Source organism: Pseudomonas abietaniphila (assembly GCF_039697315.1).
GTDB lineage: Bacteria > Pseudomonadota > Gammaproteobacteria > Pseudomonadales > Pseudomonadaceae > Aquipseudomonas > Aquipseudomonas abietaniphila_B.
Map to the genome: position 1 here is coordinate 1 of NZ_CP155619.1, position 57671 is coordinate 57671.

The 57671-nt window shown below is 60.2% G+C and carries 46 protein-coding genes, 1 tRNA gene and 1 pseudogene (1 of these 48 running past the window's edge); 19 read left to right on the forward strand and 29 right to left on the reverse strand.

Translation table 11 applies throughout. From position 1 onward, the window contains the following. The 4 genes and pseudogenes from ABDX87_RS29050 to ABDX87_RS00015 all read left to right on the forward strand — a co-directional run. Positions 1-783: pseudogene (locus ABDX87_RS29050) on the forward strand (MCP four helix bundle domain-containing protein); the annotation flags it as partial. A 153-nt stretch (positions 784-936) separates the two neighbouring features. Continuing rightward, complete coding sequence (locus ABDX87_RS29055; RefSeq protein WP_431061294.1) at positions 937-1641, forward strand: methyl-accepting chemotaxis protein; 705 nt, start codon at positions 937-939, stop codon at positions 1639-1641. A 567-nt stretch (positions 1642-2208) separates the two neighbouring features. Continuing rightward, the gene (locus tag ABDX87_RS00010) at positions 2209-2517 is read left to right on the forward strand and encodes a hypothetical protein (RefSeq protein WP_346830983.1); all 309 of its coding nucleotides are present in this window, start codon (positions 2209-2211) and stop codon (positions 2515-2517) included. A gap of 95 nt (positions 2518-2612) precedes the next feature. After that, complete coding sequence (locus ABDX87_RS00015; protein ID WP_346830984.1) at positions 2613-2855, forward strand: hypothetical protein; 243 nt, start codon at positions 2613-2615, stop codon at positions 2853-2855. Between the two features lie 58 nt (positions 2856-2913). Here ABDX87_RS00015 and ABDX87_RS00020 read toward each other — a convergent pair whose 3' ends face one another. Next, positions 2914-3249: an ArsR/SmtB family transcription factor gene (locus tag ABDX87_RS00020; protein WP_346833652.1), complete on the reverse strand. Its 336-nt coding sequence runs from the start codon at positions 3247-3249 to the stop codon at positions 2914-2916. 49 nt (positions 3250-3298) lie between these two features. On the opposite strand from ABDX87_RS00020, the gene ABDX87_RS00025 reads away from it, so the two are divergent. Continuing rightward, positions 3299-4390: an NADH:flavin oxidoreductase/NADH oxidase gene (locus tag ABDX87_RS00025; RefSeq protein ID WP_346830985.1), complete on the forward strand. Its 1092-nt coding sequence runs from the start codon at positions 3299-3301 to the stop codon at positions 4388-4390. 219 nt (positions 4391-4609) lie between these two features. After that, entirely contained in the window at positions 4610-5479 is an 870-nt protein-coding gene (locus ABDX87_RS00030; RefSeq protein WP_346830986.1) for an isocitrate lyase/PEP mutase family protein, read from the forward strand. Positions 5480-5543: 64 nt separating this feature from the next. Here the strand turns inward: ABDX87_RS00030 and ABDX87_RS00035 are convergent, their stop codons facing one another. Then, positions 5544-5777, reverse strand: a complete 234-nt coding sequence (locus tag ABDX87_RS00035) for a hypothetical protein (protein ID WP_346830987.1) — start codon at positions 5775-5777, stop codon at positions 5544-5546. Between the two features lie 183 nt (positions 5778-5960). On the opposite strand from ABDX87_RS00035, the gene ligD reads away from it, so the two are divergent. Continuing rightward, entirely contained in the window at positions 5961-8789 is a 2829-nt protein-coding gene (gene ligD / locus ABDX87_RS00040; protein ID WP_346830988.1) for a DNA ligase D, read from the forward strand. Positions 8790-8854: 65 nt separating this feature from the next. Here ligD and ABDX87_RS00045 read toward each other — a convergent pair whose 3' ends face one another. From ABDX87_RS00045 to ABDX87_RS00065, 5 genes are all read right to left on the reverse strand, one after another. Continuing rightward, positions 8855-9580, reverse strand: a complete 726-nt coding sequence (locus tag ABDX87_RS00045) for a DUF72 domain-containing protein (protein WP_346833653.1) — start codon at positions 9578-9580, stop codon at positions 8855-8857. Between the two features lie 117 nt (positions 9581-9697). Then, positions 9698-12052: an FdhF/YdeP family oxidoreductase gene (locus ABDX87_RS00050; protein ID WP_346830989.1), complete on the reverse strand. Its 2355-nt coding sequence runs from the start codon at positions 12050-12052 to the stop codon at positions 9698-9700. 257 nt (positions 12053-12309) lie between these two features. Continuing rightward, complete coding sequence (locus ABDX87_RS00055; protein ID WP_346830990.1) at positions 12310-12507, reverse strand: hypothetical protein; 198 nt, start codon at positions 12505-12507, stop codon at positions 12310-12312. Positions 12508-12751: 244 nt separating this feature from the next. Continuing rightward, entirely contained in the window at positions 12752-13804 is a 1053-nt protein-coding gene (locus ABDX87_RS00060) for a GGDEF domain-containing protein (RefSeq protein ID WP_346830991.1), read from the reverse strand. Between the two features lie 222 nt (positions 13805-14026). Next, positions 14027-15169: a Gfo/Idh/MocA family protein gene (locus tag ABDX87_RS00065; RefSeq protein WP_346830992.1), complete on the reverse strand. Its 1143-nt coding sequence runs from the start codon at positions 15167-15169 to the stop codon at positions 14027-14029. 153 nt (positions 15170-15322) lie between these two features. Here ABDX87_RS00065 and ABDX87_RS00070 point away from each other — a divergent pair, with 153 nt between their 5' ends. From ABDX87_RS00070 to ABDX87_RS00085, 4 genes are all read left to right on the forward strand, one after another. Beyond that, positions 15323-16231, forward strand: coding sequence for a LysR family transcriptional regulator (locus ABDX87_RS00070; protein WP_346833654.1), 909 nt, complete (start codon positions 15323-15325; stop codon positions 16229-16231). 114 nt (positions 16232-16345) lie between these two features. Continuing rightward, positions 16346-16726, forward strand: coding sequence for a RidA family protein (locus ABDX87_RS00075; RefSeq protein WP_346830993.1), 381 nt, complete (start codon positions 16346-16348; stop codon positions 16724-16726). A gap of 123 nt (positions 16727-16849) precedes the next feature. Further along, entirely contained in the window at positions 16850-18844 is a 1995-nt protein-coding gene (locus ABDX87_RS00080; protein WP_346830994.1) for a peptidase U32 family protein, read from the forward strand. Between the two features lie 144 nt (positions 18845-18988). After that, positions 18989-19558: a GNAT family N-acetyltransferase gene (locus ABDX87_RS00085; protein ID WP_346830995.1), complete on the forward strand. Its 570-nt coding sequence runs from the start codon at positions 18989-18991 to the stop codon at positions 19556-19558. A gap of 29 nt (positions 19559-19587) precedes the next feature. Here the strand turns inward: ABDX87_RS00085 and ABDX87_RS00090 are convergent, their stop codons facing one another. After that, entirely contained in the window at positions 19588-19917 is a 330-nt protein-coding gene (locus ABDX87_RS00090; protein ID WP_346830996.1) for a hypothetical protein, read from the reverse strand. Between the two features lie 297 nt (positions 19918-20214). Between ABDX87_RS00090 and pcsA the strand changes: the two genes are divergently transcribed. After that, complete coding sequence (pcsA, locus tag ABDX87_RS00095) at positions 20215-20934, forward strand: phosphatidylcholine synthase (RefSeq protein WP_074751093.1); 720 nt, start codon at positions 20215-20217, stop codon at positions 20932-20934. A gap of 187 nt (positions 20935-21121) precedes the next feature. Here the strand turns inward: pcsA and ABDX87_RS00100 are convergent, their stop codons facing one another. After that, positions 21122-21586 carry an Lrp/AsnC family transcriptional regulator gene (locus tag ABDX87_RS00100; protein WP_346830997.1) on the reverse strand — a complete coding sequence of 155 codons (465 nt, stop codon included), beginning with the start codon at positions 21584-21586 and terminating at the stop codon, positions 21122-21124. Positions 21587-21797: 211 nt separating this feature from the next. On the opposite strand from ABDX87_RS00100, the gene ABDX87_RS00105 reads away from it, so the two are divergent. Next, complete coding sequence (locus tag ABDX87_RS00105; protein ID WP_346830998.1) at positions 21798-22955, forward strand: cysteine desulfurase family protein; 1158 nt, start codon at positions 21798-21800, stop codon at positions 22953-22955. 53 nt (positions 22956-23008) lie between these two features. Here the strand turns inward: ABDX87_RS00105 and ABDX87_RS00110 are convergent, their stop codons facing one another. Both ABDX87_RS00110 and ABDX87_RS00115 read right to left on the reverse strand, forming a co-directional pair. Beyond that, positions 23009-23728: a hypothetical protein gene (locus ABDX87_RS00110; protein ID WP_346830999.1), complete on the reverse strand. Its 720-nt coding sequence runs from the start codon at positions 23726-23728 to the stop codon at positions 23009-23011. After that, positions 23721-24353 (reverse strand): hypothetical protein, encoded by a 633-nt coding sequence (locus ABDX87_RS00115; RefSeq protein WP_346831000.1) that lies wholly within the window; start codon positions 24351-24353, stop codon positions 23721-23723. The genes ABDX87_RS00110 and ABDX87_RS00115 overlap by 8 nt, the downstream gene beginning before the upstream one ends. Before the next feature lie 224 nt (positions 24354-24577). Here ABDX87_RS00115 and ABDX87_RS00120 point away from each other — a divergent pair, with 224 nt between their 5' ends. Continuing rightward, positions 24578-25726: a MalY/PatB family protein gene (locus ABDX87_RS00120; protein WP_346831001.1), complete on the forward strand. Its 1149-nt coding sequence runs from the start codon at positions 24578-24580 to the stop codon at positions 25724-25726. Between the two features lie 30 nt (positions 25727-25756). On the opposite strand, the gene ABDX87_RS00125 is transcribed toward ABDX87_RS00120, so the two are convergent. The 3 genes from ABDX87_RS00125 to ggt all read right to left on the reverse strand — a co-directional run bounded on the left by ABDX87_RS00125 (position 25757) and on the right by ggt (position 29802). Then, complete coding sequence (locus tag ABDX87_RS00125; protein WP_346831002.1) at positions 25757-26980, reverse strand: DUF1624 domain-containing protein; 1224 nt, start codon at positions 26978-26980, stop codon at positions 25757-25759. After that, complete coding sequence (folE2, locus tag ABDX87_RS00130; RefSeq protein WP_346833655.1) at positions 26977-27915, reverse strand: GTP cyclohydrolase FolE2; 939 nt, start codon at positions 27913-27915, stop codon at positions 26977-26979. Before folE2 ends, ABDX87_RS00125 begins: the two co-directional genes overlap by 4 nt. 159 nt (positions 27916-28074) lie before the next feature. Next, the gene (ggt, locus tag ABDX87_RS00135; protein WP_346831003.1) at positions 28075-29802 is read right to left on the reverse strand and encodes a gamma-glutamyltransferase; all 1728 of its coding nucleotides are present in this window, start codon (positions 29800-29802) and stop codon (positions 28075-28077) included. Positions 29803-30222: 420 nt separating this feature from the next. On the opposite strand from ggt, the gene ABDX87_RS00140 reads away from it, so the two are divergent. Beyond that, a complete protein-coding gene (locus ABDX87_RS00140; RefSeq protein WP_346831004.1) occupies positions 30223-31437 on the forward strand; it encodes an MFS transporter in 1215 nt (404 codons plus the stop codon). 60 nt (positions 31438-31497) lie between these two features. On the opposite strand, the gene ABDX87_RS00145 is transcribed toward ABDX87_RS00140, so the two are convergent. Further along, entirely contained in the window at positions 31498-32175 is a 678-nt protein-coding gene (locus ABDX87_RS00145) for a TIGR04211 family SH3 domain-containing protein (protein ID WP_346831005.1), read from the reverse strand. Positions 32176-32177: 2 nt separating this feature from the next. Here ABDX87_RS00145 and ABDX87_RS00150 point away from each other — a divergent pair, with 2 nt between their 5' ends. Continuing rightward, on the forward strand, positions 32178-32429 hold the full coding sequence (locus ABDX87_RS00150) for a hypothetical protein (protein WP_346831006.1): 252 nt from the start codon (positions 32178-32180) through the stop codon (positions 32427-32429). Between the two features lie 192 nt (positions 32430-32621). Here the strand turns inward: ABDX87_RS00150 and ABDX87_RS00155 are convergent. From ABDX87_RS00155 to ABDX87_RS00200, 10 genes are all read right to left on the reverse strand, one after another. Continuing rightward, a tRNA-Sec gene (locus ABDX87_RS00155) sits at positions 32622-32717 on the reverse strand. A gap of 28 nt (positions 32718-32745) precedes the next feature. Further along, positions 32746-34677, reverse strand: coding sequence for a selenocysteine-specific translation elongation factor (gene selB, locus ABDX87_RS00160; protein WP_346831007.1), 1932 nt, complete (start codon positions 34675-34677; stop codon positions 32746-32748). Further along, positions 34674-36104: an L-seryl-tRNA(Sec) selenium transferase gene (selA, locus tag ABDX87_RS00165; protein WP_346831008.1), complete on the reverse strand. Its 1431-nt coding sequence runs from the start codon at positions 36102-36104 to the stop codon at positions 34674-34676. Before selA ends, selB begins: the two co-directional genes overlap by 4 nt. A 203-nt stretch (positions 36105-36307) precedes the next feature. Continuing rightward, positions 36308-37240: a formate dehydrogenase accessory protein FdhE gene (gene fdhE, locus ABDX87_RS00170; RefSeq protein WP_346831009.1), complete on the reverse strand. Its 933-nt coding sequence runs from the start codon at positions 37238-37240 to the stop codon at positions 36308-36310. 4 nt (positions 37241-37244) lie between these two features. Continuing rightward, positions 37245-37925 carry a formate dehydrogenase subunit gamma gene (locus tag ABDX87_RS00175; protein ID WP_346831010.1) on the reverse strand — a complete coding sequence of 227 codons (681 nt, stop codon included), beginning with the start codon at positions 37923-37925 and terminating at the stop codon, positions 37245-37247. After that, positions 37922-38869 (reverse strand): formate dehydrogenase subunit beta, encoded by a 948-nt coding sequence (fdxH, locus tag ABDX87_RS00180; protein WP_346831011.1) that lies wholly within the window; start codon positions 38867-38869, stop codon positions 37922-37924. Before fdxH ends, ABDX87_RS00175 begins: the two co-directional genes overlap by 4 nt. After that, positions 38869-41934: a formate dehydrogenase-N subunit alpha gene (gene fdnG, locus ABDX87_RS00185; RefSeq protein ID WP_346831012.1), complete on the reverse strand. Its 3066-nt coding sequence runs from the start codon at positions 41932-41934 to the stop codon at positions 38869-38871. Before fdnG ends, fdxH begins: the two co-directional genes overlap by 1 nt. Positions 41935-42868: 934 nt before the next feature. Continuing rightward, positions 42869-45100 carry a 1,4-alpha-glucan branching protein GlgB gene (gene glgB, locus ABDX87_RS00190; RefSeq protein ID WP_346831013.1) on the reverse strand — a complete coding sequence of 744 codons (2232 nt, stop codon included), beginning with the start codon at positions 45098-45100 and terminating at the stop codon, positions 42869-42871. Between the two features lie 2 nt (positions 45101-45102). Beyond that, positions 45103-48423 carry a maltose alpha-D-glucosyltransferase gene (gene treS / locus ABDX87_RS00195; protein WP_346831014.1) on the reverse strand — a complete coding sequence of 1107 codons (3321 nt, stop codon included), beginning with the start codon at positions 48421-48423 and terminating at the stop codon, positions 45103-45105. Between the two features lie 16 nt (positions 48424-48439). Continuing rightward, entirely contained in the window at positions 48440-50476 is a 2037-nt protein-coding gene (locus ABDX87_RS00200) for an alpha-1,4-glucan--maltose-1-phosphate maltosyltransferase (RefSeq protein ID WP_346831015.1), read from the reverse strand. Positions 50477-50807: 331 nt separating this feature from the next. On the opposite strand from ABDX87_RS00200, the gene ABDX87_RS00205 reads away from it, so the two are divergent. Continuing rightward, a complete protein-coding gene (locus ABDX87_RS00205) occupies positions 50808-50984 on the forward strand; it encodes a hypothetical protein (RefSeq protein ID WP_167362035.1) in 177 nt (58 codons plus the stop codon). Between the two features lie 66 nt (positions 50985-51050). On the opposite strand, the gene ABDX87_RS00210 is transcribed toward ABDX87_RS00205, so the two are convergent. After that, positions 51051-51596: an MgtC/SapB family protein gene (locus ABDX87_RS00210; protein ID WP_346831016.1), complete on the reverse strand. Its 546-nt coding sequence runs from the start codon at positions 51594-51596 to the stop codon at positions 51051-51053. 623 nt (positions 51597-52219) lie between these two features. Here ABDX87_RS00210 and ABDX87_RS00215 point away from each other — a divergent pair. Further along, the gene (locus ABDX87_RS00215; RefSeq protein WP_346831017.1) at positions 52220-52468 is read left to right on the forward strand and encodes a DUF3203 family protein; all 249 of its coding nucleotides are present in this window, start codon (positions 52220-52222) and stop codon (positions 52466-52468) included. 122 nt (positions 52469-52590) lie between these two features. Further along, positions 52591-54042 carry a GntR family transcriptional regulator MpaR gene (gene mapR / locus ABDX87_RS00220; RefSeq protein ID WP_346831018.1) on the forward strand — a complete coding sequence of 484 codons (1452 nt, stop codon included), beginning with the start codon at positions 52591-52593 and terminating at the stop codon, positions 54040-54042. A gap of 59 nt (positions 54043-54101) precedes the next feature. On the opposite strand, the gene ABDX87_RS00225 is transcribed toward mapR, so the two are convergent. The 3 genes from ABDX87_RS00225 to ABDX87_RS00235 all read right to left on the reverse strand — a co-directional run. Further along, positions 54102-54848 carry an SDR family oxidoreductase gene (locus tag ABDX87_RS00225; RefSeq protein ID WP_346831019.1) on the reverse strand — a complete coding sequence of 249 codons (747 nt, stop codon included), beginning with the start codon at positions 54846-54848 and terminating at the stop codon, positions 54102-54104. Between the two features lie 54 nt (positions 54849-54902). Continuing rightward, a complete protein-coding gene (locus ABDX87_RS00230) occupies positions 54903-56993 on the reverse strand; it encodes a putative bifunctional diguanylate cyclase/phosphodiesterase (RefSeq protein WP_346831020.1) in 2091 nt (696 codons plus the stop codon). 127 nt (positions 56994-57120) lie between these two features. Continuing rightward, positions 57121-57671: the 3' end of an efflux transporter outer membrane subunit gene (locus ABDX87_RS00235; RefSeq protein WP_346831021.1), read on the reverse strand. Its footprint extends 940 nt past the window's final position; the window shows 551 of its 1491 coding nt (coding positions 941-1491); the start codon falls outside the window, past its right edge; its stop codon occupies positions 57121-57123.

The window sequence follows — 57671 nt, forward strand, 5'->3', positions numbered from 1 at the left end:
ATGAGCTGGATCAACGACGCAAAGCTTTCGACCAAATTGATCACGGCGTTCGCGCTGTGCGCATTGATTACCCTCGGCGTCGGCCTGCTGGGCAGTCGTGGTGTTTCACAACTCTCCGCAAGCCTGAATCTGGTGTTCAACAACAACCTCGTCTCGGTTTTGAACACCGATCAGGCCAAAATCAAAGCGGTCGGGCAAACCCGCGACATGTATCGGCTCTACGTCGCCACCCAGGCCGGTTTGCCGCAAAGTGTCAAAGACGAATTCATAGCCTCGATGAACGCCAATCAGGCCGCCAGCGAGAAGTCATTCTCAACTTACCGCCGTACGTTGCTGGCGGACGATGAACGTGCAGCAGGCGATCAGATGGAGAGGGACTGGCCGGCGTATCAAGCCATCGTGCAACGCTACGTTGCACTGATGAAAGCGGGCGACGTAGACAATGGCCGCGCCCTGTTGCTGGGCGACCTGCAAAAAGCCTATCGAGGCGTGATGGACGAGTTGACCATCATGACCGACTCCAACAACCGGCAGGTCAACGAAGGATCGGTCGCCGCGACCGAGCTGGCCTCCTCAGCGAAAACCTCGCTGTACATCGGGATCGGTCTGGCATTCGTCGCCGCCGTCCTGCTGGGGTTGTTCATCAGCCGGCTCATCAGCAGACCGATTGCTTATGCGGTCTCCAGCGCCAGAAGCATCGCCGGGGGCGACCTGACTCAACGCATCGTCAGCACCGGCCGAGATGAAGCTGGACAACTGCTGAGCGCGCTGGACGACATGCAAAACAGCCTGAAAAACACGATCCAGCAGATTGCCAGCGCTTCCGACCAATTGGCCTCAGCTGCCGAAGAGCTGACCGCGGTCACGGACAACGGCAGCCGCGGCCTGGTGCGTCAGAACGATGAGATCCAGCAGGCAGCAACGGCCGTGACGGAGATGACCTCGGCGGTCGAGGAAGTCGCACGCAACGCAGTCTCGACCTCTGAAGCCTCTCGAACGACCAGCGAACAAGCCAGCAATGGGCGTGATCAGGCACGGGGCGCCGTTGTGGCCATCAACAATGCGACCGCGGAAATTGCTGCCTCTACCACCATGGTCAAGGATCTCGCTCTTCAAGTACGCGACATCGGCAAAGTGCTGGACGTCATCCGCGGGATCGCCGAACAGACCAATCTGTTGGCGCTCAACGCCGCCATCGAAGCGGCCCGAGCGGGCGAACAAGGACGAGGCTTCGCCGTTGTCGCCGATGAAGTTCGCGCCCTTGCCGCGCGTACCCAGGCGTCCACCGGTGAGATCGAAGGCATGATCAGCAGCGTACAGAGCAGTGCCGACCAAGCGGTGGGCTCGATGGGCAAAAGCCAGGCGCTGGTCAACGACACGCAGTCCCTTGCTCAAGCAACCGGCCAGGCACTGGAGCAGATTGCCGAAGCCATCGCGCAGATCAACGACCGCAACCTGGTCATCGCCACGGCATCGGAAGAACAGGCGCACGTCGCACGTGAGGTCGATCGCAATCTGGTCAACATTCAGGACTTGTCGACGCAGACGGCTGCCGGTGCCCATCAGACAAATGCCTCGACCCAGGCGCTGGCCGGCCTGGCTGTGTCATTCAATACCCTGGTCGCGCGCTTCCGCGTTTAAGCGCGAGCCCCCGTCAGCCCGTCGATTGACGGGCTGTGCTGGACGCTGCTGACCACCCTGCGCGAACTCGAAAGCCACGAAGAACCCACCGACCGTCGCCGCCCGATGGGCGCCAACCACGGTCAAGGACACGCCGACAAGCGCAACTGGCTGGAACGCCGCCGCGATGGAAAGGCGCGCTTCGAAGGCCTTGAGCCGTCTGTCTATGCCCTCGCCCCAGCCACCACACTGGCTGATAAAAAAGTCGCCCGACGTCGGTCGGGTGACCTTCTGCCGTTAAAAAACACCTACACTTTGACTCGATCAGTCCCGAGCGTTCGGTGAAGCCGTCAGCGCCGCTCGCGCCCTACGACCCGTCTATCGCTGCAGGAGATGACTGTATGCCAAAGAGTCGTGCCCCTTTCACCATGGATTGCTGGAACAAAGAGTGGATCATTCATGGACATAAGCTGGCTTGCCGGCATTGTGGTGCAAAGCAGTGCCCGACAACGGACGAGCACCCCTTCAGGCATACCGAAACCTGTGAAATGAGCGCCACAGGGCCGCGCTACCCCTGGAAGGAGCTCAATGACCTGCTTAAAGCGGATCTTGCAGACACCCGAAGGATGCTCCACTGAATACCAAAGGCCCGGGCCGGGCGGCCAACGCTTCGCCGTCGGTGGCGACGTGTTGGGGCCCGGCAAATCACAGGCAATAAAAAACCCGCCTGAGCGGGTTCTTTTCTATCAAAACCATTCCAACGTCCTGTCGGTAGCCTTCCCGGCAAATGGCAGATCATCCTTGACCTCTGAAGCCCTTCCTGTGCTTCAGTCGATGGATCCAATGTATGACGTCGCCACCGGTGTGTATACGGCGGGTTTGCGCAAACGCGTGTAAGCCTTTCGCTATAGCCCAGGTCGCGCCCTTGCCAGTGCTCCGCCGTTACGTGCGAAGATGAGGCCACCGAGCCCTCGGCTATCCAGGATTGAGTAATGCCCCAAGAGCGAATCGAAGCACTCCGCCTCCACAAGTCCATACAAGGGCCTATCAATGATCTGGTTCGGGCACTGAACGCCGCCAGTACCCGCGAGGACATTGAAAGAGAGGGCGCGATGGAAATTGCCTTCATTCTGGGCCTTGAATCGACCCGACGCCTGCGCGCCGCGGACGTCGAAGCGCTGTACATCATTTTCGATGACGCGGTACAGGAACGGCTCAAACAACTGTCGAAATGATCCAGCCTTGAGAACCCCGCGCTGGACGTGATGATTGCGCACAGCGCATTCGCGGGTGTCAGGTCTGCGCCAGGATGCAGTTCAGCAACCCCGGAAAGCGCAGTTCAAGCGCATCGGCTCGCAAGGTATTCATGTGCGTGGTGCCCACATTGCGGGTCTGAACCAGCCCGGCATCGCGCAAGACCCGAAAATGATGGGACATGCTCGACTTGGGCCGACCGCCGTCCAGCTCACCACACGTCGCTTCAGCGACAGACGCCAGATGGCGCACGATGTCCAGGCGAACAGGATCGCTCAACGCATAAAGCAGACGCTCAAGAGACAGTTCGGACGGGAGAGGATGTTTGAAGGCTCGCATGTGCGCATCATAGCGAGGGGGTTCGCATAACGCCATATTTCGAATACTATCGAACAAGCGAATCAAACCTACGAGGAATCTGTCCATGTCAGCACTGTTCGAGCCGTTCTCCCTGAAGGACGTCACCCTGCGCAACCGCATCGCCATTCCCCCAATGTGCCAGTACATGGCCGACAACGGCGTGATCAACGACTGGCATCATGTGCACCTTGCGAGCATGGCGCGCGGCGGTGCCGGTCTTGTGGTGGTGGAAGCCACCGCCGTATCGCCTGAGGGTCGCATCACCCCTGGCTGTGCCGGTATCTGGAGTGATGAACATGCCCAGGCCTTTATTCCGGCAGTAAAAGCGATCAAGGCCGCCGGTGCAGTGCCGGGCATTCAGATCGCACACGCGGGGCGTAAGGCGAGCGCTAATCGCCCGTGGGAAGGCGACGATCACATCGCAGCAACGGACCCTGCCGGCTGGCAGACCATCGGCCCCTCCCCGATCGCGTTCGGTGCCCACCTGCCCAAGGTGCCGCAGGAAATGACACTGGACGACATCGCCCGCGTGCGTCAGGACTTCGTCGACGCCGCCCGCCGCGCCCGTGAAGTCGGCTTTGAATGGATCGAGTTGCACTTCGCTCACGGATATCTGGGCCAGAGTTTCTTCTCCGAGCACTCCAACCAGCGCACCGACGCCTACGGTGGCAGCTTTGAAAACCGCAGTCGCTTCCTGCTGGAAACCCTGGCGGCTGTCCGCGAAGTCTGGCCTGAAAACCTGCCCCTGACCGCGCGTTTCGGCGTCATTGAATACGACGGTCGCGATGAGCAGACGCTCAGTGAATCGATCGAACTGGCGCGCCGGTTTAAAGACGGTGGTCTTGACCTGCTCAGCGTCAGCGTCGGCTTCACCATCCCGGAGACTAATATCCCTTGGGGCCCTGCCTTCATGGGCCCGATTGCCGAGCGCGTACGTCGTGAAGCGGGAATACCGGTCACCTCCGCCTGGGGCTTCGGTACGCCGCAACTGGCGAACGACGCCATCAAGGCCGGGCATCTCGACCTGGTGTCTGTTGGTCGTGCTCACCTGGCCGACCCACACTGGGCGTACTTCGCCGCCAAAGAACTGGGCGTAGACAACGCATCCTGGACGTTGCCCGCCCCTTATGCGCACTGGCTGGAACGCTATCGCTGAGGCGCCGCTGAACCGGAGATGTCGCTCAGTCGGCATCTCTTTCGGTACAGATCACACAAAAAAATGCGCACCAACGATCTGTTTTGGTGCGTTATGTGCGTAGCGCATACCCCATGCCGAACCGTCATAATCCTGATTTTACTGGCCGTGATACTCTCGCCGCACTTTTAAACAGGCGTAGATCGTATCTTCGACGAAGGCCCAGACTCAGGAACCGTCATGTCCAGAATTTCCCACTCCGCTCTGCGCCGTAATTTTCGCCAACTCCTGGCCTCTCAGGCCTGCTTTGAAACCGCTTCGGTGTTTGATCCGATGTCTGCCCGCATTGCCGCGGATCTGGGCTTTGAAGTCGGCATTCTCGGAGGATCGGTCGCTTCCCTGCAGGTATTGGCCGCGCCGGACTTTGCACTCATTACCTTGAGTGAGTTCGTGGAACAGGCCACCCGTATTGGTCGCGTGGCTCAACTGCCCTTTATTGCCGACGCTGATCATGGCTACGGCAATGCGCTCAATGTCATGCGTACGGTCGAAGAACTCGAACGCGCAGGCGTTGCCGCGCTGACCATCGAAGACACCCTTTTACCTGCACAGTTTGGCCGTAAATCTACCGATCTCATTTCTGTAGAGGAAGGCATCGGCAAGGTCAAGGCGGCACTGGAAGCACGCGTCGATCCGGAGCTGGCGATCATTGCTCGCACCAACGCTGGCGTGCTCTCGGTCGAAGACTGCATCGAACGCACACTGGCCTACGAAAAAGCCGGCGCTGACGGCATTTGCATCGTCGGGATCAAGGACTTCGAACACCTTGAGCGTATTTCGGAAAAACTGACCGTGCCGCTGATGCTGGTGACGTATGGCAATCCGAAGCTCAACGACAATGCGCGCTTGGCAAAACTGGGTGTGCGGATCATCGTGGCCGGTCACGCCGCCTACTTCGCTTCGATCAAGGCCACCTACGACAGCCTGCGCGCTCAGCGTCAGGTCACCCACAGCACCGAAAACCTCAGCGCGACCGAACTCACCCACACCTACACACTGCCGGAAAGCTATGTGGCCTGGGCGGAAGAGTTCATGGACGTCAAAGAGTAAATCCGGACGCCTGGCGAATTCAGGCCCACCATCGCATATGGGTGGGCTCGCCGGGCAGCGGGACTCAGGTCCGTAACAAACCGCTGACGTGCTCCAGATACGGGATCTGCGATTCTCTCCGCTGATTCACCAGCCACGCCCGTGCCTTCCCCACATCGAAGATCTGTCCCTGATCCATGAGCGCGAGCACCAGTGCGTGGGACATCCGGTAGTGGCCGCACTCTGCACATTTTCGTTCTTCCCAGCGCTCAGGGCACGCGAGTTCTTCCGCCGGGCCTGCGCAAATCAAGCAAGTCATGGGTCTTCCCCCCGTTTTTATTATTGGTCATGTCGACCGGTTTATCGTGGACGAATTCCCGAAACGTCATCCGCGCACGGCAATTTCGCAACGTTGCCCGGTGCCTTGTCCAAAAAACGCCGAACTCGTCCGGTCCTGAGCCCTCACATGTGAACGTTTCGGGCGCAATCGAGGGAACGCGCGATGCAAAACCTTAAGATCGCCACGTACAACGTCAACGGCATCGGCACGCGATTGCCCAACGTCTTGCAGTGGCTGGAGCGGGAACAGCCGGACATCGTTTGCCTTCAGGAACTCAAAGCCCCGGATAAAGCGTTTCCTGCCCGAGAGCTTGAGGCGGCCGGTTACGGGTCGCTGCACCTGGGCCAGCCGTCCTGGAACGGCGTGGCCATTCTGGCCCGCGACGCAGAGCCGCTGCTTATCCAGAAAGGCCTTCCAGGCATGGAAGACGACACCCACGCGCGCTATCTGGAAGCGGCAGCCCATGGTCTCGTCGTCGGTTGCCTGTACCTGCCCAATGGCAACCCGCAGCCGGGGCCAAAGTTCGACTACAAGCTCAAATGGTTCGAGTGCCTGATTGACCATGCGAAAACATTACAGTCCAGTGACCATCCGGTCGTGCTCGCGGGCGACTACAACGTCGTTCCGACCGACGACGACATTTACAACACCCGTTCGTGGCTCAAGGACGCGCTGCTTCAACCTGAAAGCCGAGAATGCTTTCAGCGGTTGCTCGCCCAGGGCTGGCTTGATTCCCTGCGACACATTTATCCGGACGAGCGCATTTACACCTACTGGGACTATTTTCGGAAGCACTGGCAGACGAATTCCGGGCTGCGCATCGATCACCTGCTGCTGAACCCTGCGCTGGCGCCTCATTTGCAGGATGCGGGTGTCGATGCGTGGGTGCGCGGGGAAGAACATGCCAGCGATCACGCGCCCACCTGGGTTCGCCTCGGCGCGGCCCGAAAGAAGACCAGAAAACCCGCAAGCGCCAAGTCCACATCCGCCCAGTCTGCACCGGCGACTCGCAAGCATCGTGAGCCCTCCGGTGAGACCAAAACCAAGCGTTCTGCACCGGCGGCGGCCAAAAAGTCGGCGTTGCCTGACAGCATCAAACCCGAACTCGCGACGCTGGTGGAATCAGCGCCCGAGGGTGACTGGCGGTACGAGATCAAGTTTGACGGCTACCGGGTCATGGCCCGCGTCGACAACGGCAGCGTGCGACTGTTTACCCGAAATGGTCACGACTGGACGCACAAACTGCCAGGTCAAGCGGAAGCCATTGTCAGTCTCGGGCTCGAATCCGCCTGGCTGGACGGTGAGATGGTGGTGGCCAACGAGCAAGGGGTGCCTGATTTTCAGGCTCTGCAAAACGCCTTCGAAAAAGGTCGTAGCGAAAACATCGTTTATTACCTGTTCGACATGCCCTTTCTCAATGGCACGGACCTGCGTGAGGTTGCGCTGGAACAGCGACGGGAGGCGCTGTCCGAGGTGCTGAAAAGCTGTGATGACGACGTGTTGAGGTTTTCCGACGACTTCGGCGAAACACCGGAGGCTCTGCTCAACAGCGCCTGCCAGATGCAGATGGAAGGGCTGATTGGCAAACGCGCCGGCAGCCCCTATGTGTCCCGACGCAGCACGGACTGGATCAAGCTGAAATGCAAACGGCGGCAAGAGTTTGTCGTCGTGGGTTACACCGAACCCAAAGGCGCGCGCAGCAAGTTTGGGGCACTGCTGCTGGGCCTGCACGATGCGGAGAGTGGTGAACTGCGCTACTGCGGCAAGGTCGGGACCGGTTTCAATGAAGCGACGTTAACGACGATTTACGATCAGTTGCTGCCGCTTGAAATCAAAAAAACCGCCGTGGTGAATCCACCCACCGGTTTTGAGGCCAAGGGCGTTCACTGGCTCGACCCCGTATTGCTCGCCGAAGTCGCGTTCGCCGAGATCACCCAGGAGGGCTCCGTGCGGCATGCGGTGTTCCAGGGCTTGCGTAACGACAAACCTGCGCAGTCGATCACGGAGGAACGCCCTGTCCCTGCCACGGCAGCGACAACCGAAAAGAAAACACCTGCGAATCCTGCCCATGCTCGGACAGAAGCCGAAAAATCTACGCCGCCGGCCACGACCGGAAAGATCAGGCTAACGCACCCTGAGCGGATCATCGATCCCGTCAGCGGCGCGACCAAGCGTGACCTGGCTGACTATTACATCAGCGTTTCGGAGTGGCTTTTGCCACAGCTGGCACAACGTCCCGTGGCACTGGTCCGGGCGCCCGAAGGTGTGACGGGCGAACTGTTCTTTCAAAAAAACGCCGAGCATCTGGCGATTCCGGGCATCGAGACCATGGGCAAGGCCTACACCGGACACCCGGTGATGCTGATCAACAACCTCGAAGCCTTGGTCGGGGCCGTGCAGATGAGTGCGATGGAGTTGCATGTCTGGAACGCCGTGGCCAAGGATCTTGAGCGTCCTGACCGATTCATTCTTGACCTGGATCCCGACCCCGCCCTCCCCTGGAAAAGCATGGTGGAGGCGACCCAGATGACCCAGGCCGTTCTCGACGAGCTGGGCCTGAAATCATTTTTGAAAACCAGCGGCGGCAAAGGGATTCATGTCGTCGTGCCGCTCACGCCGAAGGCTGACTGGGATGCCGTCAAAGCCTTCAGTCACGCGATCGTCAAGCACATGGCCAAGCTGGTCCCTGACCGATTTTCCGCCGTCTCGGGGCCGAAAAACCGCATCGGACGCATCTTCATCGACTACCTGCGCAACGGGCTGGGTGCGACAACCGTCAGTGCCTATTCGGTGCGCACCCGCGAGGGGCTGCCGGTGTCGGTGCCGATTTTTCCGGAAGAAATTCACGAGATCACAGGCGCGAACGTCTGGACGGTTCGCAATCTTCATGAACGACTGGACCAACTGGACACAGACCCATGGGCCGATTTGCCCAGCACCCGGCAGACCATCACCGCTGACATGCGTGCGCGCGTCGGGATGAAGCGATAGCCGGCGGTGCATAGACGCAATGAATACCGCGTGCGCTGCGCCGACTGCTTGCAGTTCGTTGATCTTCAGGTAATGAGCGTCTTTAGGTGCAATGCATTTCCCAATGCCGCGCCACGGGCCGTATTGTCGAAAATACACCAGGTCGGGATGCCCTCTGCCAACGTCGAAGCGATCTGCCGCGCTTTGTCTTCGACCCACTCCTGCGCGTACGCACTGTAGTAAATCTGCGGGGATCCGTGCAGTCGCCAGTAACGAATGCCAGGCCATCCGCCCGGCGCGCTGTCATTTCGAATGCGGGACGGGTCAACGGCCACTTGGGCAATGCGCAGCTGGATCAATAACGCCTGCGCCTTGACCCACGACTCGTGACGCGGCTCAATGACCACATACCCCGAAAAACGCGCCCTGAGGATTTCAAAAAAGTCGCCTGCAGCCACCGGGTCAAACGTCAGGGACGGCGGTAACTGTATAAGCAGGCAGCCCAGGCGATCCCCTAAAACGAGGCATTCGGAGAGAAAGGTGTCGAGCAAGCCGGCGCAATTGTCGAGCCGGTTTTCATGGGTGATTGACTTGGGGACTTTCACTGAAAAACGGAAGCCCGAGCCCACAGAAGACGCCCATCTGGCATAGGTGCCCGGCCGATGAGAGCGATAAAACGAGCTGTTGATTTCCACGGCATCAAGCCGCGACGCGTAGCGCTCGAGGTGTGTGCCCTGCTCCGTGAATTGCGGCCAGTGTTCACGGCTCAGCGACCAGCCCGCGCAACCGACGTACACCCCACCGGCGCTCAGCAAAACAGGCCCGCCGAGTCGCGCATGGGGTGATGAATCCGCGCCATTTGCACACCCGGCTCACTCGCGCTGATCGTTGCGTCGGGCATACCCGGTTCCTCCTGTTGACTGCCGCGGCTAGATCACCTGATCGCTTGCGGGCAACGCACGCGCCTGCGCACGCGGGTCCGGCAGTGCGGCATGCAGGGTGACCGGCACCGATTTCGCCGCTGGCACTTTGCTGCGCTTGGCGTGATGCCATAACGGAACGAGCGGATTGCACTCGGGGTAGTAGGCCGCCGCGCAACCGTCGGGAATGTCGTAGGCGATGATCTGCAGCGGCCCCACTTCCCGTCGGATGTCAGGCTCGACAGCCGTGCGCAGCGTGACCCAGTCGCCTGGTGCATGACCGAGGCGCACGACATCATTTCGGTTCATGAACACCACGCGACGCGTGCCGTTTACACCCCGAAATCGATCGTCATACCCATAGATGGTGGTGTTGAACTGATCGTTGCTGCGTAGCGTCATCAACTGGATCACCTCGCGCGCATCCTGACTGGGAGACACGTCATCGTCCTCGTCAAGGCCGTGCGGCACCTTGAACCGGGCTTTGCCGGGGTCGGTCTTCCACTCTCGCTGCGCGGCTGGCAGTGGACGGTGGAACCCGCCCGGCTCCCACATGCGGGTTTCCATGTCATGGAACATCTCGGGATAAACGCTGGCGATGGCTTCACGGATCAACGCAGCGTCACCGCGCCATGCGTCCCACGGAACCCCTTCGCTGCCATCGAGCGTCGCCTGCGCAATGCCGGCGATGATGGCGGTTTCGGAGCGCAGTTGATCACTGGCTGGCTCGGCCCTTCCTTGCCAGACATGAACACAACCGGTGCTGTCTTCGGTGGTGTAGACCTGCTCGACACCGTCCTGAACATCCCTCTCGATACGGCCCAGGCACGGCAGCAACCACGCGTTTGCCCCGGGCAGCAGATGACTGCGATTGAGCTTGGTTGCGATCTGTACGTTCAGCGCGAGGCCTGCCCACGCGGGCTCCATCCGGCCGGTGTCCGGCACCGCACGGATAAAGTTGCCGCCCAGGGAAATGAAGCCTTTCACGCTACCGTCCAGCATGCCCTCGCAGCTGTCGACCGTCGCCCTGCCCTTGCGCTCCGGCACCTTGAACCCGAACAGCGATTCGATCTTGTCCTTGGGCACCTTGGAAGGATCTTCGGTAATCCCTACCGTGCGCTGACCCTGTACGTTGGAATGCCCGCGAACGGGGCAAATTCCAGCGCCGGGCTTGCCGATGTTGCCGCGCAACAGCAGCAGATTCACGAGCATCTGCACGTTCTCGACGCCATGGCGATGCTGGGTCATGCCCATGCCGTAGATCACCATGACCCGCTCGCTGCGCGCGTACACCGTGGCCGCCGCTTCCATCGCGCTTCGCTGGAGCCCTGAACGACGCTCCAGCTCCGCCCATGGATGACGCTCGACGTCCGCCAGAAATGCCTCGACACCGTCGGTATGCTCGGCAATGAAATCATGATCGAGCACCGGTTTTTCGCCACGCTGTACCGCTGAGCGATCCATCGCCAGCAAAGCCTTGGCAATGCCCATGACGGCGGCGGTGTCACCCCCGATCGACACCTGATGGTATTGGGTGCTGATGACGGTAGAGTCGGGGCCGATCATCTGGCGAGGCGACTGCGGATTGACGAACCGTTCCAGCCCGCGCTCCCGAATGGGGTTGAACGTGATGATCGGCACATGACGTTTACGCGCTTCCTGCAAGGGATGCAGCATGCGAGGGCTATTGCTGCCCACGTTTTGCCCGAAAAAAAAGATGCAGTCGGTGTGCTCGAAGTCGGCCAGCGTCACCGTGCCCACGGGCACTCCGATGCTCTCCTGGAGCCCGACGGACGTGCTTTCATGGCACATGTTCGAGCTGTCCGGCAGGTTGTTGGTGCCATACGCCCGGGCAAATAGCTGATACATGAACGACGTTTCCAGCGACGCCCGGCCGGAGGCATAAAACACGACTTCGTCAGGCTCCAGGGTTTTCAGCCCTGCGCCGATGGCGGCAAACGCGTCTTCCCAGGTGGTCGAGCGATAACGGTCCGTCTCGGGGTCATAGCGCAACGGCGCCGTGAGACGCCCATGCTGTTCCAACTCATAGTCATCCCAGTCCCTCAGTTCACTGACGGGGTGTTGATCGAAAAAACCGGGGTCGGTCCTCAGCGAGGTCAGCTCCCAGGCCGTGGCCTTGGCGCCGTTTTCACAGAACTCCAGGGCATGGGGATCGCCCGGTTTGGCCCAGGCACAACTGACGCAGGCAAAGCCCTTGGGTTTATTCTGCTGGAACAGCGCGGCGGGGGTTTTGAACAATGACTGCTCACGCCAGAGTATTCTCATCACCGAATGAGCCGAGCCCCAACCTCCAGCGGCCGAGGTATAGGGCCGGTACTGCGCAACAGGGTGGATGAGCTGCATGAGACCTCACTTTGCCGACGGTTTGGGAGCGAGCATCTGAGGTCGTTGGCGCCACTCTCGAAACACATAAGTGCGCCGGAGCTGCGCAGCGGTGAGTCTGCCAACAACCTGAGCAAGCCGTTCACAATGGTTGAGGTCGGTGAGGTGCCCGCGTTCAAGCCGTCTTGCCCGAATGACGACAAGCGGTCGAGATCATTAGAGAACGCCGGCTTTCAAAAATGAGGAAAGAGAATCGGAATGAGACAGATGCTGCCGTGTCAGGATTCAGCGCCACGGTCGTGGGACGCTGGCGCCGAACGCTCGGCGATATGGTCCGTGACCCGTCGACCCAGGTTTCCGGTTTTGGTCAGGCGCTCTACATGTCGACGCAGCAGCTCCTCTTTTTCTTGCAGCGTCAGCACCATTCTGGCGGTGGATTCAGCGGCCCGGGGAAGGTCCTTTTGAGCCAGATCCACCGAGAGTTCCATTATCCGATTGCCCAATGACCGCAGTTCCTCGGCGGTATCGGACAAGTCCTGCACAAGAGAATCCCGCCGCTTTCGCATCCACATACCAGATATCTCACCGTCAGCATTGTTGTTGAGTCGCGTCTCGCAGCACCGAAATATATACGGTTCAGTACGCAGAACGGATGCACCCGCGCGGCAAAATAAAGCATTGAACGGCTTTCGAGACAGACGGTTCAGCCATCGGAATGGCTCAGCTCGCCAGCATCAAGCGATCACGGCCCTCTTGCTTTCCTTGATACAGCATCTGGTCCGCGCGGCTGAGCGTGTCTCGAAACGTTTCGCCAGGCTGCATCGTGGCAACGGCCAGCGTTGCCGTGACATGCACCGTTGCCGCGTCACCCAGTCCCGTCTGGGCGCGAATTTGCAGCAACAAACGTTCGGCAACCTGCCGGGCTTCTTCAAATATCGTGTTGGGCATGAGCACCAGAAACTCTTCGCCGCCCCAGCGAGCGGCGATGTCGGTCACGCGAACACAGCCCGAAATCACCTCCGCCACACGTTGCAACATCAAGTCGCCCAGATCGTGGCCATGTTGGTCGTTGATCTGCTTGAAGTGATCGATGTCGATCAGCACGAGCGATGTCGAACCCTTGTCCCGGCCGCTACCCAGGTGGCGCAGTCTCTGGAGCACGCGGCGGCGGGTGTACAGGTTGGTCAGGCTGTCGCGGTGAGCGGAATAAAACAGTTTCATTTGCATGGCCATGTTGAAACGCACCGTCAGTGCAGTGGCGTGCAGTGACAGCGCCGTGGCGGTGAGTGCATTGACGATGCCGAACAGCTCTTGCGCTTTGACGCCGATCATCGCCCCGGGCACTTGGTGCCGGAAGGCAAAGCCGAGTACCGCTACGGCCAGAATCGCAATGCTCAGGCAGGCGCGCCGCACGGGAGACGACTGAAAGCTGAAGGCGATGATCGGAACGATGCAGAACATATAGAAGTGAAAGTTGCTGTCCCAGCCCAGCACCCAGGTTGCAACGGCTGCATGCACGATGATTTCGGCACTGATGAGAAAGCCAGCACATTGATACCGTTTCCGCCGTATGGCAAACAGGCAGCCGATATAGACCACAATGCTCAAGGCATTGGTGATCCACATGACGGGGATATCCACAATCAGGAACAGCCCGAGGAGCAACACATGAATGGCAAAGGCTATTTGCACGATCGGGATGATGTGCTTCCAGTACTCGGCGGTGGCGTCTCGAACGACCTGAAGACGGTCATCGGCGGAAAGGGTGTTCATCGAGGCGACTCGCAGGAAAGGCTCGGGAGTGTACTGACCGACATTCTTTAAAAAAGTGTCGGCCAGCCAATCAAGCAGTCTATGCAGTCTGTCAGATCGCGTGAGCCATTTTCAGTCGAAAAGCCGGAAACCGTGCCGGATGCATCCAGCAACGGCCAAGCCTGCGATCGCCTAGAGGAAGACGTCGGCCTCTGAAGAGCGTTTTACCGAGTGCAGCCGGGTCTATCGCTGGCTGCCCACCGTTTGATAATCGGCCTCCTCTGCAACATGCTCGCGTCGCCCAGTCTGCGAAGACGCCAGGGCAGCATCGAGCAGTTTGTGCATGCGTACCGCGTCATCGAACGTGGCGGCGGCTTGCGTGCCGTCCGCCACGTCCTGCGCGTGCACATAGTACAACTCGGCGAGTTCCAGCACCGCCGACGGCAGATCGGATGGCGGCAACCGGAAATAACGCTCCGGAATCGGCAACACCTGCAGCGGCAGGTTGTCGCCATGAGCGCCCTCGATCACATAATCATCGCCGACCGCGCCAAAGGCCGAGGTATTGGTGATCCGCAGGTCGCCCTCATGGCCGGTGATCTCCATCTGCACACCCGAACCATTGCGCTTGCCACCTTCGATGTGAACCGACACCAGGCCGCCGTCCTCCAGTTGGCCCGCCAGCACCATCTGGTCCGGCGCCGAGGTCTCGAACACCTCGTTGGTTTCCTTGATCGTCACCTTGTCGAACTGATTGACCACAAGTCCCGTGATGCTCATCGGCCAGCCAGTGGCGGTGAACAGCATGTCGAGGAAATGCCCCGCGTAGATCGCAATCACGCTGGAGAAGTTCTCCACCGGTACGGTCCAGCGCAGTGCATTCGGACGCAGTGCCTGGAAATAATTCATGCTGACGTGAATCCGCACCGAGCGGACCTTACCGACATAACCCTGCTGCAGCAGGTCCTGCAAGTAGCGGTTGTGTGGCGCGTGGCGGCGTTGCAGACCGACGATATGGCGCACACCGGCCTGTTTTGCCAGGCGCGTCAGTTCCTGCGAAGTGGCGGTATTGGTGGTCAGCGGCCATTCGCAATAGACATCTTTTTTCGCGGCGATCGCCGCGCGGACGGCTTCCTCGTGCTGAGGCGCGGTGGTCAGCACAATCACCAGGTCCACGTCCGGATGGCTGACCAGCTCATCGAGTGATCCCACCACGTGACGGATACCGAACTGCTCCGCCACCGCCTGGGCGCTTTCCTGTCGCTGGCTGTAGATCGCACTGATTTCATATTGAGGCAGCAGAGAAAGCACGCGCACATGACCGTGCAGCGCCCAATTGCCAATGCCGACCAGGCCGACGCGAATGGGAGTGGAAACGGTGTTCATGAAAGACTCCATGCATAAAAGAGGTATAGAGCCTGGAGTCTAGGGAGCGGGTCGTGAGAGAAAAACAGGTCGGAGATCCGAACATTGCGGACAAAATAGCTTAAATTGGCGCACGCTCTGATCCCTTCCCCGCCTTTGGGAGTCAACACGATGCTGGACAGCCTCAGCGGTATCACCGCCTTTGTGCAGGTCGCCGAAACCCGCAGCTTCACCGAAGCCGGGCGGCTGCTGGAAATCTCTTCGTCTGCCGTCGGCAAAAGTGTTGCGCGTATGGAAGAACGGCTGGGCGTGCGCCTGTTTCATCGCAGCACCCGCAGCGTCACCCTGACTGCTGAAGGCGAGATGTTCCTGGAGCGCTGCCGCCGGATCATTCAGGAGGCCGAGCAGGCAGAAATCGAACTGTCACAACTGGCCGAGTCGCCTCGGGGCAAACTGCGCATCAGCGTGCCGCTGCAGAACACCCTGATCTTTCCATTGCTCTCGGGCTTCATGCAGGCCTACCCGCAGATCGAGCTGGACGTCGACCTGTCCGATCGCATGGTCGACGTCATCGAGGAAGGGTTCGATGCCGTGATCCGCACCGGGCAGCCATCGGATTCAAGGCTGATGGCGCGCAAACTGGGCGAGTACAAACTCGAACTGGTCGCCTCTCCTGCCTATCTGGCACAGCACGGGCGCCCTACGCACCCCGATCAACTGCGCGACCACGCCTGCCTGCTGCACAAATTTCCCGCCAGTGGCGCGCTGGAACGCTGGCCGGTGCGCGCGCCGGATGCGGACAGCGATCCGGAACTGGGAAAGGTCATCACCTGCACCACCACGGACGCCCTCACCCATCTGGCCCTCGAAGGGCTGGGGATTGCCTGCCTGGCTGACTTTTCTACTCAGCAGGCGTTAAGCGAAGGCAAGCTTGAAAAAGTGCTGCCGGCGTTCACCGACCATCGGGGTTCGTTGTGGATGCTCTGGCCCTCCAGCCGCAATGCCACGCCAAAACTGCGCGCATTGATCGATTACTTCAAAGAGCATATCGCGGCAGTGCCGCAGCCCGCCGTCCGATCCTGACGTCACACGCGGCGATCCGAACTCACACACCCGTGTTCTCCTTTATGATGGCCGCCTCTGGTTCAGCGACTGACACGCGGCCAGTTGTCTTCCTCCACACGCAAGAGATTTTTCATGGTGACTCAAGACCTCACGTTTCTTCCCGACCCTGATGCGGACTCCATCTCCTCCGACGTCGCCACGTTCGGCGGTGTCATGGTCTCGACTCAAGTTCCGACCCGTGCCGATGGCAGCCTGGAACTTGGCGACATCACAGCGCAGAGCGAATGCACGCTGCAAGCGTTGAAAGTCGCGCTGGAGCGGGCGGGTAGTTCGATGGATCGCGTCATGCACCTCACCATCTACCTGACCGACATGGCGGACCGCGCCGCCTTCAATGAGGTGTACAAGCGCTTTTTCGCCAAGCCCTGGCCTGTTCGCGCCGCCGTCGGCGTCGCTGCGCTGGCGGTCGAAGGCATGCGCGTAGAAGTCACTGCGATGGCCGCCAAGGGCTGAGTCGCTTCGCTGAATCGGCGGCCTCGTTTACACCGTGGCCGCCATCGGGCAGTAGAAGGATGCCGGTCAGGCGTTTCGCCGCTACAATGCGCGACTTGACCGTGACGATCCGACTAAAAAAACATGTCCTTACCTAAGCACCATCTCGAATTGCTCAGCCCTGCCCGCGACACTGCCATCGCGCGCGAAGCCATCCTGCACGGCGCTGACGCCATTTATATCGGCGGCCCCAGCTTCGGCGCCCGTCACAACGCCTGCAACGAAGTGAGCGATATCGCCGAACTGGTTGAATTCGCCCATCGTTACCACGCGCGGGTGTTCACCACGATCAACACCATCCTGCACGACAACGAACTGGAACCGGCGCGCAAGCTGATCCATGAACTGTATGACGCCGGCGTCGACGCCCTGATCGTTCAAGATCTGGGTGTGATGGAGCTGGACATTCCGCCCATCGAACTGCACGCGAGCACCCAGACCGACATCCGCACCCTGGCGCGAGCGAAATTCCTCGATCAGGCCGGCTTTTCCCAACTGGTACTGGCCCGTGAGCTGAACCTTCAGGAAATCCGCGAGATCGCAGACCAGACCGATGCCGCCATCGAGTTCTTCATCCATGGCGCGCTGTGCGTCGCCTTTTCCGGGCAGTGCAACATCTCTCACGCCCAGAATGGCCGCAGCGCCAACCGTGGCGACTGTTCTCAGGCGTGCCGCTTGCCGTATACGTTGAAAGACGATGAGGGCCGCGTCGTGGCCTTCGAAAAGCATTTGTTGTCGATGAAGGACAACAACCAGAGCGCCAACATCCGCGCACTGGTCGAAGCAGGCGTGCGCTCCTTCAAGATCGAGGGTCGCTACAAGGACATGGGCTACGTGAAAAACATCACCGCCTATTACCGTCAGCGTCTGGACGATGTGCTTGAAGATCGGCGGGACCTGGCCCGCGCCTCCAGCGGCCGTACCGCGCACTTCTTCCTGCCCGACCCGGAAAAAACCTTCCACCGGGGCAGCACTGACTACTTCGTCACCGACCGCAAGATCGACATTGGCGCGTTCGACACCCCGACGTTCACCGGTTTGCCGGTGGGTATCGTGGAAAAAGTCGGCAAGCGTGACCTGCAGGTCGTGACGCATGATCCCTTGACCAATGGCGACGGCCTGAACGTGCTGATCAAGCGCGAAGTGGTGGGTTTCCGTGCCAACATCGCCGAGCCTAAAGGTGAGTTCGAAGAAGACGGCGAAAAGCGCTATCGCTATCGCGTCGAACCCAACGAAATGCCGGCCGACCTGTACAAGGTTCGCCCTAATCACCCGCTCAACCGCAACCTGGACCACAACTGGCAACAGGCCTTGCAGAAAACTTCCGCAGAGCGTCGCATTGGCCTTTCATGGCTGGCGCGTCTGCGTGAAGAACGTCTGGAAGTGACGGCCACCAGTGAAGAAGGCATCAGCGCCAGCGTCGTGTTGGACGGACCGTTTGGCGCCGCGAACAAGCCCGAACAGGCACTGGATCAGTTGCGGGACTTGCTGGGCCAGTTGGGCACCACCCAATACCACGCCACCGACGTCAAACTCGATGCGCCGCAGGCCTACTTCGTCCCGAACTCCCAGCTCAAAGCCTTGCGCCGTGAGGTCATCGAAGCGCTGACCGCCGCCCGTGTTGCAGCCCATCCTCGGGGTGGTCGTAAAGCCGAAACCAGCCCGCCGCCGGTGTACCCGGAATCGCACCTGTCGTTCCTGGCCAACGTCTACAACCAGAAAGCCCGCGATTTCTACCACCGTCATGGTGTTCAGCTGATTGACGCAGCGTTCGAGGCGCACGAAGAAACCGGCGAAGTCCCGGTGATGATCACCAAGCACTGCCTGCGCTTCTCCTTCAACCTGTGTCCGAAACAGGCCAAGGGCGTGACCGGCGTGCGCACCAAGGTCGCGCCGATGCAACTGGTACACGGTGACGAAGTGCTGACCTTGAAGTTCGACTGCAAGCCCTGCGAAATGCACGTGATCGGCAAGATCAAGGGCAATATCCTCGGCCTGCCGCAACCTGGCAGCGTGCCCGTCGTGGGACACATCAGTCCTGCCGACCTGCTCAAAACCATTCCCCGCGCGCCACATTGAGTAATGGCCGGGCGCGCCGCAATGGCGCGCCTTGCTGCGAAAACGACGGTCATCGGCGTGATCGCGACGTCGCCGTCCAGTGCCCTGCCCCCACCTTATATTCCACGTTATAAAAGGCGCCCAATGCCTTGTGGAGCCTAGTGAATGACTGTCGAATTTCGTCCGGCGCGACGTTCGGATGCGCGTGAAATCGCCCGCCTGTTTCAAATCACCTCGGAAGGCGCGTCGGATTACATCTGGAGTCAGCTGGCTGAGCCGGGGCAAGACCTGCTCGACGTCGGCGAGACGCGCTATGCCCGAGAGGGCGTGGATTTTTCCTACGAAAACTGCCTGATCGCCGAGGCGCATGGTGAAGTGGTTGGCATGATGCACAGCTACGTCATGCGTGAAGATCCCGATGCCAAGCCGCCGACCGACCCTGTGCTCGCGCCATACGCGGACATGGAGGTGCCTGACACGCTGTACATCTCCAGCCTGGCGCTGCATGAAGGTTGGCGCAATAAGGGGCTGGGGCTTCAGTTCCTGCATCGCGCTCAGTCAAGAGCCGAGGACCTGGGACTCAAAGGGCTGAGCCTGATCGATTACGCCGAGAATACGGGTGCCCGACGCTTTTACGAACGCCATGGGTTCTCGGTTATCAAGACCTGCCAGATCACACCGCACCCAATGATTCGCGTGACCGGCGAGGCGTACCTGCTGCAGCGGATTGCCTGAGGAAAGGATTGCGACAGTGCCGCCAGGCATCAGCGGCGCGCCAGTTCGTGCCGCGTGCAGCCTTCGTAGTAAACCTGCTTCACGCTCTCAGGTCGCATCCGTGAGGCGCTGTCGTAGGTTTGTTCGGTGATGCCCAATGCGCTCATGCGCATCCACTGCTGGGGAAAGTGCCGGGCCTGCATCTTGTTTCGGGCCCCGTATAACGTCAGCCCGGCCAGTTTGTATTGCTGCGCAGTGGCGGCAACCCCTGCGCCCCACGTGCATAAATCCCGCTCGTTCTTGCTTAGATCCCGCGCAAACAGGGCAGATGATGAACCCGCCGCGACACAAAACGCTAAAGCAACCCTGAGAATTTGCATGCAGATTCTTGCCTAACTGACTGACAGACGGCAAATTTTGCAGAGGTTTACAAAAAACGTGGGCCAGCAGTTTGCCTCCTTTGGCAGTCAGGCGACCAATGACACGCAGGAGGCGCCAAATCGTTGCTGGCATTTTGACAATTCAGTAACGAAAGCCAGCGCCGCCTGCTACCGTGTAGGAGTTGAGGGTGAACCTTATCGACCGATGACCGGTCGATAGTTGCACCTCTGGCCAGGTTGATCGGTAGCAGCACCGGTACGTTGATCTGGCTGGCTTTTTTTCCAGAAGGACCGTCCATGATTCCTATCCAACGCATCGCCTGGCTCAAAGCATGGGGCGCCCATGGTTTTACCGCCACAGGCGTCGTCCTCGCCTTCCTCGCGACCATCGCGCTGTTCGACAACCAGCCCAAAGCCTGTCTGCTGTGGCTGGGCATTGCCCTGATCGTCGACGGGGTGGACGGCTCGCTCGCGCGCAAGGTTAACGTGCAGTCGGTATTGCCGCATTTCGACGGATCGGTGCTGGACCTGGTGATTGACTACCTGACCTATGTGTTCATTCCGGCCTTGTTCATTTACCGCTATATCCCGCTGCCGGATTACACGCTGCTGCTGACCACTTCGATCATTCTGGTGTCGTCACTGTTCTGCTTCTGCAACACCGAGATGAAAAGCAAGGACAATTACTTTCAGGGCTTCCCTGCGGCCTGGAACGTGGTAGCGCTGTGCGTCTACATCCTTTCGCCTGCACCGTGGCTTACGTTCATTACCGTGATCTGCCTGGCGCTGCTGACAGTGACCCGGATGAAATTCCTGCACCCGTTCCGCGTACGTCGCTTCATGCCGATCAACATTGCCGTGACCAGCGTTTGGTTTCTGTGCAGCTTTCTGCTGGTGATCAACCACCCGTACAACGGTACCGTCGTGCTGAGCGTCTGGCTCGCGATGTCGGCCTATTTCCTCGGCATCTGCATCTGGCGTACGTCGCTCGAGTGGATCGACAAGGCGCGCGTCTGACGCCGTCCGAACGACCGACAACAAAAAGCAGCCCTCAGTGGCTGCTTTTTCGTTTTATGGGCGATCCACTACGTTATGTATCGGCATTGAGTGGGTCATTCGGCATCACCGGCGCCTGACCCTCCGCTTTCGCTGCCCTCGTAACCTCGGACGTCTCCTACAGGTATTGCGGTGTTCCCGCGGGGGTTCAGGGCCGCGTGTAATTCAGCGGCAACTGTGTCGTCGACTTGATCTGTTCCATGGCAAAGCTGGAACTGATGTCGGTGATGCCCGACAGCCGAATCAGCTTCTTGTAAACGGCATCGTAGCCGGCGATGTCCGGCACGACGATGCGCAGCATGTAATCCGTGTCGCCTGCCATTCGGTAGCATTCGACGACTTCGGGAAGGGTTGCGATCAGGTCGTGAAAACCGCCCAGCCACTCGGCGTTGTGTTGGTTGGTGCGCATGGCTGCGAACACGGTGACCGCGACATTGAGTTGTGCCGGATCGAGCAGCGCCACCCGACCGCGAATCATGCCCTGCTCTTCAAGTTTCTGGACGCGCCGCCAGCAGGCCGTGCTGCCCAGCCCGATGCTCTCGGCTATTTCGGCAATGGGTCGGGTGCAGTCGCTTTGCAGGATGCTCAAAATCGCCTGGTCAAATTTGTCCATGGAGTGCGCTTGCCGTTTCAAGAGGGGTTTTATGGCTCAGGCGATAAGGATAGACCTGAAGCTTCTGTCAGGTGGAATCATATTCTCTGCATGACGTGATGCGGAGAAAAATAATCTAATCCATTCCTGAAACAGCGTTCAGTAATCAATTTTTTTTCAGTTCGGCGCTAGTAGTATTTTCATCATTACGGACAGCGCGGATTTCTCCCCCATGAGCACACTTCCTTGTTACTTCGATTACGCAGCCACCACACCCGTCGATGACCGCGTCATCCAGGCGATGGTGGCGTGCCTGGGCCGTGAAGGCACCTTCGGCAACCCGGCCTCCAGCTCCCATGCCTACGGCACTCAGGCCCGCCAGGCCGTAGAGCTTGCGCGCCGTCAGGTCGGCGAACTGGTCGGCACCCCTGCCGAGTCAGTGATCTGGACCTCAGGTGCGACCGAGTCCAACAACCTGGCCATCAAAGGCATCGCCTTCGGCGCCAAAGGCTCGCGCCGTCATCTGATCACCAGCCGCATCGAACACAAGGCCGTGGTCGATACCGTGCGCCAACTCGAACAAGCCGGCTTCCCCGTGACCTGGCTAGAACCCGACAGTCAAGGCTTGATCCAGCCGGAGGCTGTGCGCCAGGCGCTGCGCGAGGACACGCTGCTGGTCTCCTTGATGCTGGTCAACAACGAGTTGGGCACAGTCACGGACATTGCGACCATCGGCCAGCTTGTCCGCGATCGAGGCGCCCTTTTCCATGTCGATGCTGCTCAGGGCGCCGGCAAGCTCGCGATTGATCTCAATACGCTGCCTGTCGACCTGATGTCATTTTCGGCGCACAAGACATACGGCCCCAAAGGCATCGGTGCGCTGTATGTTGGGGAGCGCGCACGTCCGCTGCTTGAAGCGCAAATGCACGGCGGTGGCCATGAGCAAGGCTTCCGCTCCGGCACCTTGGCGACGCACCAGATCGTTGGCATGGGCGCCGCTTTTGCGCTCGCCAGCGCCGAGATGGCGGAAGAACTGCAACGGATCAGCACACTGTCGGCTCAATTGCGTGACGGGTTGCTGGCCCTGCCCGGCGTCAGCCTCAATGGCGATCCGCACCAGCGCGTCCCGCACACCCTGAATATCTGTGTCGACAGACCGGGCTTCACGGCCATGAACCTGTCCAGCGAGTTAGCGGTGTCATCGACATCGGCGTGCAATTCGGCCAGCAGCGGCGCCTCCCACGTGTTGCTCGCCATGGGTCTGAGCCAGGCTCAGGCAGGCAGCAGCCTGCGCTTGAGCCTGGGACGCTACACGCAGGCGGCGGATGTGGAAAAAGCCATCGCGGTCATTGCCGGTCGGTTGAGCGCTCCGTCGGCGACGTTCTGGTAATCCTTCCGTCAGTAACCTCTGAAGGTTACATCGAGGAAAGTAACCTTCAGAGGTTACTTTCCTGACAACTTCAGCACGGCCAGGCCAATGGCGATGCTGACGGTGAAGCTCACCAGCGTCCCGAGCAACACGTATTCGCTGAGTGAGCGCTGCTCGGCACTTTTGATGTCGTTGAAGCGCAGAATGCTTTTGGCCGTGAGCAGGAAGCCAATGCCTTCCCATTGCTGCAGCAGGACGAAGGTCAGGATCAACACTCGCTCCAGATAGCCGATCAGCGTACCGGCTCTTTTCAGCGACCCTTCGCTGTTGACGCTGGCGAGCCACGGGGTCAGCACGGCGCCAATCAACGCCGACGCCGGCCTTAAGACCAGCGCATAAGCGAGAACGATCAGCAGGTTGTGCGTGCTGAACACGTCTTTAGTCAACTCCCCCGCCCAGCCCCAATAGCCTTCGGCACTCAGCCAGACCGCCGTGACGGCGATCACCTGCAAGGCAAATCGCAGGACGAAGGCGAACCCCGACCGCCACTTGCCCACCAGCCAGCGAACCAATCCCCAGCAGAGCGCGAAGGTTGCCCCCGCCGCCACCGCAATCAGGGCATGTCGGTCAAAGGCGTACAGCACGACGCCCACGGTGACCCCTTGGGCGAAAGCCACCAGAACGCCACGCACCCGCCCCGGGCCCGGCCTGCGCTCTTGCCATTGGGCATAGCCGTAGTCCAGGAGCATGTTGAGCAGGATCAACACCAGCAACACCAATGAGGTATCACGCATCGGGCGACTCCTTGGCTTGTAACTCACTGATCCAGTCGCGCGTACACGCCAGATAGCGATCAAGCAACCTGGCCTGACCGCGCTGCAGCGCCTTGTTGATCGCAACCCGTGACTTGCCCAGATTCTCCGCGATGGCTTGTTGATCGCCCGTGCCCAGCAGATGCGCGTAATAGGCCTGGGCTTCGACCACCGTCCATTTGTCGACCGTGGCGGCGACGAATTCGGTGACCAGTTCTGCCGCGCGTAGCAATGAGGCGTCGTGGCTGAAGACCGCCAAGGTCAGCTTCTTCATCCCATCCAGCCCCTGCCCGGACAGCACGAACGCCTCACCGTAGTGCTTGCCCGACGCCGACGGGCCGATGCCAATGGCGATGCGTGCGTCCCAGCGTTCCCCTTCCGGGCTTGCGGCGATCAATCCCGCGCGAATGGCCAACGCGCACTCGAAGCCGTGGATGGCTTGCGCGGGCACGACCTGAAAACCATCGCCCCGGTACGTGTCGGTGTTCAGTCCGTAACGGGTGCCGAGCGCCGTTAGCACGCTTTGCAACCCCTCCAGATACGCTTGGGTATCGGACACGGTTTGTGAGTGCATGAGGTCGCCAGTCAAGACAGCCTTAAGGGTCATGGGTAGGTCCTGAATCCAGTACAGAGGTGACAGTCACTATAGGGCAAATACGCGAGGTGTAACCTTAAAAGGTTACTTTGATGAATGTAACCTTTAAAGGTTACTTTTTTAGCGACGAAGCTCGCTGCTACCGATCTGTCACCTCACGCGCAAAGCATCACGCACTGACAGTTCATGGCACACCCGGTCTCTGGCACAATCGCCCATCGCTTTTTGAGACGAGCATGACCATGGACCTGAACAGCGTTCACCAACGCTTGCACACCGGCAGCAAGAAATGGAGCCAGTACCCGGAAGATGTGTTGCCGATGTGGGTGGCCGACATGGACTTTCCGGTGGCCGAGCCGATCGTTCAGGCGCTGACCGCGCGTCTGCAGCACCCGCTGTTGGGCTATTCCGTGGCGCAGGACACATTACGTCAAACGTTGGTGGCGCATCTGGCCCGCCACTACGACTGGCAGATCAAGCCTGAGGAACTGGTGTTCCTGCCCGGTGTAGAACCGGGGGTGAACATGGCGTTGAACGCGCTGGTGCCCAAGGGCAGCGGCGTGCTGGTACAAACACCCAACTACGCGCCGCTGCTGGATGCGCCGGGGCATTGGGACCTGCCGCGCATCGACCTGCCTTTCCATGCCGATGCCAATGGCGAATACCCCACCGACATCGCTGCCTTGCAGCGCGTTCTGCCTCAGGTTCGCGCACTGTTGCTGAGCAATCCTCACAATCCACTGGGCAAGGTCTTCGACGCGCAGGAGTTGCGTGCCATTGGCGAGGCCTGCGTGCAGAACGACGTACTGATCGTTTCCGATGAGATTCACGCCGACATCCTCTTCGATGGCCGTCGCCACACGCCGATCGCGTCCCTGAGCCCGGCCATCGCCGATCGCACCGTGACGCTGATGTCCGCCAGCAAGGCCTGGAACATCGCCGGCATGAAAACCGCCTTTGCCGTGATACAAAACCCCGACCTGCGCCTGCGCTTCAACGCCGGACGCCTGGGACTGGTCGACAGCGTCAACGCGCTGGGCCTGGACGCCACGCAGGCGGCTTACAGCAAAGGCGCGCCATGGCTGGCACGGGTCACTGCCTATCTTCAAGACAACCGGGACTATCTGGCGAACGCGATCAAAACCCGTTTTCCCGGCATCTCGATGAACCTGCCACAAGGCACCTACCTCGCCTGGCTGGATTGCGCGGGACTGGATATCGAAAACCCTCAGCAATTCTTCCTCAACGAAGCCAAGGTGGCGCTGAGCGCAGGCCATGAGTTTGGTGATGACTGCGGCCAGTTCGTGCGACTGAACTTCGGGTGCCCGCGCTCGATGCTGGAAGAAGCGCTGGCCCGCATGGAGCGCAGCTTGCATCGATCCTGAGCGCAGGCTGCAAGGCTGCACTCATCACGGTCAGAAGTATTTCAGCCACTGGATATCACGCCGCCGGGCTTTGAGTTCGGCGAACCAGCGCACCGCAGGGAAGAGCACCACGCTCAGCACGGCGGCACAGGCCCAGACGGCAGCCATTGAATCGAAGCCATAGTAAATGCCGTGGGATGCGCCCCAGATGGCCATCGCGAGCACGTACAGCCCCTTGAGTACATACAAGTGCAACAGGTAGAAGAACATCGGTGCCGCACCTAAAACCGCCAGCGGCTTCAACCATCGCTGGCCGTGGCTGCGCTCCATCCAGGCGATCAACAGCAGCCCCACGCCAAGCGTCAGGCTGATGAACAACAGGGACGGCGGGTATTTGGTGATGTTGAAGATGCTCATCACGGTCAGCGTCGTGGTTTCGCCCATCACCCAGTTGCGTTCGCCGTAGCCGTTGAGGCTGCGTAACAGCAGAAACAGCGCAAGAACACCGAACCCCCACGCCATCAGATTCAGCTCACGCTTGTCCCGGTCAGTGCCGCTGGCGAACCAGGGGCCGGCCGCGTAACCCACCGCGATCACGCCGATCCACGGCAGCACCGGATAGGACGTGCGCAAACGCAAACCGTCGAAGAGCTCCAACCAGCCGCGGTCATGCAGAATTGCCCATGGAATGTGCATGAAGGTGCCGGCTGCGAAATGCACGTCGTCCAGCAGGTTATGGCCCGCGATGATGACGAGCCCTGCGGCCGCCAGCCATCCACGGGGCAAGGCCACCAAGGCTGCAAGCGCCAGCATGCTCAGGCCGATGGCCCAGATGACCTGGAGATAGATCACTGTCGGCGGAAACTGAAAGGTCCACGCAAAATTGACCAAGGTCAGTTCCAGGGCAATCAGCACCAACCCGCGCTTGAACAGAAACCGGGCGACCTCACCTTTGCCCGCGTGGCGTTCACCGTACAGGTACGCGGAGAGACCGGTAAGGAACACAAACAACGGCGCACAGAAATGCGCCAGGGTGCGACTGAGGAAAAGATCCAGTCCCGTGGTGCTGACGTCCATGGGGTCCGACACCTGACGATGCAGGAAGAACGTTTCGCGCACGTGGTCGAGCAACATGAACAGCATGATCAGGCCACGCACTGCATCGATCGATTGCAAACGGGCTGTCTTGGCGAGCGCGACAGGCGCACAGACGGGCCCCGTGGCGGCCGTTGTGGAAGGTACATCTCGGCTCACGCCGGGGAGAACGTCACTCATGCCCATCGTCCCTCGCCCGCCGTCCGGAACCTTAACGCCGGGCCGTTGACGACCGACGCCACCGCATCATGGGGGTGCAGGCTTTCCAGGTGCCTGACCGAAACGCTGCTCACAGGAAAATGCAGTAACAGCGATTGCTGAATCGTGCGCGCGGCGTCCTCGACATACATGAGATGCTGTCCGTTCAACCGAGCAAAGGCTTGTTCGTCCGCGCGCTTCACGGCTGTCTGCACGGGGGTGCCGAGGGCGGCCTCCACCCCGTCGATAAGACCGAGCAGTCCCATCCTTTCAGCCTCCTCATCGACACGCACGTGAACCGTGGCCACGCTGCGCTGACTGTGAGGCGTCGCAAGAGAGCCGTGTTGACGTAACCACGCCGCCACCTCGGCACTGTCGACGACGCCGGTCGCGAAGCGCGCACTGAACGCCTGCTCAAGCAATTGACGGGACAAGGCTGCAGAACAAGGACAGGTTGACGAATACGTGACCTCGGCGCAGACATCCAGCACCACATGGCCTTGCTGCCAGTGCGCATCAATGATCACAGGGTAAGACTTCCAGCCGCTGAGACCTGCTGTCACCAGCGCCGGCCGCTTGCACAGCAAGTCAAATGAAAGGCGCAGCTTTGCGCGCGTGGAGTGACAATCGGCATGGCTGGCGACCATCAACTCCAGCAGAGCAGACAGGCTCGCAGGGCTGACCGCGTGATGCTCCGCGAAACGGTCCAGAAGGGTGTACAGCCGGGACATGTGAATGCCCTTGATCTGCGGCGCCGGCAGGTTCACCTGCAGATCGGCTCGCGCATGAACAGGGGCATCAATGCCGGGTTCATCAAGAATCAGGGGAATGTCGATGCCCTGCATGCCGACCCAGTCGAGTGGCAGCAGCGCTTGGGATACTTCAGAGCAAGCAACGTCGGGAAGTGGACTGTTCATACGAAGACGGATTCTCGGAACACAGAAGTCATTCGAGCGCCAGGCGCTCGTCACAGAGAGTTATAACATAACATCTCATGTGAATAATCTGGCAACGAAAATCCGTGAGTGGAGCAATCGAGCGAGGCCGTCAACGCTGCCCCGCCCTGTTTTCACGCCTCAGTAACCCAGCGACAGACCGGTGTTGCGGCGTGGGTCATTGGCGCCGTAGAAACGGTTGTTGCCGACAGGTTTGCCACCCAGCGAGGGTGCGCCGACCAGAATCGCCGCCAGATGGTTCGCATCCTGAGGCTCGGCGAACTTATGTCCCCAGCTTTCGAGGATCTTCTGGGTGTCGGGACTTACGGCGAATCGCTCCAGGTTGGTGGTTTCCGGCATCCATTGCTGGTGGAAACGCGGCGCATCAACCGCTTCCTGAATGTTCATGCCGTAATCGATGACATTGAGCATGGTCAGCAGCGTGGCGGTGATGATCCGGCTGCCGCCCGGCGTACCGACCACCATGACGGCCTTGCCGTCCTTGGTGACGATGGTCGGGCTCATGGACGACAGTGGCGTCTTGCCCGGGGCGATGGCGTTGGCTTCACCCTGGACCAGGCCATACATGTTCGGTACGCCGACCTTGGAGGTAAAGTCGTCCATCTCATCGTTGAGAATCACGCCGGTCTTGCTCGCCATCACGCCCGCGCCGAACCAGTCGTTGAGGGTGTACGTGACAGACACCGCATTGCCCCACTTGTCGACGATGGAGTAGTGAGTGGTGTTATTGCCTTCATGGGGCGCGACACCCGGTTTGATGTCCTGAGATACGCCGGCTTTCTGTGGCTCGATGGCGGCACGCAGTTTCGCCGCATAGTCACGGTCAAGCAGGTGGTTGATCGGGTTCTTCACGAAGTCCGGATCGCCGAGGTAGCTGTTTCGGTCAACGTACGCGTGGCGCATCGCCTCGATCTGGTAATGCATCCCTTGAGCGGAGTGATAACCCAGCTCTTTCATCGGGTAGCCTTCGAGGATGTTCATGATCTCGCAGATCACCACGCCGCCGGAGCTTGGAGGCGGTGCCGAGACCACGTGGTAGCCACGGTAGTCGCACTCGACAGGCGCCAGTTCGCGGGTCTTGTATTTATCCAGGTCCGCCTGGACGATGATGCCCTTGCCTGCCTGGCTCGAGTCGACGATGGCTTTGGCCACCCAGCCCTTGTAAAAACCGTCGGTGCCCTTCGCCGAGATTTCCTTGAGGGTTTTCGCCAGGTCTTTTTGCACCAGCTTATCGCCGACCTGCATCGGCTGGCCCTTGTTCAGGAAGATCGTGCCCAGGTCCTTGGCGTCTGCCTTGAATTCGTCGGTCGCGGTGTGCAGGAGGTCAACGTCACCCTGCTCCAGCGCAAAGCCGTTCTCGGCCAGCTTGATCGCGGGGGCCATGACTTCGGCACGCTTCTTCGTGCCGTATTTGCTCAACGCCATCTCCATGCCGGACACGGTTCCAGGCACGCCCACGGCCAGATGCCCTTTGGAGCTCAGGTCGGGAACGACGTTGCCGTCCTTGTCCAGGTACATGTTGGCGGTGGCGGCCTGCGGTGCTTTTTCACGGAAATCCAGAAACGTCTTACGGCCATCGGCGAGCTGAATGGTCATGAAACCACCACCGCCCAAGTTGCCCGCTGCCGGGTAAACCACCGCCAGCGCATAGCCCACGGCAACGGCGGCATCGACAGCGTTGCCACCGGACTTGAGCACGTCAACGCCGACGTGGGTTGCGAGATGTTGCGCGGTGACCACCATGCCGTTTTCGGCGGCGACCGGGGCAACGGAAGCCGCGTAGGTGGAGGAAAACGCGAGGGTGAATGCCGTCGCAAGCAGCGACTTGGCCAAGGGTTCGTACTTCATGTGTCGACTCTCTTTATTCTTTTGAATGTGGAACAGCATTGAACGGGTCGAGTCGCGATGGGTATGCACCTCTCGCGATCCGCCCGGCATCCTTGCGACTGCAGATGCACATTTTTTTGAGCGTTATTCGTTGACCACTACAACCTGTAAAGCCGCACCAAAGTAGCGCGTACCGCACAACTAACCTAGTACTCATGACAGGATATTTCACGGAACCGTCGCGGTTTTACTGGCACGTTCGTTCAATGAAATGTGCGTCAGGTGCTGCACGACAAGCGCGTATACGCGTAACCTAGGGCCTGCGTCCGGTCGCATGAGAGTCATCACGACCACCCCGGACGCCACGACAAAGGACGTCATCGACTTGCTGAGAAGGCCTGCCCTGGTGAATAAAATCCGACCGACCGAGCCATGTGACTGATGGCCAGAACCTTCCGTTCGCTGGCCGTCTACAACTTCCGCGTCTGGTCCCTGGGCGGGATCGTGTCCAACATCGGCACCTGGATGCAACGCACTGCGCAGGACTGGCTGGTGCTCACCCAACTCACCGAACAGAACGCCACCGCGCTGGGCATTGTCATGGCCTTGCAGTTCGGGCCCATGTTGCTGCTCCTGCCCTTCAGCGGGTATGCGGCCGATCACTTCGACCGGCGTAAACTGCTCATCGGCACGCAACTGGCGTTTGCCGCCTCTGCGTTGGGGCTCGGGCTGCTGACGGTCACCGGGCATGTACAGCTGTGGCATGTGTACTTCTTTGCGGCGATGTCAGGGTGCGTTGCGGCTATCGATGCGCCGGCGCGGCAGACCTTTGTGTCCGATCTGGTGGATGAGTCCTACCTGAGCAACGCCGTGGCATTGAATTCGCTGTCGTTCAACGTGGCGCGCATGGTCGGCCCGGCGGTGTCCGGACTGTTGATCCCTTGGGTGGGCAACGGCTGGGTGTTTCTGCTGAACGTGCTGACATTTGCCGCGATGATCATCTCGCTGTGCTGCCTGCGGAAAAACCAGATGCATGTCCGCGAGCGGCCTCCCCGTGTTCGCGGCCAACTGGCTGAAGGTTTCCGTTACGTCTGGGCGCGTCCTGACCTCAAAGCCATCCTGCTGATGCTGTTTCTCATGGGCACTTTCGGCCTGAACTTCCCCATCTACATCTCGACCATGGCGGTCACGGTGTTCGACGCGGACGCCAGCCACTACGGCCTGCTGACGTCGCTGATGGCAGTGGGATCGGTGACCGGTGCCCTGCTCTCGGCGCGACGCGCCCGTCCGGGTCCCATGTTGCTGTTCTGGGCCTGCGCGCTGTTCGGCGGATGCTTTGTGATGGCGGCCCTGATGTCGAACTTCTGGCTGTTCGGCGGCCTGCTGTTTGTACTGGGGATTTCGGCGCAGACCTTCACCACGTCGGCCAACAGCATGGTGCAGCTGTCGACCGATCCGTTGATGCGAGGTCGGGTGATGGCCATTTTGCTAGCGACGACACTGGGCGGCACGCCCGTCGGCGCCCCGATCGTGGGCTGGGTCGCCGACCTGTTCGGCCCGCGATGGGCCATGGGCATTGGCGCTGCCTCGGGGCTGTGGGCAGCGCTGGTCTGGTTCCGCTATCAGCGCGCGGTCAGAACGCCGCTGGCCACCTGAGCCAGAGAAGGTTTCGACGGCTGCCGCGTGCCGCCGACCACACCTGGCCGGTGGAGGCGATTAAAACCAGCGGTCGTTACGCTTGCGACCCCGGGTCAGCGCAGGAAGAATCAGGCCGAGCAACAGCCCTGCCCCCGCGATGCTGCCGCCATACACCATGTAGCGCATGAGCACCTGGTTATTCTCGTCACCGAGTTTCGCCTGGGTGGAGCGCAGTTCCGATTGGGCGTCGGTCAGTTGGGCGTTGAGGTCTTTGGTGCGGGCCTCCAGTTCATCCACCAGTTTCTTGCGCGAATCGAGCGTCTCCTGCATGCCCTGGACTTTGGTTTTCCAGTCGTCGTCGATGGTTTTCAACTGGGCACTGAGGTCGGCCACTTGCTGGGTCAGTTGCGGCAGGCGTTCGGCCTGGCCGGGGACTTCCTGCAGATCCGCCGAGGGGATCCAAACTGTGTCGCCGGAGTTGCCGCGCACCTGGCTGTAATCGCCCTGGGTGGTGAGCAGTTCGACTTTCTGACCCGATTTCAGGGTGCCGACGATGCGATAGCCATCGGTCGGACCGCTACGGACGTAGGTGCTCAAGGTGTCGTTGACCCAGCGGTCCTTGCCTTCGGCTTGCGCTTGGGCGACTACACCAACCGTCAGCAGGGTTCCCAGCAAGCCGGCGCTGAGCAAACGGCGTCGGGCGCCCGGCAGATGGGAGGATGAAAGAGAAACAGAAACGGGACGAGATAGAGACATGGGTGATCTTCGACAAAAATAAAAAGAAAGGCCGGATGGTCGGGCCGCATGCAATGGACAAAAGCCTGATCGGCAGCGAAGAGCAAGGCGCTGCAAACGCTGGAGAAGGCAACGACGCGCGAGGAAAATCCACAAAACACCGGGGCCTCGTGACCCGGCGCACCGCGCGCGCAGTGGTCAACAGACCGTTCAAACAGTGTCAGGTTCACTACAGGGAGGTGACGTTCGTCCGGGAAATGCCGTGGCGGAGCTGACAACGGTAAGTCAGTGGGAGCGAGGTTGCTCGGGAACGCAGCGTCTCAGCCACCGAAAATGGAGACTGTCCCGGCGCATTCGCGAGCAAGCTCGCTCCCACAGGATGGACTGTCCCAACAGCTGAAGACCCTTTCAATTTGGCGTGTCCAGAATTAGGCGCTGTCAGGCAACAGGTTGAAGCGGAAGAAAAATGGCGGAAGGCAGCGGGAGTCGAACCTGCCCGGGAACGGCTGCCGTCCCCAACCGGGTTTGAAGCCCGGCCGCGCCACCGGGCGCGATTGCCTTCCATGATCGAACTGACCGGCTCGAAACGTTTCAACCCTGAGCGTCAGCCCTGGACGCCTGCGCCAGTGCATTGTCCGCACGCACTTGACGCTGATCGCCGATACGTCGGGTGAAACCGATACGGTCGAAATACTCGAGAATCTGGATACTGCGCTTGCGGCCGATGCCCAGCCTGTCGCGAAACGCTGCCGCCTGGATCACCGGGTCAGCTGCAGACAGTTGCAACAGCATAGCCACCATTTCCCGAATTGTGGACTCCAGATAAAACAGATCACGCACCACCTGATGCACTTGCCCGATGCGCGCCAGCTTGCGCAGCAGCAGACGCGTTTCAGCTTCGGTGTGTCCAGTCACCGTTGCGAAGTCGCGCACCCAGGGCGGGTCGAAGCGCGCCTGCTGCATCAGGGGTGACAGTCGCAGCCAGAACTGCTCGTCTTCGTCACTGAGCTTCACCTGATGATCCGGCAAGTGCAGCCACGGTCCGCTGCTGGCGATCGTGCCTGCGGCCAGCAACCCGTCGATCAGGGCAATGAATGCCGGACGCTCCAGTGGCATCGCTGCGAAACGCCGTAACCGGTCGCGGTCAGGCCCGAGCTGGTCGGGTTCCTGCTCATGAAACCGTGCCAGATGCTCAAGCAATGCGCGCTGCAGGGCCTGCCATCGTGCCTCGCTGAACAGCAGTTGGCCCTGACGGGTGAGAACGACCCGGGTATCGGACGGTAATTGCCAGGTCGCGCGCAGGCGATTGAACTGCCGCTCCAGGCGCTGCGGATCAAGGCCGGTTTCGCTGTATGCGATCAACGCTGGCAGTGCCGACTCCAGATCCGCCGCGCCGGCAAGAATGTTCAGCGTCGCCAGCCGTTCGGCGCTGCGCCGCTGACGTGATGGGGCGAACGGGTCCAGTACCCTTGCGCCACCCACGGTTCGTTGCGCGCTTTGGTCACGCACTACCAGACGATCCCCGTGAACCGCGTGCACCGGCGCATTGAGCAGCAGTTGCGCGAACATGCGCCCGCCGGGGGCGACGCTGCTCCCTTCAAGCAAGGCAACGCGAGCGGTGACGTCCTGCGTGCCAATGTGGACGTGGACCGGGCTGAAATGCTCGAACGCACGGGTCTCGCTGCTCAGCAATTGCAAGTCGATGTCGATCCGCTGGGTCGGCGCGAACAACCATTCGGCAAGCAGCCAGTCGCCGCGATGAATGTGTTCCAGGGCAAGCTTTACAGCGTTCAGGTTCAGTGCCACGCGCTGCCCGATGCGGGCCTGTGAGGCGGTCTGGTTTTGTGCGTGCAGGCCACGGACACGTACGCTCTTGCCCGACTGCCCGAGCAGCAACGTGTCGCCCACGTTCACTTCTCCGGCGAGCGCAGTCCCGGTCACGACAATACCGGCACCGGACACACTGAACGCCCGGTCGATGTCCAGGCGAAAGCCGCCGCGGTCGCTGCGTTCCCGCACGTCGTTCTGAGCACGGAGCAAGGCCTGGCGCAAGGCGTCGATGCCTTCGCCCGTGAGGCTGGAAACTTCAAACTGCAGCGCATCGGCATACGGACCCGGCGCCAGCAGATCACGAACCTGCTTATGGACCTGCTGCACACGGGCCGACTCGACCCGGTCACACTTGCTGATCACGACCCGCAGCTCAGGAATTCCGAGCAATTCGACAATGGCCAGGTGCTCGCGGGTTTGTGGCATGACCCCGTCGTCCGCCGCGACCACCAGCAGCACCAAGTCGATACCCTGAGCGCCGGCGAGCATGTTGTGAATGAAGCGCTCGTGGCCAGGCACGTCAATGAAACCGGTCAGTGGCACGTCGGCCGCCAGCGGCGCGTACAGGTAACCCAGGTCGATGGTAATGCCGCGCTCGCGCTCTTCGCGTCGCCGGTCGCCCGCCTGCCCGGTCAGCGCTTCCAGCAAGGCCGTTTTGCCATGATCGATGTGTCCAGCGGTCCCGACGATCACCCTGCCTCGCCCTCCCAGCGCAACTGGTTCAACTGGCCTGTCCAGCCCGCTTCGTCGTCCAGTTGTCGCAGATCGAGCCAGAGCGCGTCATCGTCGATGCGCCCCAGCACCGGGATCGGCAGGTTACGCAGCCCGGCCTCAAGGGCGTGAAGCTGACGGCCGCGAAGCTTTTTCGAGACGATCGGTCGTAAACACAACGACGCGCTGGGCAGCCGCGCCACCGGCTGGCTGCCGCTGCCGATCATGCCCAAGCTCGGCTGCACGGCCACAGCCCAGCCTTCGCCCAGCGTCCTGGCCAACAGCGGCCGCAAGCGTTCGGCCTGAGCGAGAATGTCAGCTTGCGGACGCGTCAACAGGCGCAGGCTCGGCAAACGCGCGGCCAGGCGGTCCGGATCACGATAAAGACTGAGCACCGCTTCCAGCGCGGCCAGGGTCAGCTTGTCCACACGCAGTGCGCGTTTGAGCGGGTTCTTTTTGATTTTCGCGATCAGCGCTTTGCTGCCGACAATCAAGCCGGCCTGCGGGCCACCGAGCAATTTATCGCCACTGAAGGTCACGATGTCGGCGCCTTCTGCCAAGGTCTGGCGCACCGTCGGTTCGGCCGGCAACCCCCAGCGCGTGAGGTCCAGCAAGCTGCCACTGCCCAGGTCTTCCAGCAGCGGCAGTTGGTGCTCATGGGCGATGCGCGCCAATGCTTGCGTCGGCACACTCGCGGTGAAACCCTGAATGCTGTAGTTACTCGTGTGAACACGCATCAGCAGACCGGTGCGCGGATTGATCGCGGCCTCGTAATCCTTGGCGTGGGTGCGGTTGGTGGTGCCGATCTCATGCAGCTTCACGCCGGCGCGGGCCATGATGTCGGGAATGCGAAACGCACCGCCAATCTCGATCAGCTCGCCGCGAGAAATGATGCCTTCCTTGCGCGCGCCCAGGCTGTTAAGCGCGAGCAATACCGCAGCCGCATTGTTGTTGACGACGGTCACGGCTTCGGCGCCGGTCAGTTCACGGATCAAACCCTCGATCAGGTCATCGCGGTCGCCGCGTTTGCCGCTGCTGAGGTCAAATTCCAGATTCAGCGGGTAACGCGCTGCGGTCTGGATCGCCTCGATGGCTTCTTCGGGTAACAGCGCCCGGCCCAGGTTGGTGTGCAGCACCGTGCCCGTCAGGTTGAACACCCGGCGCACCTTGCTCCGATGCTGGATCGCCAGCCGCTCCGATGCACGGCCCGCCAACACCTCACAGCTGAGCTCCGCTGCACTCGCGTTCCCCGTCACGGCCGACTCACGCACGTCATCGAGCAACTGGCGCAAGGTGGCCAGCACCGCATCGCGGCCATAGCGGTCGATCAGGGGATGGCAGGCGGGATGACGCAACAGGCTGTCGACAGAGGGTAAACGCGGCGGGATCGAGGCAAGGTTTGCGGGCATTCATGTACTCCGATAGCGAAAAAAACAGGTCGGGCTACCCAGTTGCCACACAGCACCTGTGGGAGTGAGATTGCTCACGACGAGGCCGGTATGCCCAAACATGAACAGGAATGAGCGACGCCTTCGCCAGCAAGCCGGCTCCTAGGGCCTTTGGCCAGACGCAGATTGCATCGTGTTGCGGAATCTGAGTGTAGACGCCCTTTTCACTCGCCCCCAGGCGCCAGCATCAGGTTCGGTGCCAGCCGCTGGATGCCTTCCAGGTCCAGGCGCATGTCCAGCATCAAACTCGCCAGGTCCGCTGACAGCGCCTCGGCTTCGGCGTCACACTCCAGATAGATCTGCTTGAGGTAGGTGTTGCACCCCGGACAAACCTCGGCCCGCAGCGGTGCCTTGTCCACTGCGATGCGATCATCGTCCAGGCTGACGTATTTCAAGCCTTTGCTCTGTTCGCAATACACACATTTGACCCGCACCACATGCCATTCACAGGCACACAGCGAACAGACGAGGTAGCGCAGGCCGTTGTATTTGCCGCGATGACGAATGACACCCGCCATCGCGGGTGAACCACAGGCCGGGCACTGGCCCAGGCTGTCGCAGGGCTTGAGGTCGGTAAAGGAGAGCGTCAACAACCAATGGCTCCACGCCGTCTGCAGGGCAGCGCCCAAAAACGGCACCACAGCCGCAGGCAGACCCGCGTACTGACCGCTGAGCAGTGAAATCGCCCACGCTTTGCGCTGTCCTTCGTCTGCAGCGAGTAACTGGGCAACGGCCTGCTGGACGTGATCGTGTGCGAACGGCTGAAAGCGTTCGAGGAGTGCCTCCAGATACCGCTGCCAGTGCGCCTCACGAACCAGGCTGTCGGCCGCAAGCGGCGGCAGGCCGTGCTGACGGCACACATCAAGGCGACTGCTGTCCGGAACCCAGTCGCTGGGCGGCTGATCGAGCAGATCCTGTTGGACCCGACACAGCGCCGCGATCAGACGCAGGTAGTCGGCCAGCGGATGATCTTCGGCGAGTTGCTCCAGGCGTGCGGCTCGCAGCGCAAACAGGTTGGCAGGTGGCAGGTACAGGAACGGCAGGGAGTAAGCCCCCGCCTGCGCCTGGATTTCTTCGGGTTCGAGGGTCTGACTCAATGCGTCATCCTTTCTTGGTTACACGAGGCTGCGCCTGAACAGGCGGGCCCTCTTCATCGACGATCTTGCGATACCACAACGCGTGGTGTTTCTTCGCCCAACGGCGGCTGACCCAGCCATGCAACATGGCGCCCACCGAGCCCTTGATCCAGATACCGGCATAGATATGGACGATGATGCTGGTGATCAGCACGAAGCCGGCCAACGCGTGCAACAACGCGCCGAGACGAATCACGGTGATGCCGAAGTACTCGCTGAAGTAGGCCCGCCAGATCACCAGACCACTGAACAGCAACGCCAGCATGCACAACAGCAACGTCCAGAACAGCAGCTTCTGACCGGGGTTGTACTTGCCAATCGGCGGCACGCCCTCCTCCGAGTTGACCATCACCCGATCGATCCGCTTGAGCCACAAACGGTCATTGGGGATGAACAGGTTGGCGCGCCAGAAACGGATCACCAGCCCGCAGAAGAACACAAACATCGCCACGCCCATGAATGGGTGCAGGATGCGCGTCCACGGGCCTCCGCCGAACAGGTTGGTCAACCAGAACATCGCCGGATGAAACAAGGCCAGGCCCGATAAACCCGCCATGAAGAACAGAATCGCCACCAGCCAGTGGTTGGTCCGCTCGTTGGAGTTGTAGCGCAGGATGGTCTTGCCGGGTTCACGGTTTTCGCTCATGGCCGTTGCTCCCCTTCAGGTCCCGGTTTATTTGGGTCGTAGACATGCACGGCGGGATCGACCTCGTGCACGCTCGGGTCTTTCGCAGGCTCGTGCTCGTCTTCTTCGCGCTGCGGCCCGATTCGTACGTAATGGAAGAAGCCCGCCAGCACCGCGACGCCCATGGCCAGCAGCCCCAGTGGTTTGCTGACGCCTTTCCACAGCCCCACCAGCGGGCTGATTTCCGGGTCCTTCGGCAATCCGGCGTACAGCTTGGGATCGTCAGCGTGGTGCAGTACGTACATCACATGGGTGCCGCCGACCCCGGCAGGGTCATACAAACCGGCGTTTTCAAAACCGCGGGACTTCAGATCGACCACCCGCTCGGCGGCATGCACCTTCATATCTTCCTTGGTGCCGAAGACGATGGCGCCGGTCGGACAGGTTTTCACGCACGCCGGTTCAAGCCCCACGGAGACGCGGTCCGAGCACAGCGTACATTTGTACGCCTTGTGGTCTTTCTGCGAGATCCGCGGAATGTCGAACGGGCAACCGGTGATGCAGTAACCGCAACCGATGCAGTGGTCCTGGTTGAAATCGACGATGCCGTTGGCGTGTTTGATGATCGCGCCAGGGCTCGGACACGCCTTCAGGCAGCCCGGGTCGGCACAGTGCATGCAGCCGTCCTTGCGGATCAGCCACTCCAGGTTGTTGTCGGCGGTTTCGTGCTCGGTGAAGCGCATCAGGGTCCAGGTTTCTGCGCTCAGGTCCTGCGGGTTGTCGTAGGTGCCGTGGTTATGGCCCACCTCGTCGCGCAGCTCGTTCCATTCCGAGCACGCGACCTGGCAAGCCTTGCAGCCAATGCATTTGGTGGTGTCGATCAGCTTGGCGACTTCTTCCAGTTGCCTGACCGACGAGGGCACCGTGGTGGTGGCTGAACGTGCAGTGATGTCTTGAATGGCCATCAGATTTTCTCCACGTTCACCAGGAACGACTTGGATTCCGGGGTTTGCGAGTTACCGTCACCCAGAAACGGCACCAACGTATTGGCCAGGTATCCGTTGCGGGTGGTGCCAGTGAACCCCCAATGGATCGGGATACCGATCTGATGCACCACCTGATTGTTGACCTGCAACGGCCGGATGCGCTTGGTCACCACCGCGACGGCTTCGATGAACCCGCGCTTGCTGCTCACCCTCACCCGGTCCCCCGCGACAATGCCTTTTTCCTTCGCCAGCGCTTCACCGATCTCGACAAATTGCTCAGGCTGCGCAATCGCGTTGAGACGGCAATGCTTGCTCCAGTAGTGGAAATGCTCGGTCAACCGGTAACTGGTGCCCGCGTACGGGAAGTCCTTGGCCACGCCCAACGAGTCCCACACTGAATCGAAGATGCGTCCGGCGGGATTGCTGGTCGCCTGTTTATTGTTCGGGTGCAGCGGGTTGATACCGATCGGGGTTTCGAAAGGTTCGTAGTGTTCCGGGAATGGCCCCTCGTTCATCTTGTCGACGGCGAAGAAACGCGCCACGCCTTCAGGGTTCATGATGAACGGGTTCATCCCGGCTTCCGGCGCAGAGGTCACGACGAAGTCCGGCACATCAGTGCCCGTCCAGGCTTTGCCATTCCACCAGATCAGCCGCTTCTTCTGATCCCAGGGTTTGCCCTGGGTGTCTGCAGAGGCGCGGTTGTACAGAATCCGCCGGTTGCTCGGCCAGGCCCACGCCCAGCCTTGATGCTGGTGCATGTCATAAGGGTCGCTGTTGTCCCGGCGTGCCATCTGGTTGCCGGCTTCGGTCCAGCTGCCGCAGAAAATCCAGCACCCCGACGCCGTACTGCCGTCGTCCTTGAGCTGGGAAAACCCGGTCAGCTGCGCGCCACCCTTGATCGCAGCACCCGAGAAGTCCGTGAAGTCCATGGTGGCCGCGCCGTTGATCTCCTTGGCGATCTCTTCGGGCGACGGCTCCTCAGGCACTTTGTAAGGCCAGTTCAGTTTCAACAGGGGTTCGGCATACGCACCGCCCTGTTCCTGATAGCGCTTGCGCAGGCGCAGGAACAGTTCGCTCATGATGCGGACGTCGGTGATCGCCTCGCCGGGGCCCTCTGCACCTTTGAAGTGCCACTGCAGCCAGCGGCTGCTGTTGACCAGCGAGCCGTCTTCCTCCGCAAAACACGTCGTGGGCAGACGAATGACTTCGGTCTGAATGGCATCGGTCTGTACATCGTTGTACGGGCCGACCTTCTGCCAGAACTCGGAGGTTTCAGTCGCCAGCGGGTCCATGATCACCAGCCATTTGAGCTTGGCGAGCGCTTTCATCACCCGGTTCTTGTCCGGCAACGCCGCGATGGGGTTGAACCCCTGGCAGACATAACCGTTAACCTGCCCCTTGCCCATCATGTCGAACATTTTCAGGATGTCGTAGTTGGGAATATCGAGCTTCGGCAGCCAGTCATAACCCCATTTGTTCTCGGCCGTGGCATTGGCGCCATACCAGGACTTCATCAGGCTGACGTGGAATTTGCTGTAGTTCTGCCAGTAGGACAGCTGCCCTGGACGCAACGGTTTCTGCGTGCGCTTGGTGATGTAGGCGTCGTAGTCCTGCTCAGCATCGGAAGGCAGGGTCAGGTAACCGGGCAGCGCGTTGGACAGCAATCCAAGGTCGGTAAGGCCCTGAATATTGGAGTGGCCGCGCAAGGCGTTCACGCCCCCGCCCGGCATGCCGACGTTGCCCAGCAGCAGTTGCACCATCGCCGCGCTGCGGATGATCTGCGAACCGATGGAGTGCTGCGTCCAGCCCAGCGCGTAGAGAATCGTCATGGTCTTGCCCGGTGTCGAGCAGGTGGCGATTTCTTCCCAGATCTTCATCATCCGGTCCTGTGGCATGCCACAGGTCAGGCTGGCGATTTCCGGGGTGTAACGGCTGTAATGCTGCTTCATCAGTTGATAGACGCACTGCGGGTCCTGCAGGGTCGGGTCGACTTTGACGAACCCGTCCTCGCCCAGCTCGTAGCCCCAACCCGACTTGTCGGTGTAGAGGCGCTTGGTCGCGTCGTATCCACTGAAGATCCCGTCTTCAAAGCCATAGCCGGCTTTGACGATGAAGGACACGTCGGTGTAATTGCGCACGTATTCGTGCTGGATCTTGTCCTGAGTCAGCAGGTAGTTGATCAACCCGCCCATGAACGCGATGTCGCTGCCGGTGCGGATCGGCGCGTAATAGTCGGCCACGGAGGCCGTGCGCGTGAAACGTGGGTCGACCACGATCAAGCGTGCCTTGTTGTGCGCCTTGGCTTCGGTCACCCATTTGAATCCGCAGGGGTGTGCTTCTGCTGCGTTGCCGCCCATCACCAGGATCAGATTCGCGTTGGCGATATCGGTCCAGGTATTGGTCATGGCTCCACGGCCGTACGTCGGGGCAAGACTTGCCACCGTCGGGCCATGTCAGACACGTGCCTGGTTATCGAACCCCAGCATACCGGTTGCGCGAATGACCTTGTGCGTCATGTAACCGGCCTCGTTGGACGCCGCGGACGCTGCGAGGAAGCCCGTGGTCAGCCACCGGTTGACGGTCTGGCCCTTGTCGTTCTTCTCGATGAAGTTCGCATCGCGGTCGGCCTTCATCAGGTCAGCCACACGGTCCAGCGCTTCATCCCAGGAGATTCGGGTCCATTCGTTGCTCCCGGGCTTGCGCACCTGAGGGTATTTGAGACGACCGGGACTGTGAATGAAGTCAAGAAGGCCCGCGCCTTTCGGGCACAGGGTGCCACGGTTGACCGGGTGATCGGCATCGCCTTCGATGTGAATGATGTTCTGCGCGACGTTCTTCGCGGCATCGCCCTGGCTGTACATGATCAGGCCGCAGCCGACCGAGCAATACGGGCAGGTGTTGCGGGTTTCATGGGTGTGGGCGAGTTTGAAATGGCGTATCTGCTCGGCGAACGCCGGCGTTGGGGCCATGCCCAACGCCGCCAGGCTCGAGCCTCCAAGGCCGACAGCGGCGACCTTGAAGAACTGCCGACGGTTGAGGTCCATCGTGCACTCCTGATCAGGTGGAAGTCCCGATACGTAGTCGGGCCTTTTCAATCACGGGTCTTGAACACGCGTCGGCGAGAAACCCGACATCAAAAACTTTAGCCCAGAATGCCAGCATCGCCAGGAAATCAGATCGTCGGCCCCGTGGCAGACAATGCGCAGCGGCACAGAATGTGAATAATTGTTAGCGCGAAATAGGGATTAACAGGACTCGCTCATCGAACGATGATCGGGGCCGTCGACGCGTCAGGCCTAAGTGCCGCGCGCAGGAAACGCGCGGTGCTATGCCAGCGAACTGGCGGCGTTCATGAAAGACACTGAGAAGAAGTGTTGAAGGGCCGTAGGGACATTGACTCTCAATGGCATCAAGTGTGCCAGGTACATCGAGGGTGAATGACGCACTGCATTCGTCAGCAAGCTGACTCCCACTCATCACGATGCCTGCCGCACTTCCCCCTGACACTCCATCCCTGTGGGAGACGTCCGAGGTTACGAGGGCAGCGAATGCAGTGGGTCACCTGCAAAATCTCAGATGAGCCACCACATTTGTCAGCAAGCTGACTCTCACAGGTCCGGAGGGCCCGAAGCTTTGATCGTCCCCACGCTCTGCGTGGGAACGATCAATGTCTGACGCACTTTCCCCTGACACCCCATCCCTGTGGGAGACGTCCGAGGTTACGAGGGCAGCGAATGCGGTAGGTCAGCTGCGAAGATGTCAGATAAGCCACCGCATTCGTCAGCAAGCTGACTCCCACAGGTCCGGAGGGCCCGAAGTTTTGATCGTCCCGATGCTCCATGTGGGAATGCCGGGCAGAATGCTCGGCGTCCCAACGACGCGGAGCGTCGTTTCGCTGCGTTACCACGCGGAGCGTGGGAACGATCAACGATCAATCAACCAGGATCCGGCACCTTTGGTGACTTGGGGGTGGTGCGGCTACTCCCCAACCGGCTTAAACACCACCACCGCCAACGGCGGCAAATCCAACGCCAGCGAAAACGCCTGGCCATGGCTCTTGACCTCATCAGCCATCACCGCGCCGCCGTTACCGACGTTCGAACCTGCGTACACCCCGGCATCGGAATTCAGCAGCTCAGCCCACTTCCCGCTGAACGGCACACCCACCCGATAACCATGGCGCGGCACCGGCGTCAGGTTGGCAACCACCAACAACGGCTCGCCGTCCTTGCTCCAACGCAGATAGGCATACACGCTGTTGCCGGCGTCATCCCCAATCACCCACTGGAAACCCTGAGGCTGGCAATCCTGCTCATACAGCGCAGGTTCCGACCGATACAGCCGGTTCAGGTCCCCCACCAGCGTATGCACGCCCTTGTGATCGGCATACTGCAGGAAATGCCAGTCCAGCTCCGTGTCATGATTCCACTCACGCCACTGCCCGAATTCGCAACCCATGAACAGCAGCTTCTTGCCAGGGTGGGTCCACATGAACGTCAGATACGCCCGCAGGTTGGCAAACTTCTGCCAGCGGTCACCCGGCATCTTGTCGATCAGCGAATGCTTGCCGTGCACCACTTCATCGTGGGAGATCGGCAGGATGAAACGCTCCGACCACGCATACACCAGCCCGAAACTCAGCCGGTCATGGTGATGCTGACGATGAATCGGATCCTGTTCGATGTACTTGAGCGTGTCGTGCATCCAGCCCATGTTCCACTTGTAGGCAAAGCCCAACCCACCCTGCTGCGTTGGCTGGCTGACGCCCGGCCACGCCGTGGATTCCTCAGCGATAACCAGTGCGCCTGGTGCTTCCAGCGCGACCACGTCATTGAGGTGACGCAGGAAATCGATCGCCTCGAGGTTTTCGCGACCGCCATAGCGGTTAGGCACCCATTCCCCGGCCTTGCGCGAGTAGTCGCGGTACAGCATGGACGCCACGGCATCCACACGCAGACCGTCGATATGGAAATTCTTCAACCAATGCAGACCCGAAGCGATCATGAACCCGTGCACTTCCGTGCGACCGAGGTTGTAAATCAGCGTGTCCCAATCCTGGTGAAAGCCTTCCTGCGGGTTGCCGTATTCGTACAGCGCAGTGCCGTCGAATTGCGCCAGGCCGTGGGTATCGGTTGGAAAATGCGCGGGCACCCAGTCGAGGATCACGCCAATGTCGTTCTGGTGACAGGCATTGACGAACGCAGCAAAATCTTCCGGCGAGCCATAACGCGCACTCGGGGCAAACTGCGACAACAACTGATAACCCCATGAACCGCCAAACGGGTGTTCCATGATCGGCATCAGTTCGATGTGGGTAAAGCCCAGGTCCTTGATGTAGGGGATCAACTCGGCAGCCAGTTCGTGCCAGTTGAACGGACGATCAGGTTCGTCTTCCCCGCCGTGATGCCATTTCCACGAACCGGCATGCAGTTCGTAGATCGACAGCGGCTTGTGAACATCCTGTTTGTCGCCGCGCGACTGCATCCAGTCCGTGTCCTGCCAGTCAAAGCTCAGCGGCGCAGCCACTTTTGACGCTGTGTTCGGCGGCACCGTAGTCGCCAATGCCATCGGGTCGGCTTTCAGTGGCAGTACGCCGTGCTGCCCGAGGATTTCGTATTTATAGGTCTCACCGGGCTTGATGCGCGGGATGAAAATCTCCCACACCCCGGACGGATAGCGCACGCGCATCGGATGGCGACGACCGTCCCAGCTGTTGAAGTCGCCCACTACAGAGACGCGACGCGCATTGGGTGCCCACACCGAAAAACGCACACCATCGACGCCGTCGACGGTTTTCACTTGCGCGCCCAAAGCGCTGCTCAGGTCCCGGTGATTGCCTTCGGCAAACAGGTACAGGTCCATTTCACCGAGCAACTGGCCGAAGCTGTAAGGGTCTTCGGTGATCTGCTCACCGGTCGCCCAGTTGATCTTCAACAGGTACGGTTCGCGCACCGGGAAATGCCCGGCGAAGAAGCCGGGCTTGTCGCTCATGGTCAGTTCGCCAAGATCACGCTCGCCGTCGCGAGAGAGGACGCGCACACCCAGCGCATTGGGCAGATAGGCGCGGATGACTTGCCCGTCCTTGCCATCGCTGTGAGGGCCGAGCATGGAGAACGGGTCACGGTGTTCGGCGCGGATCAACGCGTCCATATCGCCGGCGCTGGGCAACAACTTGTGGTTGCCATCGCCGAATTGGTCAGACGCACTCATTTTCATTCTCCATCAGACAAGTTCAACAGCCCGCGCAAGCCTTGAAGCGGAACCGACAACCAGGTCGGCCGATTCTCGGCCTCGTAGGCCACTTCATAAGCGGCTTTTTCCAGGGTGAACAACGCAAGTGCAGCGGCCTCTCCCTTGGCATCTTTCCAGACGTGCGCAACATCCCCGGTGGCGTGTTTATAGCCGTCGAGAAACGCAGCGCGCGCCTGACTCAAATACGTTTCAGCAACATGTTGACGCGCCGCCGCAGCCTCAGGCGAGGTGTCCGCAGATTGCGCGTTTCGCATTGCCATGGCGGCAGCGTAGTCGAAAGATCGCAACACGCCGCTGACATCCTTGAAGGGGCTGTATTTGGCGCGGCGTTCCTGCAGCGGACGCGCCGGTTCTCCTTCGAAGTCAATCAGATACGCATCGCCCTTGACCACCAGCATTTGCCCCAGGTGCAAGTCACCGTGGACCCGCATGCGCAATCCACCGACCGACTGTTTCGCCAGGGTTTGCACCTGCGCCAACAGCGGTTTGCGTCTGCCCAGCAGTTCACTGACCAGTTGCTGGTCGGCGGGTTCCAGCGTATCGCGATGTTGCTCCAGCAAATCCAACGCGCGCTCGACCTGCGCCGAGACGCTTTTGGCCGATGCCTGGCTGTCCTTCACGCTGGTGACCTCGGTCTTGAAGTCTGGATTGTCAGTCGGCGCGCTCAACACGACATGCATTTCGCCCAAACGCTGGCCCAGCAATCCGGCAAAGTCCTTGAGCTCCAGCAGTGCATTGGCGTGCTGTTCCACGTTGGAATGGCCGTGAGCCATTTCGTCCCGCACGGCCCGCTCAAGGTTGTTCTGCGTCCATTCCCAGGCATCACCCTGATTGCTCAAATACCCCTGAGCGATCATCAGCAGGTTGCTTTCACCCTCCTTGTCCACCCTCACCACAGCACCCAGCAATGGCGAGATGTGCTGATACCCGGCCTCGGTCAGGTAAGCACCCATTTCCAGCTCAGGGTGCGTGCCGGCGGCGACGCGGCGAATCATCTTCAACACCACACTGCTGCCGATCACCACTGAGCTATTGGATTGCTCGGCCGACAGGTAGCGGACTTCGGATTCGTCATTCAAGCCCAACGGCGGCAGTTTCGATGTTTGCTGAAAGCGCAATTCACCGTCGTTGGTCGCAAGGACCGTCTCGTCCTGCATGCCCTTGATCACTGCACGAATGAACGGCTCAAGGGTGAATGCATCGGTGATCAACCCGACCTGCCGTCCACGACGGACACGGGCGAGCGCCAGTTGTTGAGGCAATGCGCTACTGAAATCGTCTTCAGCGAGGAAACCGAAGGGCAGTTGATAACGGGCCACTTCACCGCCTGCGGTCACTTCTATCTCGCTGAGCATCACTGGGCGCTGAGCGGAGCCGAAACGCACACCGTAGCTGATGTGAACATTATCGATGGCCGTCCCTTTGCCAGCGAACCAGCGACGCTTGGGCAAGTAAACCGAAAGAGACGTCTGCTCAAGCGTCTGGCGCAGCGGCTCGTCCAGCAACTCCTCCAGCCGTTGTTTGAGCACCAGGGTCGGGAAGTCAGGCATGCTCTCGGCGGGTTCGACGTGCCAGCTGGGCATTTGATTCTCCGCGGCCAGCAGGAACCAGTAGAAGCCGTAGGGCGGCAACGTCAGCAGGTAATTAAGCTGGCCAATAGGTGGGAAAGCGCTGCCGCCGAGCATTTCCACCGGTACGGTGCCGGCGTACTGAGAAAGCTCGAGCTCGGCCGCCTGGGAGGCCGACGAGACGTTGGCGACACACAGAATGATTTCGGTCTTGCCATCAGGACCGGTGTACTCACGGGTGTACGCCAGAATCCGCCGGTTACTCGGTGAGAGCATTTTCAGGGTGCCACGGCCGAAGGCCTTTTGTTGCTTGCGCACGGCAAGCATGCGGCGTGTCCAGTTCAGCAACGAATGCGGGTCGTGGTCCTGCGCCTCGACGTTAACCGACTGAAACCCATAAAGCGGGTCCATGATCGGCGGGAGCACCAGGCTTGCCGGATTGGCCCGAGAAAACCCGCCGTTGCGGTCGATGGACCACTGCATTGGTGTGCGCACGCCATCTCGGTCGCCGAGATAAATGTTGTCACCCATGCCGATTTCGTCACCGTAATACAGGGTCGGTGTACCTGGCATGGACAACAACATGCTGTTAAGGAGCTCTACGCGACGGCGGTCGCGCTCCAGCAAAGGCGCCAGACGACGCCGGATGCCGAGGTTGATCCGCGCACGGCGGTCGGAAGCGTAGTAGTTCCACAGATAGTCGCGCTCACGATCGGTGACCATTTCGAGGGTCAGCTCATCGTGGTTGCGCAGGAATATCGCCCACTGGCAGTTTTCCGGGATTTCCGGGGTCTGACGCAGGATGTCGGTGATCGGGAAACGGTCCTCCTGCGCCACGGCCATGTACATCCGTGGCATCAAGGGGAAGTGAAACGCCATGTGGCATTCATCACCGTCCTTGCCCTTGCGATCACCGAAATACAGCTGCGTGTCTTCAGGCCATTGGTTCGCCTCGGCCAGCAGCATGCGGTCTGGATAATTCGCATCGATCTCGGCACGAATCTGCTTGAGCACGTTGTGCGTCTCTTGCAGGTTTTCGTTATTCGTCCCGTCGCGCTCGATCAGGTAAGGGATCGCGTCCAGCCGCAGCCCATCGATGCCCATGTCCAGCCAGTAACGCATCACTTCGAGCACCGCTTTCATGACCTGCGGGTTGTCGAAGTTCAGGTCCGGCTGGTGGGAGTAAAACCGGTGCCAGAAGTACTGACCGGCCACCGGGTCCCAGGTCCAGTTGGATTTCTCAGTGTCGAGAAAGATGATCCGCGTGCCGTCGTACTTCTGATCGTCATCGGACCAGACATAGAAGTCCCGCGCCTTGGAGCCTTTCTTGGCATGGCGGGCACGCTGAAACCACGGGTGCTGGTCGGAGGTGTGGTTGATGACCAGTTCGGTGATCACCCGCAACCCACGGTTGTGCGCTTCGGCGATGAATTTCTTCGCGTCGGCCATGGTCCCGTAGTCGGTGTGCACGCCCCGGTAATCGGCGATGTCGTAACCGTCATCGCGACGCGGCGACGGGTAGAACGGCAGTAACCAGATGGTGTTCACGCCCAGTTGGGCGATGTAGTCCAGCTTGGCGATCAGGCCCGGGAAGTCGCCGATGCCATCATCGTTCGAATCGAAATACGACTTCACATGAACCTGGTAAATCACCGCATCCTTGTACCAGAGCGGATCATCGATAAAGGCAGCGTTGCGAGGCTTTTTTGCCATGACCACATCCTTTGAATTATGAGTTTGTGGTTCTGATCCGCCAGATACCAAACGGCTGGTAGGACGGATCGATGCGCATAAACTGCGTCTTGCCGTACCAGGTCCAGCTGTGCCCGGTCATCAGATCCTCGCCCAGTGTCGCGGCATCGTCGGGCAGGCCCATTTCCCAAAGCGGCAACTCGAAACTCGCTTCTTGCACGTTATGCGGATCGAGGCTGACGGCAACCAGCACGAAGTTGCTGCCATCGGCGCTGCGTTTGCCGAAGTACAGGATGTTGTCGTTCCACGCGTTATAGATGTGCAGGCCCAGATGCGTCTGCAAGGCCGGGTTCTGGCGACGAATCCGGTTGAGCTGGGCGATTTCGGCAATGATGTTGCCCGGCTGGGTGAAATCACGAGGACGAATCTCGTACTTCTCCGAATCCAGGTATTCCTCTTTGCCAGGCACAGGCGCCGACTCGCAGAGTTCGAAGCCCGAATACATGCCCCACAACCCCGAACCCATAGTCGCCAATGCAGCGCGAATCAGAAAACCGGCACGCCCCGAGTCATGCAGGAAACGCGGGTTGATGTCGGGTGTGTTGACGAAGAAATTCGGGCGGTAGCATTCGCGCCATGGCGATTCGTTGAGCTGGGTGAAGTACTCAGCGAGCTCGGCCTTGGTGTTGCGCCAGGTGAAGTAGGTGTAGCTCTGCGAATAGCCGACCTTGCCCAGTCGGGCCATCATCGCCGGTTTGGTGAACGCCTCGGCGAGGAACATCACGTCGGGGTGCTGAGCGCGAATATCCGCGATCATCCATTGCCAGAACGGCAACGGTTTGGTGTGCGGGTTGTCGACGCGGAAGATCTTCACGCCCTCCTCGACCCAGCCCAGCACCACATCGCGCAGCTCCAGCCAAAGGCTGGGAATGGCATCCGGCGCGTAGAAATCGACGTTGACGATGTCCTGATACTTTTTCGGCGGGTTTTCCGCGTAACGAATGGTGCCGTCCGGCCGCCAGGAGAACCAGCCCGGATGCTCTTTGAGCCACAGGTGGTCCTGGGAGCACTGAATGGCAAAGTCCAACGCGATTTCCAGTCCATGTTCGGCGGCTGCCGCCACCAGGTTGCGGAAATCCTCGCGGGTGCCCAACTGCGGATGAATAGCGTCGTGCCCCCCTTCCGCGCTGCCGATGGCATACGGGCTGCCCGGATCGTCAGGGCCTGCCGTCAGCGAGTTGTTCGGACCCTTGCGGTGTGCACGACCGATAGGGTGAATCGGCGGGAAATACAGCACGTCGAAGCCCATGTCGCGAATCATCGGCAAGCGGCTGTGGACGTCATTGAAGGTGCCATGACGGGCTTTATCGTCGGTGATCGAGCGCGGGAACAGCTCATACCAGCTGGCGAATTGAGCGCGTTCACGCTCGACATCCAACGGGAATTCAAGGCTGCGACTCAAGAAGGCATGGTTATCGGCGTGCGACATGATCGTCGCCGTTTCGCTGCTCAACAGCAACGCCACCTGCGCCTCGTGCTCGGTGCTCTGACCGAGGCGCTGCAGCAGGCTGTCGATTTGACCGCGAAGCTCATGCTGGCTGCGCTCCGAGGCATGCACGAGATGAAGACGTCCCTCTTCCAGCTCAAGGCCGATATCGACCCCTGCCGCGTACTTTTTCTCCAGCTCGTAGCGATAGCTGCCGAACTGATCGATCCAGGCTTCAAGACGGAATACATAGCGACTGACCGAGGTCGGGGTGAACTCGCCGATCCAGCTGTCGTTGCCCAGCTCGCGCATGGGTGCTTTGTGCCATTCCTGTTCGTCGGCAGCGCGGTAACGAATGCGCACCGACATTTTGTCGTGGCCATCGGCAAACACCTTGCTGGTGACCGTCACCGGCTGGCCAGTGATGGCTTTGGCCGCAAGCTGCCCGCCCTCGATGACAGGCTGCGTGTCTTCAATGACAATGCGCGGCAACTGCAAGGCTTGGGTCAGGGGTAAAGGTTGGGTTGGGTGCGGTACATCGGTGGCCAAAGAATCAGGGCCATATGGCTGATCAGCAGTCACATTCATCGAGCATCACTCCTCACGCCCCAGGGACGCTCCTTGTTAAGAATCCGTTCCAATAACGTCTTATCCATAAAAACTGTTAGGGAGCCACCGGACTGAACATGTCCCGACGTGGCTGCATAGGTTCCGAACGCCAGCCTTGGGGAAAAGTTCAAAGAGCTTGTGCTGCAAAAAATCGATCCAGTGCCAGCGTAGCCGTGCGTCGCTCAACCGCTTGCAAAAGACGCGAAAAATTGCGCTGAATCTTTCAAACCGCCTCGCTGTCCAAGCCTGCGAGCGCGTTGAAATGCGGCACTAATGCCTGTTCGAACCTGCGCTGAAGGAAGGTGAAGCAATGAACATTCCCATTCCCGCAGAAACGCCCGATCCGAATATCGACGACCCGGAATTGCCGGTCCCTAAACCTGAAGAACCGCCTCCACCGACCATGCCGCCGGTGATCGAGCCCCCCAAAGGCGATCCGCCGTCACAAGAACCGCCTGCGATTCTCGGTGAAGATTTTCCGGAATAAAGAGACGCGTATGACCTGCGGGAGAACGCGAGCAGAGCAATGGACACGCCGCACTCCGCGGCGTGCTCAGGGTTGGTGCGAATCGCCTCCCGTATTTCGATCCGGGTTCTTTTCCTTTTCTTGGGGTGGGTCGAAACGTTCGACGATCATCGGCATGAGGCTGAAGATCCCCAGCGCCAGAATCGTGCTGAGCACGGCGGTCGCTTCCCGCCCCATACCGGCTGCTATGCCGATAGCGGCGGTCATCCACAATCCCGCTGCGGTGGTCAGTCCTTTGACTTGATGGGTATTCAGCTTCTCGCCCTTGAGGATGGTCCCCGCACCGAGAAAGCCGATCCCGGCGACAATCCCCTGCACCACCCGGCTTAACGCTGCGTCGTCAGCGCCTGCCAGGCGTGGGACCAACACGAACAATGCCGCACCCATACAGACCAACATATGCGTTCGCACCCCCGCCGCTTTGCCCTTGTGCTCGCGCTCGAACCCCAGAATGCCGCCCAGCACTGCGGCGATGACCAAACGAATGGTCACGCGGGTCAGCTGGGAGGCATCGGTAATGTCCGAAAACTCGGAGCGCAGCGTCTCGACGACTTCTTGCCACCAGGCGTTCATTGGGCAGTTCCTTCGGTCACGATGCCTCTTTGTGGGCACATCGATCAATGGACCGCACCGCTATCGGCTCGTTCGCCGTGGCCCCGCCTTGGTCGGATTGCTCACGGATGGGGCAGGTCCGATATTGCAGTTGTGAATGACATACCGCATTCGCGGCCGTCGTAACCTCCGACTGCTCCTACAGGTCGTGCAGCGTTTCAGGGGTTCTTTCAGCGTTCCTTGAGCTTGCCGCGGCCCTCAGACCTGTGGGAGCGAGCTTGCTCGCGAAGGCGGCAGGTCAGATATTGCAGCTGTGAATGACAGACCGCATTCGCGGCCGTCGTAACCTCCGACTGCTCCTACAGGTTGTGCAGCGTTTCAGGGATTCTTTCAGAGTTCCTCGAGCTTGCCGCGGCCCTCAGACCTGTGGGAGCGAGCTTGCTCGCGAAGGCGGCGGGTCAGATACGGCAGCTGTGAATGGCCCACCGCGTTCGCGGCCGTCGTAACCTCCGACTGCTCCTGAAAGTCTTTCACGGCGCCCGATATTTGCGCGGGCCCGCTGCACGCCTACCCACTGTCGGAACCGGGAAACGATTCGATTGTGTTGGGAGTCACACCTTCACACCCCGTGAAGGAGTACGACCATGCCTCTGGAATTCGACAGCAGCCATCAACACTGCTCAGCGGTAGTAGACGGAACGACGTACCGCAGCGCTGTGATTGACGTCGTGATCACCACCAATGACGCGACCCATATGTCTGAAGCAGACATCGGCGGCAAGAAAATCCCGATTACCGAAGCGGAGGCCGATGCCTTGACCGTCTATAAGGCAAAGGACATGCGCCATCACACCATTGGCGTAGAACCCGGTGAAGACTCTCCGGTGATCTGATCTGCTGTTTATAGAAAAATCTGCACCTGTACTGAAACGGCGTTCACGCGCATAGTTCGGTCATCCCAGTCGTGCGGTGCAATCCTGCACCGCAGGCTTGACCGTCCAGCCGTGAGCCCTCAATGAAGCGTTATGAAAAGTTTGCCGACGATATCGCCGAGCTGATCCGCTCGGGCGTGCTTGCCGCAGGTCAACGCGTGCCGTCGGTGCGCTACGCCAGTCAGACCCACGGCATCAGCCCCTCCACCGTTTTTCAAGCCTATTACCTGCTCGAGCGACGGGGCCTGATCCGCGCGCGCCCGCGGTCCGGGTATTTCGTCAATGACAGCTTCGCCAACGAAACCTTCGCGACGCAGCGCTTTGAGCTCCCACACGTTGTCGAGCCGTCGCAGGCGCCGCAGGTCAGTGAGTCCACGGAAGTCGATGTCAGCGAGTTGGTGTTCTCGGTACTGGAGTCGATCAAGGACCCCAATACGGTGCCTTTCGGCTCCGCTTTCCCCAGCGCAGGCCTCTTCCCGCTGCAACGCCTGGCGCGCTCATTGGCCAGCGCCACCCGCGACATGGACCCGAGGATGGTGGTCAGCGACCTGTCCCCAGGCAATCCGACGCTGCGCCGACAGATTGCCCTGCGTTACATGGTGGCGGGTCAAATGCTGCCCATGGAAGAACTGCTGATCACCAATGGCGCACTGGAAGCCCTGAACTTGTGCTTGCAGGCCGTGACCGAACCCGGCGATCTGGTGGCCATCGAAGCCCCTGCGTTCTATGCCTGTCTGCAGGTGTTGGAGCGACTGAAGCTCAAGGCCGTCGAAATCCCTGTGCACCCGCAAACCGGGATCGATCTGGCCGTCCTCGAACAGACGCTGGAACGGTATCCCGTCAAAGCCTGCTGGAGCATGACCAGCTTTCAGAACCCGACCGGGGCGACGGTATCGGAATCACGCAAGCGCGAACTCGTCGAACTGCTGCGCAAGCATGAAGTGCCGCTGATCGAGGACGATGTCTACGCCGAGTTATATTACGGCCAGCACGCGCCAAAACCCGCCAAGGCGTTCGACACCGAAGGGCTGGTGCTGCATTGCGGCTCGTTTGCCAAGAGCCTGGCACCAGGTTACCGCGTGGGTTGGGTAGCCGCCGGTCGTTACGCACAAAAAGTCGAGCGACTGAAACTGATGACTTCCCTGTGTGCGTCGATGCCCGCACAAGCCGCCATCGCCGACTACCTGCAACACGGCGGCTATGACCGCCATCTGCGCAAACTGCGTAACAGCCTCGAAGACCAGCTGCGGGCCATGCTGGGTGCCGTTGCGCGTTATTTCCCGCCGCAGACCCGCGTCAGCCAACCTTCAGGCGGCTACTTCCTGTGGCTGGAGCTGCCTGAGCAGATCGATTCGCTGAAGGTGTTTCAGGTGGCGCTTGCCCAAGGCATCAGCATCGCACCGGGCCCGATGTTCTCGCCCACCCGACGCTTCAAGAATTGCATCCGCCTGAACTACGGCAGCCCATGGAATGAAACCTCGGAGCGAGCGATGGAGACTCTGGGCAAGATCATCCGCTCGATGATGGCGGGGTAAATCAAACATTGTGGGAGTGTGCTTGCTCAGTCCCACAATTTGCTTCGTTCACCTGGGACCTAACGACCGCCGCCCAGATCAATAAACGTCCCGGTCGAATACGACGCCTTGTCCGAGAGCAGCCACAGGATGGCCTCGGCCACTTCATCGGCCAGGCCGCCACGCCCCATCGGAATGGTCGGTTCAAGCTTGCTGACGCGCTGGGGATCACCGCTCAAGGCATGGAACTCGGTGAAGATGTAGCCCGGACGCACGGCATTCACACGAACGCCCTCGCCCGCCACTTCCTTGGCCAGGCCAATGGTGAAGGTGTCCAGCGCGCCCTTGGAGGCCGCGTAATCGACGTATTCGCCCGGCGAACCCAGTCGCGCGGCCACCGATGACACGTTGACGATGCTGCCACCATGGCCGCCGTGACGCGGCAACATGCGCAGTAATGCATGTTTGCTGCACAGCATCGGCCCCACCACGTTGCTCATCATGATCTTGAGCAGACGGAATTCGGACATGGTGTCGACCCGAGAAGTCTCGCCCACGGTCCCGGCGTTGTTGACCAGTGCGGTCAGACGTCCCATTTCAGAGTCCACACGGGAAAACAGACGAATGATTTCGTCTTCGTTGCTGACGTCGGCCTGAACCGCGATGGCGTAACCGCCCGCCTCGCGAATCTGTCCGCAGACGCGCTCGGCCGAAGCATGGTCAGAAAGATAATTGATGCAGACGCGATAACCCTGCGATGCCGCCAGAACTGCCGTGGCTGCGCCAATACCTCTGGAGCCGCCAGTAATGAGGAGGTTTTTATCCATGGGGTGTTTCCGACTCTATGCTCTTGCTTTTAGTGTTGTGCAAAGCGTGAAACGTCAAAGCGTGCTCTCGAATACGCGGTTCTGCGCCGCGCTAATATCCGCCATGAAGCGGTCCGCTGGCAATGGATGCCCCAGCAGATAACCCTGCAACGAGTCGCAGCCCAGATGGGTCAGGAAACTTTGCTGACTGCTGGTCTCCACGCCTTCTGCCACGATCCGCAAATTCAGCGCCTGCCCCAGCGCTACGATGGCCGAGACAATGGCGGCATCGTCGCTGTCATTCTCCAGATCGCGGACAAACCCACGATCGATTTTCAGTTCATTGGCGGGCAAGCGCTTGAGGTACATCAGGCTGGAGTAACCGGTGCCAAAATCATCGATCGACAAGTCCACGCCCATGTCCGACAGCTGCTGCAGCACCATCATGCTGGCATCGGCATCGCTCATGGCTGTGGTTTCAGTAATCTCCAGCGTGAGGCAATTGGCGGGCAAACCATGCGCCGCGAGCGATTTCGCGACGTTATTCACCAGCCCCGCGTGGGAGAACTGCAGCGCCGACAGGTTCACCGCAATGCGCCAGTGCGTGTAGCCGGCGTCGAACCAGACGCGCATTTGTCGACAGGCTTCGTTGAGCACCCACTCGCCAAGGTTGATGATCAGACCGGTCTTTTCCGCAAGCCCGATGAATTTATCCGGCATCAACAGGCCGTGCTCCGGATGATTCCAGCGCACCAGCGCCTCTGCCCCGACAGGCTCACCCGTACCGGCGGCGAACTTGGGTTGGTAGTGCAGGCAGAACTGGTTTTCACGCAACCCGACGCGAAGGTCCTGAAGCAGCTGCAACTGGTTGCGCGCGTTGGTATTCATCGATGCATCAAAGAAGCTGTAGCCGTTCTTGCCCGCACTTTTGGCGTGGTACATCGCCGCATCGGCGTTCATCAACAACTCCTGCTGCGTGCGCCCGTTGCCGGGATACAGGCTGATGCCGATGCTGACCGTCACCTGGAGGTCATGATCCTGAACGGTGAACGGCTTCCCGACCAAGGCGACCTGACGCGAAGCGACGGTCGTTGCATCGTCGATCTCCTCAAGCTCGACCAGCAAGACGAATTCATCGCCGCCGATACGCGCCAGGGTGTCATGGCGATGGAAGTTATCACGCATGCGCAACGCCACTTCACGCAGCAACTGATCGCCGACATGGTGGCCGAAGGCATCGTTGACCGGTTTGAAACCGTCCAGGTCCATGAACATCAGTGCGAACAGGCCGCCCTGGGAATCGACCTTGCGCATGGCCTGTTCAATACGGTCGGCCAGCAGAATCCGGTTAGGCAACCCGGTCAGGGTGTCGTGCAAGGCCAATTGGGTCAGCTCCCGGTTCGCCTCGCTCAACGACTCCGCCAGTTGCGCGGTGCGGGCTTCCAGGCGGGCGTCCAGAATCGACGTGAGCAAGGTAATGGTCAGTACGGCAAGCGTGGTCACCAATACCAGTTTATCCAGCCCGTCCGTGCGCAGACCGTTCACGGAGGCACCGCAGAAACTGCCTTCCGGGAAACTCGCGGCGGCCATGCCGGTGTAATGCATGCCGACGATGGCGAACCCCATGATCACCGCAGCACCGCCACGGGCCAGACGTACGTACGGGGTTTCCTTGCGCAGACGCAAGGCGATGCACAGCGCTGCAGCCGACGCCGTGACGGCGATGGCCAGGGACAAACCAAACAGCGTCGGGTCGTAATCGATGCCCGGCTGCATCCGCAGGGCAGCCATCCCGGTGTAATGCATGGTGCTGATCCCGGTGCCCATCGCGAAGGCGCCGAACAGGATATGCAGCAAAGGGACGTGCTGTTGACTGACCAGCCACAGGGCGAAGCCTGATGACAGAACGGCAACCGCAAGGGACATCAGCGTCAGGCTGAAATCGAAACCCAGGTCAATGGGTAACTTGAACGCCAGCATGCCGATGAAGTGCATGGACCAGATGCCGATGCCCATCGACAGCGCACCACCGCAGATCCACATGATCTTTGCCCGGCCGGTTGCCGTTGCCACTCTTCCGGCCAGGTCGAGCGCGGTGTAGGAAGCAAGCATGGCCACCAGAATGGAAACCAGGACGAGCGACAGCGTGTAGTGTCCAATCAACATGGGCGCGACTCATGACTCAACCAGATAAGGCTTCACAGCCCATGGAATACGGCGGCGATTGTACCCAATCCGGCAAGAATGGTCGCGGCAGCCCGTCGAAATTATGGCAATTAGCCTTTATCCATGGTCAGCGTCTGGACATCTCGGGTTGACGCGTCAGACCGGTGTCGGCATTCCAGCCACCGCCCAATGCTGCGATCAATTGCACGCTGGCAATCAGCCGGCTCTGCAACAATGTCAGCACACTGCGCTCATTGCTCAACGCTGTGGTTTGCACGTTGACGACATCAAGATAGCCGATCAAACCGGCCTTGTACTGATTACTGGTCAGACGCAATGAGTCGCGTGCGGCGTCCAGCGCCTCTTTGCGCACCCCGGCTTCCTGTTCATAGACACGCAACTGCGCCATGTAGTCTTCCACTTCCTTGAAGCCATCCAGCACGGTCTGACGGTATTGCGCAACGGTTTGATCGTAAACCGCTTCGGTGCGATCCACCTCGGCAGCCCGCTGACCTCCGTCGAACAGGGTCATCGCCAACTGCGGCCCGACCGACCAGAACCGGTTCGGCAGGCTGATCCAGTTGCTGAAGGTACTGCTGCTGTAACCGCCATTCATGCTCAGCGTCAGGTCCGGGTAATACGCCGCTTTCGCCACGCCAATATTGGCATTCGCGGCCA

Bases quoted from the DNA above. Each gene is read 5' to 3' on its own strand.
- ggt (WP_346831003.1), bottom strand. From the start codon at position 29,802: ATGAAGTACGAACCCTTGGCCAAGTCGCTGCTTGCGACGGCATTCACC.
- ABDX87_RS00110 (WP_346830999.1), bottom strand. From the start codon at position 23,728: ATGCGTGATACCTCATTGGTGTTGCTGGTGTTGATCCTGCTCAACATG.
- ABDX87_RS00120 (WP_346831001.1), top strand. From the start codon at position 24,578: ATGACCATGGACCTGAACAGCGTTCACCAACGCTTGCACACCGGCAGC.
- ABDX87_RS00075 (WP_346830993.1), top strand. From the start codon at position 16,346: ATGGTGACTCAAGACCTCACGTTTCTTCCCGACCCTGATGCGGACTCC.
- ABDX87_RS29055 (WP_431061294.1), top strand. From the start codon at position 937: ATGACCTCGGCGGTCGAGGAAGTCGCACGCAACGCAGTCTCGACCTCT.
- ABDX87_RS00035 (WP_346830987.1), bottom strand. From the start codon at position 5,777: ATGACTTGCTTGATTTGCGCAGGCCCGGCGGAAGAACTCGCGTGCCCT.
- ABDX87_RS00215 (WP_346831017.1), top strand. From the start codon at position 52,220: ATGCCTCTGGAATTCGACAGCAGCCATCAACACTGCTCAGCGGTAGTA.
- ABDX87_RS00105 (WP_346830998.1), top strand. From the start codon at position 21,798: ATGAGCACACTTCCTTGTTACTTCGATTACGCAGCCACCACACCCGTC.
- pcsA (WP_074751093.1), top strand. From the start codon at position 20,215: ATGATTCCTATCCAACGCATCGCCTGGCTCAAAGCATGGGGCGCCCAT.
- ABDX87_RS00175 (WP_346831010.1), bottom strand. From the start codon at position 37,925: ATGAGCGAAAACCGTGAACCCGGCAAGACCATCCTGCGCTACAACTCC.
- ABDX87_RS00010 (WP_346830983.1), top strand. From the start codon at position 2,209: ATGACCTGCTTAAAGCGGATCTTGCAGACACCCGAAGGATGCTCCACT.
- ABDX87_RS00145 (WP_346831005.1), bottom strand. From the start codon at position 32,175: ATGTCTCTATCTCGTCCCGTTTCTGTTTCTCTTTCATCCTCCCATCTG.
- ABDX87_RS00210 (WP_346831016.1), bottom strand. From the start codon at position 51,596: ATGAACGCCTGGTGGCAAGAAGTCGTCGAGACGCTGCGCTCCGAGTTT.
- ABDX87_RS00030 (WP_346830986.1), top strand. From the start codon at position 4,610: ATGTCCAGAATTTCCCACTCCGCTCTGCGCCGTAATTTTCGCCAACTC.
- ABDX87_RS00205 (WP_167362035.1), top strand. From the start codon at position 50,808: ATGAACATTCCCATTCCCGCAGAAACGCCCGATCCGAATATCGACGAC.
- ABDX87_RS00140 (WP_346831004.1), top strand. From the start codon at position 30,223: ATGGCCAGAACCTTCCGTTCGCTGGCCGTCTACAACTTCCGCGTCTGG.
- mapR (WP_346831018.1), top strand. From the start codon at position 52,591: ATGAAGCGTTATGAAAAGTTTGCCGACGATATCGCCGAGCTGATCCGC.
- folE2 (WP_346833655.1), bottom strand. From the start codon at position 27,915: ATGAACAGTCCACTTCCCGACGTTGCTTGCTCTGAAGTATCCCAAGCG.
- ABDX87_RS00230 (WP_346831020.1), bottom strand. From the start codon at position 56,993: ATGTTGATTGGACACTACACGCTGTCGCTCGTCCTGGTTTCCATTCTG.
- ABDX87_RS00060 (WP_346830991.1), bottom strand. From the start codon at position 13,804: ATGAACACCCTTTCCGCCGATGACCGTCTTCAGGTCGTTCGAGACGCC.
- ABDX87_RS00080 (WP_346830994.1), top strand. From the start codon at position 16,850: ATGTCCTTACCTAAGCACCATCTCGAATTGCTCAGCCCTGCCCGCGAC.
- ABDX87_RS00085 (WP_346830995.1), top strand. From the start codon at position 18,989: ATGACTGTCGAATTTCGTCCGGCGCGACGTTCGGATGCGCGTGAAATC.
- selA (WP_346831008.1), bottom strand. From the start codon at position 36,104: ATGCCCGCAAACCTTGCCTCGATCCCGCCGCGTTTACCCTCTGTCGAC.
- treS (WP_346831014.1), bottom strand. From the start codon at position 48,423: ATGGCAAAAAAGCCTCGCAACGCTGCCTTTATCGATGATCCGCTCTGG.
- ABDX87_RS00200 (WP_346831015.1), bottom strand. From the start codon at position 50,476: ATGAATGTGACTGCTGATCAGCCATATGGCCCTGATTCTTTGGCCACC.
- ABDX87_RS00065 (WP_346830992.1), bottom strand. From the start codon at position 15,169: ATGAACACCGTTTCCACTCCCATTCGCGTCGGCCTGGTCGGCATTGGC.
- fdxH (WP_346831011.1), bottom strand. From the start codon at position 38,869: ATGGCCATTCAAGACATCACTGCACGTTCAGCCACCACCACGGTGCCC.
- ABDX87_RS00090 (WP_346830996.1), bottom strand. From the start codon at position 19,917: ATGCAAATTCTCAGGGTTGCTTTAGCGTTTTGTGTCGCGGCGGGTTCA.
- ligD (WP_346830988.1), top strand. From the start codon at position 5,961: ATGCAAAACCTTAAGATCGCCACGTACAACGTCAACGGCATCGGCACG.
- ABDX87_RS00225 (WP_346831019.1), bottom strand. From the start codon at position 54,848: ATGGATAAAAACCTCCTCATTACTGGCGGCTCCAGAGGTATTGGCGCA.
- ABDX87_RS00015 (WP_346830984.1), top strand. From the start codon at position 2,613: ATGCCCCAAGAGCGAATCGAAGCACTCCGCCTCCACAAGTCCATACAA.
- ABDX87_RS00050 (WP_346830989.1), bottom strand. From the start codon at position 12,052: ATGCAGCTCATCCACCCTGTTGCGCAGTACCGGCCCTATACCTCGGCC.
- ABDX87_RS00115 (WP_346831000.1), bottom strand. From the start codon at position 24,353: ATGACCCTTAAGGCTGTCTTGACTGGCGACCTCATGCACTCACAAACC.
- ABDX87_RS00020 (WP_346833652.1), bottom strand. From the start codon at position 3,249: ATGGCGTTATGCGAACCCCCTCGCTATGATGCGCACATGCGAGCCTTC.
- glgB (WP_346831013.1), bottom strand. From the start codon at position 45,100: ATGAGTGCGTCTGACCAATTCGGCGATGGCAACCACAAGTTGTTGCCC.
- ABDX87_RS00025 (WP_346830985.1), top strand. From the start codon at position 3,299: ATGTCAGCACTGTTCGAGCCGTTCTCCCTGAAGGACGTCACCCTGCGC.
- ABDX87_RS00100 (WP_346830997.1), bottom strand. From the start codon at position 21,586: ATGGACAAATTTGACCAGGCGATTTTGAGCATCCTGCAAAGCGACTGC.
- ABDX87_RS00125 (WP_346831002.1), bottom strand. From the start codon at position 26,980: ATGAGTGACGTTCTCCCCGGCGTGAGCCGAGATGTACCTTCCACAACG.